The organism is Acinetobacter sp. S40, assembly GCF_016624705.1.
In the GTDB taxonomy this organism is placed as follows: domain Bacteria; phylum Pseudomonadota; class Gammaproteobacteria; order Pseudomonadales; family Moraxellaceae; genus Acinetobacter.
In genome coordinates this window covers 230,685-288,355 of sequence record NZ_JACVTU010000001.1, presented here as the reverse complement: position 1 = coordinate 288,355, position 57,671 = coordinate 230,685, and the positions used below count along the sequence as shown (strand labels likewise).

At 40.9% G+C, this 57,671-nt stretch carries 47 protein-coding genes and 4 tRNA genes (2 of these 51 cut by a window edge); 18 read left to right on the top strand and 33 right to left on the bottom strand.

The annotated features are described in order from the left end of the window. The 9 genes from gltB to IAE19_RS01275 form a co-directional block, all read right to left on the bottom strand. Positions 1–909, bottom strand: partial view of a glutamate synthase large subunit gene (gltB, locus tag IAE19_RS01315; protein ID WP_200459367.1) — the 5' end (the start) only. Its footprint begins 3,573 nt before the window's first position; 909 of the gene's 4,482 nt are visible here — the first part of the coding sequence; it begins with the start codon at positions 907–909; the stop codon falls past the left edge of the window. Between the two features lie 442 nt (positions 910–1,351). After that, positions 1,352–2,203: a hypothetical protein gene (locus IAE19_RS01310; protein WP_200459135.1), complete on the bottom strand. Its 852-nt coding sequence runs from the start codon at positions 2,201–2,203 to the stop codon at positions 1,352–1,354. A 13-nt stretch (positions 2,204–2,216) separates the two neighbouring features. Then, entirely contained in the window at positions 2,217–3,299 is a 1,083-nt protein-coding gene (gene aroB / locus IAE19_RS01305) for a 3-dehydroquinate synthase (RefSeq protein ID WP_200459134.1), read from the bottom strand. 32 nt (positions 3,300–3,331) lie between these two features. After that, positions 3,332–3,874: a shikimate kinase AroK gene (aroK, locus tag IAE19_RS01300; protein WP_200459133.1), complete on the bottom strand. Its 543-nt coding sequence runs from the start codon at positions 3,872–3,874 to the stop codon at positions 3,332–3,334. 36 nt (positions 3,875–3,910) lie between these two features. Beyond that, positions 3,911–6,046, bottom strand: a complete 2,136-nt coding sequence (locus IAE19_RS01295; protein WP_200459366.1) for a type IV pilus secretin PilQ — start codon at positions 6,044–6,046, stop codon at positions 3,911–3,913. Between the two features lie 62 nt (positions 6,047–6,108). Next, a complete protein-coding gene (locus tag IAE19_RS01290) occupies positions 6,109–6,633 on the bottom strand; it encodes a pilus assembly protein PilP (RefSeq protein WP_200459132.1) in 525 nt (174 codons plus the stop codon). After that, positions 6,633–7,346: a type 4a pilus biogenesis protein PilO gene (locus tag IAE19_RS01285; protein ID WP_200459131.1), complete on the bottom strand. Its 714-nt coding sequence runs from the start codon at positions 7,344–7,346 to the stop codon at positions 6,633–6,635. Before IAE19_RS01285 ends, IAE19_RS01290 begins: the two co-directional genes overlap by 1 nt. Further along, complete coding sequence (locus IAE19_RS01280) at positions 7,343–7,981, bottom strand: PilN domain-containing protein (protein WP_200459130.1); 639 nt, start codon at positions 7,979–7,981, stop codon at positions 7,343–7,345. Before IAE19_RS01280 ends, IAE19_RS01285 begins: the two co-directional genes overlap by 4 nt. After that, positions 7,981–9,039, bottom strand: a complete 1,059-nt coding sequence (locus IAE19_RS01275; RefSeq protein ID WP_200459129.1) for a pilus assembly protein PilM — start codon at positions 9,037–9,039, stop codon at positions 7,981–7,983. The genes IAE19_RS01280 and IAE19_RS01275 overlap by 1 nt, the downstream gene beginning before the upstream one ends. A gap of 163 nt (positions 9,040–9,202) precedes the next feature. Between IAE19_RS01275 and ponA the strand changes: the two genes are divergently transcribed. Next, a complete protein-coding gene (ponA, locus tag IAE19_RS01270) occupies positions 9,203–11,773 on the top strand; it encodes a penicillin-binding protein PBP1a (RefSeq protein WP_200459128.1) in 2,571 nt (856 codons plus the stop codon). A 52-nt stretch (positions 11,774–11,825) separates the two neighbouring features. On the opposite strand, the gene IAE19_RS01265 is transcribed toward ponA, so the two are convergent. The 8 genes from IAE19_RS01265 to IAE19_RS01230 all read right to left on the bottom strand — a co-directional run bounded on the left by IAE19_RS01265 (position 11,826) and on the right by IAE19_RS01230 (position 21,096). Beyond that, a complete protein-coding gene (locus IAE19_RS01265) occupies positions 11,826–12,629 on the bottom strand; it encodes a putative RNA methyltransferase (protein ID WP_200459127.1) in 804 nt (267 codons plus the stop codon). Positions 12,630–12,685: 56 nt separating this feature from the next. Beyond that, a complete protein-coding gene (mraY, locus tag IAE19_RS01260; protein ID WP_200459126.1) occupies positions 12,686–13,804 on the bottom strand; it encodes a phospho-N-acetylmuramoyl-pentapeptide-transferase in 1,119 nt (372 codons plus the stop codon). Next, positions 13,805–15,211 (bottom strand): UDP-N-acetylmuramoyl-tripeptide--D-alanyl-D-alanine ligase, encoded by a 1,407-nt coding sequence (locus IAE19_RS01255; protein ID WP_200459125.1) that lies wholly within the window; start codon positions 15,209–15,211, stop codon positions 13,805–13,807. It lies immediately after the preceding gene. A 10-nt stretch (positions 15,212–15,221) separates the two neighbouring features. Continuing rightward, entirely contained in the window at positions 15,222–16,721 is a 1,500-nt protein-coding gene (locus IAE19_RS01250) for a UDP-N-acetylmuramoyl-L-alanyl-D-glutamate--2,6-diaminopimelate ligase (protein WP_200459124.1), read from the bottom strand. A gap of 12 nt (positions 16,722–16,733) precedes the next feature. Continuing rightward, the gene (gene ftsI, locus IAE19_RS01245) at positions 16,734–18,560 is read right to left on the bottom strand and encodes a penicillin-binding protein PBP3 (RefSeq protein WP_200459123.1); all 1,827 of its coding nucleotides are present in this window, start codon (positions 18,558–18,560) and stop codon (positions 16,734–16,736) included. A gap of 10 nt (positions 18,561–18,570) precedes the next feature. Continuing rightward, positions 18,571–18,903, bottom strand: a complete 333-nt coding sequence (gene ftsL, locus IAE19_RS01240; RefSeq protein ID WP_200459365.1) for a cell division protein FtsL — start codon at positions 18,901–18,903, stop codon at positions 18,571–18,573. Between the two features lie 11 nt (positions 18,904–18,914). Then, positions 18,915–19,826 carry a 16S rRNA (cytosine(1402)-N(4))-methyltransferase RsmH gene (gene rsmH / locus IAE19_RS01235; RefSeq protein WP_200459122.1) on the bottom strand — a complete coding sequence of 304 codons (912 nt, stop codon included), beginning with the start codon at positions 19,824–19,826 and terminating at the stop codon, positions 18,915–18,917. Positions 19,827–20,091: 265 nt separating this feature from the next. Then, the gene (locus tag IAE19_RS01230) at positions 20,092–21,096 is read right to left on the bottom strand and encodes a sulfate ABC transporter substrate-binding protein (protein WP_200459121.1); all 1,005 of its coding nucleotides are present in this window, start codon (positions 21,094–21,096) and stop codon (positions 20,092–20,094) included. 386 nt (positions 21,097–21,482) lie between these two features. Here IAE19_RS01230 and IAE19_RS01225 point away from each other — a divergent pair, with 386 nt between their 5' ends. The 5 genes from IAE19_RS01225 to IAE19_RS01205 all read left to right on the top strand — a co-directional run bounded on the left by IAE19_RS01225 (position 21,483) and on the right by IAE19_RS01205 (position 24,080). Then, on the top strand, positions 21,483–21,776 hold the full coding sequence (locus IAE19_RS01225; RefSeq protein WP_200459120.1) for a DUF4179 domain-containing protein: 294 nt from the start codon (positions 21,483–21,485) through the stop codon (positions 21,774–21,776). Positions 21,777–21,900: 124 nt separating this feature from the next. After that, the gene (gene gltX, locus IAE19_RS01220; RefSeq protein ID WP_200459364.1) at positions 21,901–23,409 is read left to right on the top strand and encodes a glutamate--tRNA ligase; all 1,509 of its coding nucleotides are present in this window, start codon (positions 21,901–21,903) and stop codon (positions 23,407–23,409) included. A gap of 57 nt (positions 23,410–23,466) precedes the next feature. Then, positions 23,467–23,542: transfer RNA gene (locus IAE19_RS01215), tRNA-Ala, on the top strand. A gap of 25 nt (positions 23,543–23,567) precedes the next feature. Continuing rightward, positions 23,568–23,643: transfer RNA gene (locus IAE19_RS01210), tRNA-Glu, on the top strand. Positions 23,644–23,741: 98 nt separating this feature from the next. Continuing rightward, on the top strand, positions 23,742–24,080 hold the full coding sequence (locus IAE19_RS01205) for a zinc-ribbon domain-containing protein (protein WP_200459119.1): 339 nt from the start codon (positions 23,742–23,744) through the stop codon (positions 24,078–24,080). A 33-nt stretch (positions 24,081–24,113) separates the two neighbouring features. Here the strand turns inward: IAE19_RS01205 and IAE19_RS01200 are convergent, their stop codons facing one another. The 5 genes from IAE19_RS01200 to IAE19_RS01180 all read right to left on the bottom strand — a co-directional run bounded on the left by IAE19_RS01200 (position 24,114) and on the right by IAE19_RS01180 (position 31,437). Next, on the bottom strand, positions 24,114–25,061 hold the full coding sequence (locus tag IAE19_RS01200; RefSeq protein WP_200459118.1) for a cation diffusion facilitator family transporter: 948 nt from the start codon (positions 25,059–25,061) through the stop codon (positions 24,114–24,116). Between the two features lie 116 nt (positions 25,062–25,177). Then, positions 25,178–28,351: an efflux RND transporter permease subunit gene (locus tag IAE19_RS01195; protein ID WP_200459117.1), complete on the bottom strand. Its 3,174-nt coding sequence runs from the start codon at positions 28,349–28,351 to the stop codon at positions 25,178–25,180. Beyond that, the gene (locus IAE19_RS01190) at positions 28,341–29,570 is read right to left on the bottom strand and encodes an efflux RND transporter periplasmic adaptor subunit (RefSeq protein ID WP_200459116.1); all 1,230 of its coding nucleotides are present in this window, start codon (positions 29,568–29,570) and stop codon (positions 28,341–28,343) included. Before IAE19_RS01190 ends, IAE19_RS01195 begins: the two co-directional genes overlap by 11 nt. Further along, positions 29,570–30,973 carry a TolC family protein gene (locus IAE19_RS01185; RefSeq protein ID WP_200459115.1) on the bottom strand — a complete coding sequence of 468 codons (1,404 nt, stop codon included), beginning with the start codon at positions 30,971–30,973 and terminating at the stop codon, positions 29,570–29,572. Before IAE19_RS01185 ends, IAE19_RS01190 begins: the two co-directional genes overlap by 1 nt. 56 nt (positions 30,974–31,029) lie before the next feature. Beyond that, entirely contained in the window at positions 31,030–31,437 is a 408-nt protein-coding gene (locus IAE19_RS01180) for a cation efflux protein, CzcI-like (protein WP_200459114.1), read from the bottom strand. A 249-nt stretch (positions 31,438–31,686) separates the two neighbouring features. Between IAE19_RS01180 and IAE19_RS01175 the strand changes: the two genes are divergently transcribed. Next, on the top strand, positions 31,687–32,130 hold the full coding sequence (locus tag IAE19_RS01175) for a tetratricopeptide repeat protein (protein WP_200459113.1): 444 nt from the start codon (positions 31,687–31,689) through the stop codon (positions 32,128–32,130). Between the two features lie 73 nt (positions 32,131–32,203). Here IAE19_RS01175 and ettA read toward each other — a convergent pair whose 3' ends face one another. Both ettA and IAE19_RS01165 read right to left on the bottom strand, forming a co-directional pair. Further along, complete coding sequence (gene ettA, locus IAE19_RS01170; protein WP_200459112.1) at positions 32,204–33,865, bottom strand: energy-dependent translational throttle protein EttA; 1,662 nt, start codon at positions 33,863–33,865, stop codon at positions 32,204–32,206. 219 nt (positions 33,866–34,084) lie between these two features. Beyond that, positions 34,085–35,806, bottom strand: coding sequence for a thiamine pyrophosphate-dependent enzyme (locus IAE19_RS01165; RefSeq protein WP_200459111.1), 1,722 nt, complete (start codon positions 35,804–35,806; stop codon positions 34,085–34,087). 355 nt (positions 35,807–36,161) lie between these two features. Here IAE19_RS01165 and IAE19_RS01160 point away from each other — a divergent pair, with 355 nt between their 5' ends. Together IAE19_RS01160 and IAE19_RS01155 are read left to right on the top strand one after the other, a co-directional pair. Further along, on the top strand, positions 36,162–37,445 hold the full coding sequence (locus IAE19_RS01160) for an O-acetylhomoserine aminocarboxypropyltransferase/cysteine synthase family protein (protein ID WP_200459110.1): 1,284 nt from the start codon (positions 36,162–36,164) through the stop codon (positions 37,443–37,445). Between the two features lie 280 nt (positions 37,446–37,725). Then, positions 37,726–38,616 (top strand): SDR family NAD(P)-dependent oxidoreductase, encoded by an 891-nt coding sequence (locus IAE19_RS01155; RefSeq protein ID WP_200459109.1) that lies wholly within the window; start codon positions 37,726–37,728, stop codon positions 38,614–38,616. A 79-nt stretch (positions 38,617–38,695) separates the two neighbouring features. On the opposite strand, the gene IAE19_RS01150 is transcribed toward IAE19_RS01155, so the two are convergent. Beyond that, complete coding sequence (locus IAE19_RS01150) at positions 38,696–41,050, bottom strand: Tex family protein (protein ID WP_200459108.1); 2,355 nt, start codon at positions 41,048–41,050, stop codon at positions 38,696–38,698. Between the two features lie 580 nt (positions 41,051–41,630). Here IAE19_RS01150 and ompR point away from each other — a divergent pair. The 5 genes from ompR (at position 41,631) to IAE19_RS01125 (ending at position 46,679) form a co-directional block, all read left to right on the top strand. Further along, positions 41,631–42,395 (top strand): two-component system response regulator OmpR, encoded by a 765-nt coding sequence (ompR, locus tag IAE19_RS01145; RefSeq protein WP_120370134.1) that lies wholly within the window; start codon positions 41,631–41,633, stop codon positions 42,393–42,395. Positions 42,396–42,417: 22 nt separating this feature from the next. Continuing rightward, entirely contained in the window at positions 42,418–43,875 is a 1,458-nt protein-coding gene (locus IAE19_RS01140) for an ATP-binding protein (RefSeq protein WP_200459107.1), read from the top strand. A 207-nt stretch (positions 43,876–44,082) separates the two neighbouring features. Continuing rightward, the gene (locus IAE19_RS01135) at positions 44,083–45,597 is read left to right on the top strand and encodes an acetyl-CoA hydrolase/transferase family protein (RefSeq protein WP_200459106.1); all 1,515 of its coding nucleotides are present in this window, start codon (positions 44,083–44,085) and stop codon (positions 45,595–45,597) included. A gap of 133 nt (positions 45,598–45,730) precedes the next feature. Then, positions 45,731–46,150, top strand: a complete 420-nt coding sequence (locus IAE19_RS01130) for a GNAT family acetyltransferase (protein ID WP_200459105.1) — start codon at positions 45,731–45,733, stop codon at positions 46,148–46,150. Between the two features lie 100 nt (positions 46,151–46,250). After that, a complete protein-coding gene (locus tag IAE19_RS01125; protein WP_200459104.1) occupies positions 46,251–46,679 on the top strand; it encodes a hypothetical protein in 429 nt (142 codons plus the stop codon). 227 nt (positions 46,680–46,906) lie between these two features. Here the strand turns inward: IAE19_RS01125 and IAE19_RS01120 are convergent, their stop codons facing one another. From IAE19_RS01120 to IAE19_RS01105, 4 genes are all read right to left on the bottom strand, one after another. Beyond that, positions 46,907–47,632, bottom strand: coding sequence for a class I SAM-dependent methyltransferase (locus tag IAE19_RS01120; protein ID WP_200459103.1), 726 nt, complete (start codon positions 47,630–47,632; stop codon positions 46,907–46,909). A 118-nt stretch (positions 47,633–47,750) separates the two neighbouring features. Further along, positions 47,751–47,826: transfer RNA gene (locus IAE19_RS01115), tRNA-Phe, on the bottom strand. A gap of 136 nt (positions 47,827–47,962) precedes the next feature. Further along, positions 47,963–48,038, bottom strand: a tRNA-Phe gene (locus IAE19_RS01110). A 100-nt stretch (positions 48,039–48,138) separates the two neighbouring features. Then, positions 48,139–48,528 (bottom strand): GNAT family N-acetyltransferase, encoded by a 390-nt coding sequence (locus IAE19_RS01105; protein WP_200459102.1) that lies wholly within the window; start codon positions 48,526–48,528, stop codon positions 48,139–48,141. Positions 48,529–48,628: 100 nt separating this feature from the next. Here IAE19_RS01105 and hisB point away from each other — a divergent pair, with 100 nt between their 5' ends. The 4 genes from hisB to hisA all read left to right on the top strand — a co-directional run bounded on the left by hisB (position 48,629) and on the right by hisA (position 51,375). Then, positions 48,629–49,222 (top strand): imidazoleglycerol-phosphate dehydratase HisB, encoded by a 594-nt coding sequence (gene hisB, locus IAE19_RS01100; protein ID WP_200459101.1) that lies wholly within the window; start codon positions 48,629–48,631, stop codon positions 49,220–49,222. Continuing rightward, entirely contained in the window at positions 49,222–49,839 is a 618-nt protein-coding gene (gene hisH, locus IAE19_RS01095; RefSeq protein ID WP_200459100.1) for an imidazole glycerol phosphate synthase subunit HisH, read from the top strand. The genes hisB and hisH overlap by 1 nt, the downstream gene beginning before the upstream one ends. Before the next feature lie 156 nt (positions 49,840–49,995). Then, positions 49,996–50,511 (top strand): DUF805 domain-containing protein, encoded by a 516-nt coding sequence (locus IAE19_RS01090; protein ID WP_200459099.1) that lies wholly within the window; start codon positions 49,996–49,998, stop codon positions 50,509–50,511. A 132-nt stretch (positions 50,512–50,643) separates the two neighbouring features. Then, the gene (hisA, locus tag IAE19_RS01085) at positions 50,644–51,375 is read left to right on the top strand and encodes a 1-(5-phosphoribosyl)-5-[(5-phosphoribosylamino)methylideneamino]imidazole-4-carboxamide isomerase (protein ID WP_200459098.1); all 732 of its coding nucleotides are present in this window, start codon (positions 50,644–50,646) and stop codon (positions 51,373–51,375) included. Between the two features lie 61 nt (positions 51,376–51,436). On the opposite strand, the gene IAE19_RS01080 is transcribed toward hisA, so the two are convergent. From IAE19_RS01080 to IAE19_RS01065, 4 genes are all read right to left on the bottom strand, one after another. Beyond that, positions 51,437–55,426: a Pls/PosA family non-ribosomal peptide synthetase gene (locus IAE19_RS01080; RefSeq protein ID WP_200459097.1), complete on the bottom strand. Its 3,990-nt coding sequence runs from the start codon at positions 55,424–55,426 to the stop codon at positions 51,437–51,439. Positions 55,427–55,897: 471 nt separating this feature from the next. Further along, a complete protein-coding gene (locus tag IAE19_RS01075; protein WP_200459096.1) occupies positions 55,898–56,293 on the bottom strand; it encodes a DUF4870 family protein in 396 nt (131 codons plus the stop codon). Positions 56,294–56,324: 31 nt separating this feature from the next. Then, entirely contained in the window at positions 56,325–56,954 is a 630-nt protein-coding gene (locus IAE19_RS01070; protein WP_200459095.1) for a DUF1294 domain-containing protein, read from the bottom strand. Positions 56,955–56,965: 11 nt separating this feature from the next. Beyond that, on the bottom strand, positions 56,966–57,671 hold the 3' portion of the coding sequence (locus tag IAE19_RS01065; protein ID WP_200459094.1) for a homoserine kinase. 245 nt of this gene lie beyond the right edge of the window; the window shows 706 of its 951 coding nt (coding positions 246–951); its start codon lies off the right edge, out of view; its stop codon occupies positions 56,966–56,968.

The window sequence follows — 57,671 nt, the reverse complement described above, 5'->3', positions numbered from 1 at the left end:
AATTTCCAACATGTTATCCAAACTTGAAGAATCCGACCCAGTACGGTTCACGATTGGATTCAATTCAGTTAAACCCGGTAGTAATGGATTTTCAAATTTAGGCGTACGCGCTAAAGCCCAGTTACGATTAGCAGTAATCGTATTAATTTCACCATTATGCGCCAAATAACGGAATGGTTGCGCTAAAGGCCAGCGTGGTAATGTGTTGGTTGAGAAACGTTGATGAAAAACCACAATATGTGAAGTTAAACGTTCATCCGCAAGGTCAGTATAGAAATCGGCAATTGCCGCAGGCATCATTAAGCCCTTATAACTGATCACATTTGACGATAAAGTCGTTACATAGAATGAGCTATCATTATATAATTTTTGCTCTGCACGACGACGAGCCAAGAAGAGCTTACGGTTAAATTCAACTTCAGTAACGCCCATTGGGCAATTGACAATAATCTGTTCAAACACAGGCAATGATTGAAGCGCAATTTCACCCAATACATCGTTATTGGTTGGGACAACACGCCAAGCCAGAACTTTTAAGCCTTCTGCTTCAATTTCTTTATTTAAAGTATTTTTGGCATTAAGTGCCAATGCTGGATCTACATTTAAAAAAACGGTACCCACAGCAAAAATTTCACTTAAGGTAATATCACTCAGCTTTTTCGCTTCATCACGAAAAAAAGCTTTAGGCATAGCCAGTAATAAACCACAACCATCTCCCGTTTTGCCATCTGCGGCAATACCACCACGATGGGTCATACAGCTTAAACTGTGAATTGCGGTCTGAACAAGATGATGACTGGACTGACCCTTCATATGGGCAATCAGACCAAAACCGCAGTTATCTTTAAACTCATCTGGTTGATATAAACCTTGAGCGGGAGCTACAGTATGAGGCGATGGCAAGTGCATAGCGTACCCTTCTTTCAACATGGCTCTTTCGAGCATAAAACGATCAATTTACTTTGCGACGTTGTCTATTACTCACGTAAAGCTAAATGTTCCACAATCCATTTCTGCGTTACTCACTGACTATACGCCGTTTGGCATTTCAAGGCAGTAATTTTCTGGGCAAAAACGTGTTGAGTTATTTCGCACTGTTTTAACGCAGTGAAAAATGACGATTTCGCACGCTAATTGAATTTTTTAGCGCCAAAATAGGGACAAAGTAATCAATTAGCGCATGTATAATGCAAAAAAAGTGCCAACAATAATTTTATTTAACTAAGTGATTTAATTTTAAAAAATAAATATTATTATATTTTTGTAATGCTTTAAAAACGATCTTTTTATTGAACCATATTTGTGCATAATAATCTTTTATCAATAAAAAAGCACCATTAAGGTGCATAAATTAATTAAAGGGATCACTGATCTCTCGTTCGACATTTCGCACAGGTTTATTTTCAGCATTAGGCGCATTTGTTGCAGCTGATGAAGGAGGTACGACCGTATTCGACTGTCGTTGCACATCCACCACGTTGCCTTGATCATCTCGTCGGGTGACTGTAGTTGAGGTCGTCGCCATAGAGGTATCTAAATTTGGCACAGGAACTGGCGCTGGTGCAACGGGAATAGGGGCATTTCTTAAATTGACACTATATAGCTGTCCCGCACTTCCTTTGATTTCCTCAGTGCCTAAATCATTCACTAAGGGCATATAATTTGCCAAAGAAACCACTTGAGGGTGAACCGATGCTGGTAATTTTAAGTTTAATTGTGAAAGTTGAGTCTGCGCTTCGGCTTGACGATTAAATATTCCATAAGCTAAAACATATTGCTCTTCCTGATTTTCACCACTTAGACGGAAATAAATAAAATTCTTACGATCAGTCTGACTTTTTAGATAATTTTTAATGATATTTTCATCAGAAGAACGAAACAACTCAATCGTCATATTTCTCTGATTTTCTTGCATGAATTTAGTGCCACGAAACTCAGCTTCATGATTTCCAGCGGTAATCACACGCATGGTTAGATCCAAAGGTCGCACCTCATCAGACAAAGTACCCAAATTAGTGGTTGCAGTCACTTTCTGAGGCTGAATTTGTGTCTGTGTCTCTGCAATATCTTGCTTTTCGACCTGCACCACTTTATCTGAACTGGTAATTGCCCAAAAGATCAATGCCAGCAATAAACAGATAGCACCAAGTACCAGCCAACTATAATGCTGAATATTCTGCCAAAGCGTACGTGATACCGTCATTTTACACCTAATCTCACTCTGCTTGATTTTCCAAAATAGCCTGCTTCATTTTTTCGACATCGAAATCTTTGGTAATCACAGCTTGACCCAACTGTTTCAAAAGTACCAATCTTAGCTGCCCATTCAAAACCTTTTTATCATGCGACATATAAGATAAAAACTCATCTAATGGAATTTTCGGACATGATATCGGCAATTTTGCTCGTTGAATGATGTTTTTTGTACGTTGTAAATCCTCTAATGAGATCCATCCCATTCGTTGAGATAAATCTGCAGCCATCACCATTCCAGTTGCTACAGCCTCACCATGTAACCACTCACCATAGCCTAGATACGATTCGATCGCATGACCAAACGTATGTCCGAGATTTAAAAGCGCTCGCTCACCCTGCTCTTTTTCATCATTGGCCACGATTCTTGCTTTATGTGCACAAGAACGATAAACCGCTTGAGCTAATAGCGTTTCATCTCCTGCGAGCAAACCTTCCATATGTTGTTCAAGCCATGCCAAGAATTCAACGTCACCAAGTAGCGCATATTTAATGACCTCAGCCAATCCAGCAGATAGCTCACGCGCAGGCAAGGTACTCAGTTGGGCCATATCCGCCATTACAACCTCAGGCTGTTTAAAAGCCCCGATCATATTTTTGCCTAGTGGATGATTAATCCCTGTTTTTCCACCTACACTAGAATCTACTTGGGAAAGTAATGTTGTTGGCACCTGAATAAAATAAACACCGCGCTGAAAACAAGCCGATGCAAAACCAGACATATCCCCGATCACCCCACCACCTAAAGCCAATACGGTACAATCACGATTGAAACCCGCTTCAAGTAAGGCATTAAAAATCAGATTTAAATTTTCAAGATTTTTATATTTTTCACCATCAGGCAGTACACAGGTCGCCACTTTTTTACCTAAAGATTCTAAATCACGAACATAATGAGATAAATAAAGTTGTTGCAATGTTGTATTGGTGACAATCATAACTTGCTGTCCTTTTATATAAGGTGCTAGCAATGCTTTTGGATCTAATTGACTGCCAATAAAAATAGGATAACGACGATCACCGAGTTCTACATGAAGTGTTTGCATGAAACTTTAATGCCAATAATAAAATAAATAACTTAGTGTAATTCTTCTGCCAAAATCACACGCAAAATATGCTGTGCCAATTCCCGTGCAGCGCCTTGATGTGTTTCTATCACATAATGCGCAACTTCACGATATAAAGGATCACGAATTTGAAGTAAATCTTTGAGTTTTTGCTCTGGATTTTCAACCTGTAATAAAGGGCGATTTTTGTCTCGATAGGTACGCTGTAATTGTAATTCAACAGGCGTATAGAGATAAATAACAATTCCACGTTTGTTTAGATATTCACGATTTTCAGCTTGAGTAACTGCCCCACCACCCGTTGCAACTACCAGTTGCCTGCGTTGAGTTAACTCATTAATGACAGTTTTTTCCCGCGAACGAAAACCAACTTCGCCTTCTTTTTCAAATATCCACGGAATACTGGCCCCCGTTTTACGTTCAATTTCATGATCACTATCCAGAAACTCACGTCCCAGAAGCTCAGCCAGATGCCGTCCTACTGTTGTTTTTCCTGCTCCCATCGGCCCTACCAAATAGATATTTGGTAGAGCTTTAAACTCTTTGCCTAGCAAGGAGTCACCTATTGTATAACTTGAATTAAACTTATATTACTGATTTCTCACCTGAGTGTCATTAACAATTCTTGGTGTCACAAAGATCAATAATTCTTGTTTATCATCAGACTTTGAGTCTTTTCTAAATAAACGCCCAACCCAAGGTAGATCACCCAAGAAAGGTACCTTAGTTTGACTATTCAAGGTCGTTTGCTCAAAAACACCCCCTAGAATCACAGTCTCGCCATTATCCACTAAGACATTGGTGTTAATGGTGTTTTTATTCAAAATAAGCTCTCCATTCGGTGCTTCACCAGCAATTGAATCTTTTGCAATATTCAATTGCATCTGAATCTTGCCATCAGGCGTAATACTTGGCGTAACTTCCAAACTTAACAAAGCTTCTTTGAATGAGGTGGTTGCTGTTGAACCTGCTGCAGAGTTAGTGGTGGACTGATAAGGAACTTCCTGACCTGTTGCAACTTTAGCGGTCTGTTTATCTGCGGTCATCACTTTCGGCGTTGAAATCACCTCACCATAACCATCAGCCTGTAACGCAGATAGCTCTAAATCCAGCATAAAATCAGACAAACTAATTAAGCTAAACGCAATTTTACTTGCACCCGCGGATGTTACGCCCAAATCTACATTCAGGTTATCTGGACGCTCAATAGTATACTTACCATCATCATCTGGTTCACGTAAGTTCCAAAGCGTCGTGTCACTTCCTCCGACCAACAAATCATTGTTCGTATTGATCCCTTGTGAAAGAATGCCCCATTTCACCCCCATTTCCTTAGTAAAAGAAGTGGTGGCTCTCACAATGCGAGCTTCGATCATCACTTGTTTGACTCGTACATCAAGCAAATCAATCATTTTACGAATCTGATCAATTTTTTGTGCGGTATCATTAACAATTAAAGTATTGGTTCGCGGATCAATGGAAACCGTGCCTCGCGGACTTAATAGACTTCCAACACTATCCCCAAGCGGTTCTGAACCACCTGAACTCGAGGAGCCTGACGTTGAACTATTTTTACCCTGAGTCATCAATTTTTCAATATCTGCCGCCTTGGCATAACTGAGCTGAATATATTCAGTTTGTAAAGGTGCGAGTTTCACACTTTGTGCAATAGCCTTGGCTTCTTCTTCTTCAGCTTTGGTTAACTCAGTTACAGGCGCAATCCAGATTACATTACCATTACGACGTTTATCCAGATTTTTAGTTTTTAAGATAATATCCAGTGCCTGATCCCAAGGCACATCCTTCAAGCGCAAGGTGATATTCCCTTGCACTGAATCAGCCGTAACCATATTAATATCTGTAAAATCAGCTAATAACTGAAGCACACGGCGCACTTCGATATCCTGAAAATCTAGAGAGATTTTTTTACCGCTATAATTAGGTGCAGAACGTGTGTGTAGTTGATTACGATCTTCAGGACGCTTTAGGCTCAAAGTTAATTTATTTTCTGCCTGATATGCCATATATTCATAGCTACCAGATGATTGCACCACTATCACCCCACTTCCGCCTTCATTATAGGCATCAACACTCGCAACGGGCGTAGCAAAATCATTTACATTCAGACGTCTTGCCAGATTTGTCGGGATTTTATTTCCCAGCATACGCACAACAATTTTACTGCCTTGTTGCTGCACATCTACGGGTGTACTACTCCCAAGCAGATCAATCACAACTTGACCTTCACCCTGTGAACCACGCTGAAAACCGATATTTGAAACCCCCTGTTGGGTACTAGCAGCAACGGGTGGCATACCAATAGCAGCAGGCGTCATAGTTTGTTGAGCACTATTAATTTTTAAAACAAAAGTGTTGCCTTCAACACGTGTCGTAAACGCGCCCGCATCTTTTAAATTTACGGTTAAACGTGAACGTTGTGCGTCAGACATAACATCCACACTACTGGCCTCATTCGTCGCTACAGCGATGTTGTTTTGCTTTAGATTTTGCTGCGCCTGATCAAAATCTAGAATCAGTCTGGATGGCTGTTCCATTTGATAAGCTTGTGGTTGCGGTGGCAAGCCATTGAACATTACACGGATTTCCGTTCCCTGTCCTGCGATATTCATGGGCACAATATTGGTAATACTGACCTGTGCATTGGCAACTTGCATGATTGCAAATGCAACGGTCCCCATTGAAAATTGTCGAACTGCATGATTCATTGATTCACCATCCCCAATCAGAAATTTTTTTAAACCCTTTTTCATTGTTATTCCTTTAATACTTAAGGCTCAGGCCCAATCAGAACCAATGTACGTGGTCGCTCTACATAGCCTTCACGACCATCTGGTACAATTTCAACCAAATCAATTTGTGTTGGACTGATATTTACAATGCGCCCTTGATTCATCCCCATATAACTGCCCACCTGAACTCTCTCCACTTGCCCATCAGGCGTCTGAATCAATGCAAGAATCTGTCCATTATTACTGCGCAGACTACCTTTCATATTTAAAGATTCGAGCGCATAACTTTCAAGCGGCTGTGGCTGACGGTTAAAGTTCGGATAAACGCGCTTCCCCGCCATAATCCTAAGTTCAGCTGCCAATGAGCTTGGTAAAAATGGGCTCTTGAGCTGCATGGCTGCATAAGCGAATGTGGGCACAGGTGTAAACACTGGTGCTGGTTCAATTGGTATAGGCGGCTGATTACGAATTGCAGCCATCTGCTCATTGACTGCATCAATACGTGAATCACATCCTACTAAGCCACAGCACAGCATTGTCATGACGATATAATGTTTTTTCATTATTTAGCCCCCGCTGCAACTGGAGCAGAAGCGCCCCCAGCTTGTTCATCCGCACCAATGTATCGATAGGTTTTTGCTTTGACCGAATAACTAATTTCAGGAATATCAGCTTTTTCTTTAACTTGCTTACCTTCAATCACAAAGTCATGCAAAGTTACAATACGAGGTAATGCTGCAATAGCACTCGCAAAAGCACCAAATGCATGGTAATCCCCTGTCGCATCAATCGAAATGGGCTGCTCAATAAAAAACTCTTGTTTAACTTCATTTTCCAGACGAATATTTTTAAATTTCAGCCCAGAATTTACACCCGTCATATTGATATCTTCAACTAGACTTGGAATTTCTGTTTCTTTGGGAAGTTGAGCCAATTGTTGATTAAAGTTAGATTCCATTTCCTGCAACTGAACTTGATATTGTTGCAAATTACGTAATTTAGAATCTTTCTCGCGAAACTCATTCAGTAGATTTTGTTCCTGTGCCTGTGCAGTTGAAATGGCATCAAGCTTCGGCTTAATAGCTAGAAAATAACCTAAAGCACACACCGCAAAGAAAATAAAAATCCAGCAGGTAATTTTGACAGAAAGCGGCCAGCTTCCATAATTACTCATATCCAGCGTATTAAACTGCTGAAAGAATTTTTCTAGCGTTAACTTCTTTTTCTTTGGCGCAGCAACTTCAGGATCCAGTTCATTGAATTCATCACGACTCATTGTGCTGCCCCCGTATTTGAACCTTGTTGATTGTTATTATCTTCCGTAACTGGCGCCCCAATTTCCCCCAGATCCGTTGTCACGACAAAAGTACCATAACTTTCTTCTACACGTGGTACTACAGAGCTTTGAGTTTGATCCTTTTTGTCATCTGCTGCCAAAAATGAGTTCATAAAAGCATTACGATACCAAGGAGATGCCTCTAAATTGCGCAATAATTCTGCGACAGTATTTGGACTTTCAGCCTTACCTTCGATGGTAAATTTATCACCCGCACGTGTGAATTTGGTCAGGTACATATTACTTGGTGTGACCCTTACCAATTCATCAATAAGGCGTACAGTTACTGGACGTTGCCCTTCCAATCCCTGAATCAGCTTCATTCTTTCCACGATTGCGTTTCGGCGTTCTTGTAAGCCATCCAATGATTTTAGTTGAGTATCCAGATTTTGATTGGTACTCACAATCAATTGATTGGCCTGTTCCTGATCATTAAGCTTATGATCGTAAAACAACCAAGCCAATACCACAGCAACCACCCCAAGCACTGCAACAGCAGCACTGAATGCAATAAATTGTTTCTTGCGCTGCTCTCTTAGCTCATCACGCCAAGGGAGTAAATTAATCTTTGCCATTAATCAAAACTCCTCAATGCCAGACCGCATGCCACCATTAAAGAAGAGGCATCATTTTCAATTTTTTTAATATCAACCTGAGGAGAGAAACCCATTTGTAGGAATGGGTTGGCTGTCGTAACGCGATAACCTAATTTTTGCTGTAGAAGTTTTGCCAAACCTGGAATATTGGCATTCCCACCCGCCAATAAAATATGATCAATTTCATTGAACTGAGAGGAAGAAAAGAAAAATTGTAAAGATCGTGCTGCTTGTTGGACCAAAGCTTCTAGGAAAGGTTCCAGAACTTCGGTATCGAAATCATCTGGTAAGGAACGTTCTTTTTTAGCACGCCCTGCTTCCTCAAAAGATAACCCATAACGTGTCTGGACATCCTGAGTGAGTTGTTTCCCACCAAAAACCTGCTCACGAGTATAAATAATCTTGCCATGTTGCATCACTGAAAGTGTGGTCATGGTATGTCCGATGTCTAAAATACCAACGGTATTGACGCCCATCGGTAATGTATCGGCAAAAACACCAAATGCTCTTTCCATTGCATAACTTTCAACATCAGCAACTTTAGGAGTTAAATCTGCAAGCTCTAGTACTTCCACTCGCGTCTCCACGTTTTCAGTACGTGTAGCGACCAGTAGGACATTGACTCGAGCAGGATTTGCCAAACGATCAGGCAGAACTTCAAAATCCAGACTGACTTCATCCAGTGGGAAAGGAATATATTGCTCTGCATCCATACGAATTTGAACTTCACGCTCATCATCCGTCATGTCCGCATCCATCTCGATGATCTTATGGATCACCATTGACGTTGGAATCGCGATGGCAGCATTGGTCGATTGTGGATTGGCCAAGTTAATGACTCGCTCCAACGCATCCCCTACTGCCTCTGGATTGAGAATATTCTTCTCGACCACGCTATTTTCTTGTAAGGGTATCAAGGCATAGCTTTCCACCCAATAGCGACCGTTTTTTACAGAGAGTTCTAATAACTTAACAGAAGTCGAACTAATATCGACCCCTACTAACCCCTTATTTGGTTTACGATATAACCTGCGCACGATAGCATTATCCTATTATTTTTTTATCCCCAAACAAAACAACAAGCTGATCTCGGTCTTTAATTTTATACGGATACAATAAGGCATCTAACAATCCGCATGTCTAAAGGATATACTGACCATCAATTCGTTTGCTATTAGCTCTTATTAAAACTTACTTGTTATGAAAAAGCTATCCAGTTCAGGTCATGTTCATCCATTTTTTTTGGTACTTATCATTATATTAGTCTCAATTCCAATGGGTTTTTATGGCATGTATCTCTATATTGCGCCATCCCTGCCTGAAATGAGCTCTTTAAAAAAAGCGCCTTTACTTAAACCACTGCAAGTTTATACGTCAGATAATGAGCTAATTTCAGAATATGGCGGCAAACTTTCTGTACCTGTGGAATATGATCAGATTCCACCCACGTTTATTCATGCATTTCTTGCAGCAGAAGATTCTTCATTTTTTGAACACAGTGGTATCAGCTTTAAAGGTCTAGGACGTGCGGTAAGTGAAACAATTACTGGTTCAGACGTACAAACTGGTGGTTCCACCATTACCATGCAAGTGGCAAAAAATTACTATTTAAGCTCGGAACGCACTTTAAAACGTAAGTTGACCGAAATTTTTCTGGCACGAAAAATCGAACAGAATCTTAGTAAAGAAGAAATTTTGACGCTATATGTCAATAAAATTTTTCTGGGTAAAAATGCGTATGGCATCGCGGCTGCAGCAAAAATTTATTATAACAAAACTCTAGATCAACTCAGTATTGCAGAAATGGCAATGCTCGCAGGTTTACCCAAAGCACCTTCACGTTTTAACCCTGTAGCCAATCCTGAACGGGCCTTGGAACGTCGTAACTGGATTTTAGGGCGAATGCTGCAATTGGGTTATATCACGCAGGCCCAGTATCAAACTGCTGTAGCTGAACCGATTAAACTCGATATGCCAGACCGTGGACTTACCAATCGTTTTCCCTATGTCGGTGAAATGGTACGTTCTGAACTGGTAGAAAAATTTGGTGAACAAGCCATCGATTCTGGATATAAAGTTTATACAACCATTGATAGTAAACGTCAGGCTTATGCTGAACAGGCAGTGCAGGATGGATTAGAGGCTTATGATCGACGTCATGGCTGGCGCGGTGCAGAAGCACATGACAAGCCCTTAAGTTCATTCATGGCTTATGCTAACACTTACCCAGCTCAGGTCACTAAAGTCAACAATTCCACTTTTGAAGCCCTGATGCAGGATGGTTCGACTGTCACCGTACCGTGGTCTGGAATGTCATGGGCAAGACCTTATCGCAATGCCAATAGCGTAGGAGGTGCTCCAAGTAACGCCTCACAGATCGTTAAGGTTAAAGATATTGTTCGGTTACGTCCAAATGCCGAAAAAACCTCGTGGGCATTAGTACAAATTCCCCATGTCCAAGGACAACTAATTGCACTAAATCCAAATGATGGAGCAATTCAGGCCATCGTTGGGGGATATAATTTTTATCAATCCAAATTTAACCGTACTTTGCAGGGCTGGCGTCAACCTGGCTCAACCATCAAACCATTTATTTATGCGTTGGCTTTAGAACGTGGAATGACGCCTTATACCATGGTAAACGATAGTCCAATTACCATTGGACGTTGGTCGCCTAGAAACTCAGATGGTCGTTATTTAGGGATGATTCCATTACGTCGTGCCTTATATTTATCTCGAAATACGGTTTCTGTACGCTTGTTGCAAAGTGTTGGAATTGAACGCGCTCGACAACTACTTATGGACTTCGGTTTACAGGAAAATCAGATTCCTCGAAACTTCACCATCGCATTGGGTACACCACAGGTGTTACCTGTTCAGATGGCGACAGGTTATGCCACTTTTGCGAATGGTGGCTATCGTGTTCAGCCTTACTTTATCAGCCGTATTGAAGATGCTTACGGTAAAGTTATTTTTGAGGCAAAACCTGAATACGCGTGTATTTCATGCATTAATGAAACTGAAAATACCGTTACAGATGAACAAAAAGTTCAGACCCCAGATGATGAAGTGATTGAAGTGACCAATCAGAGCATTCAGGCAGATGCAACGAATGCTGCATCACAACCCGTTACTGCAAACAATTCAGGTGACTACCGACAAGCACAACGTATTTTAAAATCCAGTTCCGCCTATGATATGGCTAATATTTTGCGTGATGTAATTCAGCACGGTACAGGACGTGCCGCACTAAAAATCGGACGTGATGATTTAGGGGGTAAAACGGGTACAACCAACGATGCAAAAGATGCTTGGTTTGCTGGTTTTAATGGAAAACTGGTTTCTGTAGCTTGGGTTGGCTTTGACCGTCCGACCACATTAGGTCGACGCGAATACGGCGGTATTGCAGCACTCCCAATCTGGATCAATTTTATGGATAAATCCTTACAAGGGACTGCATCTTCATGGGTTCAGTTTGATAAGAATGCCAAAGCTCCTATTTCTCGTGAACAACCAAGTCTTCAAGAAAATAATAGTAAGAGTAGCACAGACCGCACGTCCCCCCCGTTAGCACGTCCATTATATGTGCCAGCTCCTGTAGCGCCTGCACCGAAATCTGATAACGATTTTGCCGATTTGCCTGGCGAAGAAATTCTAATCCCCTCTGAACAGGCTCCCCCAACTCTTAATCAAAATCAGCAAAATCAACCGAAACGCCCTGAACCAGCTAAACGAGATGCGCTTGAAGGCTTAATCCATCAGGTCACTTAACTGGTCTTAAAAACCTCAGCACACTCCACTTAAGCCATCCTTCGAGATGGCTCTATTTCTTTTGGAAAAGATACATCTGAAAATGCGCTATAAGCTGAAACTCTGCTCGTTGCTCCAACTGTTGTCTTTTTTCAGGCTTGGCTTTATACGCATAAGGCGTCATAGCAACCAGATTTTTCAATTGATCCTGATTCAAAATAAACTGACTCTCAATATGTTGTTGCAGCACCAGCACAAAATCGGACTGTAACTGCTCAACAAACTTGTTCGGTTGATGAGGTTTGACTTCATCAAATAAAGCCTCGCGCATCGCATACAAATGTTCAGGTGCAGGTGTTACGACCAACAAATAGCCCTGTGGCTTTAAGACTCTTTTAATTTCATCTTTAGGAATAGGACTAAATAAACTGCTACAAATATCAATACTTTGATCGACTACAGGCAAGGTCGCACCTGTCCCAACAACCCATGTCACGTGAGGATTAAGTTTAGCTGCGCGTTGCACAGCCGCTTTTGCAATATCCAGCCCAATACATTGCTTTACTTGTTGTTGCATCGCAGAGGTGTAATATCCTTCACCACAGCCAATGTCTAGCAACGTATCAAGTTGAAGCTGCTGTAATTGAGCCACGACTGCATCACGTAAAGGCTGATAAAAACCTTCTGATAAAAATAGACGGCGTGCCAATACAGATTCAGGTGTATCCCCAGGTGTTTTACTATGTTTGTGCTGAACTACATGCAAGTTGACATAACCCTGTTTGGCCAGATCATAACTATGTCCCTGTTCACATCGCCATGTACGCTGTACCAATTTCAAAACCTGACGGCACACAGGACACATCAACACATTCATGATTCTCTCTCATATAAAAAAAGCCAGCAAAGCTGGCTTTTCGGAATATTTTTAGCTTAACGTAATTTTAGAGTCATTAGACCCAAAACTACTAGCATAATAGTGATAATCCAGAAACGAATTACTACCTGAGTTTCTTTCCAGCCCTGTTTTTCATAGTGATGATGCAATGGCGCCATCAAAAAAACGCGCTTATTTCTCATGCGCAAGGAACCAATTTGCAGAAATACAGAGATGGCTTCCATAACAAAAACCCCCCCCATAATTGCAAAAACGATTTCCTGACGTACCATTACCGCAATAGTACCTAGCATTGCCCCAAGCGCTAATGCACCCACATCACCCATAAACACTTGTGCAGGATGAGCGTTGTACCACAAAAATGCAAGACCAGCCCCCACCATTGCAGAACAGATCACCACCAATTCAGACGTATATTTGACGTAAGGAATATGCAAGTAGTTAGCAAAACGAATGTCACCAGCCAAGTAAGCAAAAACTCCCAAGCCTGCTGCAACCATCACAATCGGCATAATCGCCAAGCCATCCAGACCGTCAGTCAGGTTGACCGCATTAGATGCACCATTAATGACTAAATAAGTGAAAATAATAAATGCAATACCTAAGGGCACAGCAGACAATGGAATAGAAAGATTCTTGAAAAATGGAATCAACAAATCCAGCATATTGGCCGTATGAATCGGATTCGGTTGATGAATCGCAATCACATATAACGCAATACCCGCTCCGATTGAAGCCAGTGATGTCCAGAAAAACTTTTTACGCGCAGGCAAACCCGCATTGTCTTTATAACGGATTTTAATCCAGTCATCTGCCCAGCCCACTGCCCCAAAAACCACCATTACACCGAGTACAATCCAGACATAAGGATTAGATAAATCTGCCCAAAGTAACGTGCTGATCCCAATCGACAATAGAATAAGTACGCCACCCATGGTCGGCGTGCCCATTTTCTTGGCATGGTTTTCAGGAGCATATGAACTGACTGCCTGACCATATTTGAGTGCCTGTAATTTACGAATCATCACAGGGCCAAGTAACCAGCCAATCGCCAGTGCAGTCAATATGCTGAGTAAAGAACGTAGGGTTAAATATCGAACCACCTGAAACGAACTGTTATAGCCCGCAAGATGTTCAAATAGCCATAACAGCATTTAAAATTTCTCCATCAAATCTGCCATCAACGTTTCCATATGGGTATAACGAGAGCCCTTAAACAGGAAACTCATTGACTCGGGTTGATGTTGTTGAATTAAATTAATTAAAAAAGCAAGTGCATCTGCCTGAGTTGAAAATGCTTTCAATTTTGAGGCATTGCGACTTTTTGCAGCACCCTCTAGGGCAGCTTGAGCAAACTCACCGACTGCGACAATTACATCCAGATTGTAATTGACCAGATCGCACCCCAGATCATGATGTTCCTGTGTACTGGCATCACCCAGTTCACCAATATCTCCCATGACCATGACTTTAAATCCTGTTTGCTGAGCTAAGACCTCAGCCGCAGCACGCATGGAAGTAGGATTGGCGTTATAGGTATCATCAATCCATAAATACTGTTGTTGCTGGATGAAGTTCAAACGACCTTTCGCCCCTTTCGCATGTTCAAGGCCCGAGACAATATCATCAAGCTCGATACCAATGGCAAGTGAAAAGGCTGCCGCCGCAGTTGCATTATGCACATTATGCACTCCTGCAAAGGGCAGATAAATCTGTACCACACCCTGTGGGGTATGTAACTCAAATTCACTCGATTGTGCATTGAGTTGAATATGGGAGGCAAACACCTCGCCACCAGCACCAAAAGAAAGCTGTTGCGTCGTTTTGACAGCTTGACGAATTTGAGGGGTAAAATCATCTTCCGCTGGGATAATGGAAGTACCATTTTTGGCAATATGCGTATAAATTTCTGATTTGGCGCGGCAAATCCCTTCACGTCCACCAAATTCACCCAAATGCGCAGTCCCGATATTTAGAATACCTGCCACCTGTGGCTGCACCAGATTGGAAGTGTAATCAATTTCACCCTGATGGCTTGCGCCCAATTCCATGACTGCATATTGATGTTCAGGTTTGAGCTCAAGCAACATCATCGGTACACCCAAATCATTATTTAGATTGCCACGTGTTACTAGCGTGGGTGCAAGTTGTCCCAAAATACTGCCTAACATTTCTTTGGTCGTGGTTTTTCCACTACTACCTGTCAAGGCAATGACTTTTAATTCTGGATATTGGGCACGACGATATGCTCCTAAATGACCAAGCGCCAGACGAGTATCAGGCACAATAAGCTGGGCAATATCAACATCCAGAGGATGTTCTACAATCACAACCTGGCAACCATTTTTAGCTACTTGTGCAACAAAATCATGCGCATCAAAACGCTCACCTTTCAATGCCAAAAATGCATCACCAAATTCAGCATGACGCGAATCTGTCAATATTCTTTTAATAGGTTGCGCAGGAAGTTTACCCTGATACCAATCACCCTGAGTTGCCTGTTGCAACTGTTCTATCGTCCATGGGGTCAGCTCTACAGTACTAGTCGTCGATGTATGCATAAAAGTAAACCTATTGTGCTGGATACGCGCTGTGGACTGAATGGGATTGTGCATCGATTGCAGCCCGAACCTCTACGACGTCATCAAACCAATGCCGCACCCCATCAATTTCCTGATAATTTTCGTGCCCTTTACCCGCAATCACCACAATATCACCATTTTTGGCTTCATGAACCGCAAATTTGATCGCTTCACGACGATCATGAATCTCAAAAGTATCATGCAAGCTAAAATCAATGCCCTGACGCATATCTGCAAAAATTTGTGCTGGATCTTCAGTCCGAGGATTATCTGAAGTTAAAATGACCAGATTGGCATCTTGTAGCGCTGCCTGCGTCATCAAGGGACGCTTACCACGATCACGATCACCACCACAACCAAATACAGCCCAAAGCTGATGGCGGGTATGGCGTTTCAACGTAGTCAATACTTGAGTTAGGGCATCAGGAGTATGTGCATAATCCACCACGAATAACCGTTCACCATCACGAATTACTTGCATACGCCCCGGTGCACCTTGAAGCCTAGGAACTGTTTCAATCAGTCTGGCCAGATCAAAACCTGCTGCTTCAACCGCAATCAAACTGGCAATCAGATTTTCTACGTTGAATTGTCCTAAAAATGGGCTTTGAATTTCAAAAATACCGTGCGGACTATACAATTGGATTTGTGCACCTTGCAGTTGATAATCAACCGTTTGCACCCAATAGTCTGCGTCTTGATTATGTAAGGAATAGGTATAAATCTTCGGCTGCGCTGGATTATTTTTTGCTACTTCTAGCATTAAATCGGCATAATCATCATCCAGATTGATCACTGCGACCTTGAGTTGTTCAAATGCAAATAGTTTTGATTTTGCTTCAGCATAAGCGTGTAAAGTGCCATGATAATCCAGATGGTCACGACTTAAGTTTGAATACACTGCAATTTCAATCTCACAACCCTTTAAACGCCCCTGCTCCAGACCATGTGAGCTGGCTTCCAGTGAAGCAAAAACTGCACCTTGCTTAGCATAAGCATGTAATAAGGTTTGCAGTTGCAAAGCATCCAGCGTGGTATGTGTTGAAGGATTAAGATGTGGCAAAATACCATTGCCCGTGGTGCCAAACACTGCACAACGTTGTTGTTGCAGATTAATCAATTCTGCCATCAAACGTGAAATCGTGGTTTTACCGTTGGTGCCAGTCACCGCAAGAATATGGGCGGCATTTACTGGATCAGTTTTTTGCAAATAGTCACGTTGCCATTGTCCCATTTGCAGACGCACATCTGGACAGACCCATTCATTGCCCAGCCCCAAAGCCTGCTCACTAATCACACCTAATGCGCCAGATTCAAGTGCTTTTTGTGCAAAACCCCGTGTTTTTTCTGGCTGAGAATAACTTTTCAGCGCAATAAAAATTTCCCCTGCTTGCACCTTGCGACTATCCAGATTAAATCCAGAAAATGGCTGTCTTAACCATTCAGCGTCCAGTGCTTTTGTATAAATATCTTGAAAAGAAATTGACATGATTCACCTTAATTACTGAATGGCTGGAGTATCAAGTGGCTTATCCAACGGCACATTCATGAGACGTAATGATTCCTGCATAATTTTGGCAAACACGGGGGCCGCCACCAGACCGCCATAATAACGACCCTGCGGGTTTTCCACGACCACAATGATCGCCAGACGAGGATCACTGACGGGTGCAACTCCAGCAAATAAAGCTCGATATTCACTATTGGAATAGCCCTTCCCATCTGCACGTAATTTGTGCGCTGTTCCTGTTTTACCCCCTACACGATAGCCTGGAATATTGGCTTGTCGCGCCGTGCCACCCGGCATGGTCACTTGCTCTAACATCAATAGGACTTCATCAGCAATTTTAGGTGAAAGCACTTGTTCACCTTTAGGAGCTTCATCCAATTTGCGCAAGCTAAGAGGCATTTTCATCCCATGATTAGCAAGCATCGCATAACCCTGTGCTACCTGCAAAATCGTCGCATTCAAGCCGTAGCCATAAGCCATAGTCCCCAATTGTGAAGGATTTAAACGATTGGCAGGTAGTAATAAGCCTCCACTTTCGCCTGGAAACTTAACTGCTGAACGCTGTCCAAATCCAACACGGCGGAAAAAAGTAGGTAAGGTATCTTTTGGTAAAGACAGTGCAATTTTGGCAGAACCTACGTTAGAGGATTTAATAATCACGCCGCTAACAGTTAATGTACCGTAATTATGCGTATCACGAATGGTATGCCAACCCAGTTTCATTGAACCCGGTGATGTATTCACAATACTATTTGGAGTGTATTGTCCTGTTTCTAATGCAGCAGAAATGGTAAACGGCTTCATGGTTGAGCCCGGCTCAAACATGTCAATCGCACCACGGTTACGCATGGCATCTTTGTTAGACAGGCCATTTTTATCATTTGGGTTATAGGATGGCCAACTGCTCATCGCCAGAATTTCACCCGTTTTAACATCAACTGCAATCGCTGATGCAGAGCGTGCATTGTTAGCCACGCCAGCAGCAGTTAATTCGCGATACATAATGTATTGTAAACGTGAGTCGATACTTAAAGTGACGTTTTCACCTGGCTGAACTTCTTTAATCACTTCGGAAATTTTGAGGCGATTACCGTGCTTATCCCGAATAATTTTTTGCTCACCGTCAATACCTGACAGTTGTTTATTGAGCTGCATTTCCAGCCCTTCAATCCCTTTGCCATCATTATTGGTCAATCCAATAATCTGGGCATTTGGTTGAGGTTGTGGATAATAGCGTTTGTAATTCTTTTCAGTATAAACGCCCTGAAAATTACGCTTCAAAATGATATCGGTCTGCTGTGGCGGTACTTCTTTTTTCAGTACCAGATAACGTGAACGAGGACGGTCATTCATCATTTTCTTTAAGCTTGCTCGATCAATACCCACAACATCTGCTAATTCATCCAGATTTAAGTTTTTATCGGGTAATTCTCTTCTTAAACGACGTGCATTTTCAGGTTCTTGCTTGATTTTTGCAGTAATTTCGTCAAATTGCTTTTTGGCTTCAAAGTAGTCCCGCGGATCAATCACCACATTCATAATGGGGGTACTAATCGCGAGTGGCACACCATGCCGATCACTAATGACACCGCGCATCGATTTTAACTGTTCGGTACGCAAGATATTGGCATTGGCTTTGTTTTGCAAAAAGTCTTTATTAACCACCTGCACATAAAATGCCCGCGCTACCAACACCACAAAGCATAAAAGTACCGTGCCCCAAAGCAAATAAAAACGCCACATATCAAAAGCAAGTGTTGGCTTTTCAGTAATGGACTGCTGTTTTTTTCGTGTTTGCTTAATTCGCTTATCTACCATACAGCATGCCTTACTTTTTTTGCTCTGGAGTCATGGGTAATGAAATTACTACGGTTTGTGCAGCAGGAGGAGAAAACATCCGTAATTGTGTTACGGCACGTGTTCCAATTTGAGCGGTCGCACCAAAGGTTTGCTGCTCAATCAGTAGACGTCCCCATTCCGCATTGAGATCGTCTTTCTCACGCATATAGGTACTTAAATCACGATAATCATGACGATATTCAAATACCTGAAATACCACCATCATGGCACTAATAAACACCAAAATGATTAAGATTGCATAAGTAACTACTCTTCTAAAAGTCGTTTTATTTGCGGATGGTGTTTGATCTTCTGCTTCCATTATTTGCCTTTTCATACTAATCGTTCGGCAACCCTAAGCCATGCACTGCGTGAGCGTGGATTGGATTTTACTTCTTCTTCACTGGCACGTAGTCGCGCAATTTTCTTTAAACGTCGTGTATCTACTTGCTGTTGAGGCAATCCCCAGCCTGTATCCTCTGCCAAAGTTGATTCTTTTTGAATAAACTGCTTAATTAAACGATCTTCCAGCGAATGAAAACTAATCACTGCTAAGCGGCCTTTCGGTTTTAACAACTCTACCGCTTGAGGTAAAAAGATTTCAATATCTTCTAGCTCTTTATTTATTGCAATTCGAATGGCTTGAAAAGTTCGCGTTGCAGGATGTTTATGTTTTTCCCATTTGGGGTGCGCAGTTTTCACCAATTCAGCCAATTGACCCGTAGTTTCAATATACCCTGCCTGTTTAATCACTTTGGCCAAACGACGACTATATCGCTCTTCACCATATTGATAAATAATATTGGCCAAGTCTTCTTCTTTAATATCAAGTAACCATTCTGCTGCGGTTTGTCCCTGCGAATTGTCCATGCGCATATCTAACGGGCCATCCTGCATAAAACTGAAACCTCGTTCTGCCTGATCCAACTGTGGCGAAGATACGCCCAGATCTGCCATGATCCCATCCACCTGCATAATTCCAATTTTATTCAGTTCATTTTGCAGATCAGCAAAACTGGCATGAATAATCTGAAAGCGGGAATCCGTTTGCGCTAATTCATGAGCAACGGCTAAAGCTTGAGGGTCTTTATCAAAAGCATAAACTCGTGCATCAGCATCCAGTCGATCTAGCAAATTTCGCGTATGACCACCGCGACCAAAAGTGCCATCTACATAAATTCCCGTGTTACGTTCAGCCAGTAAAGCATCCACAGTTTCATGAAGTAAAACGGAAATATGTGACATAAGGACAAGATCATTAAAAGCTAAAAATTTAACTGCACATTATTACCTTGTTTTGATAAAGCTCCAAACGACTTTTTGTTGGGAATTATTATTTTGCATCGACAAAACCATTTTATTTGCCAATGTTCGAACCAAATAAACAATAACCACTGCTTTTTATTATGATCAAGAGTTCTAATTTTTTGGAAATTATTTTTATCACATAAAAAACCAATCTGATCATCTATAACCAGATTGGTTTTGTACATCAAATCGCAGCTTGAAGTTAAGGTTTCTCAGCTGAAATTTGATCATAAATTGCACCATTTACAAAATGAGTCTTTTGCGCCTTAGCCCATCCGCCAAACACATCACCAATGGTGAATAGTTTAATTTTTGGAAACTTGCCCGCATATTTGGCTGCTGCTTTGGCATCACGTGGTCTAAAATTGTATTTTGCAGCCAGATCCTGACCCAGGGGTGAATATAAATAATTCAAATACCCTTTTGCTAAAGTACGGTTACCGTCTTTATCTACGGTTTTATCGACAATCGCGACAGAAGGTTCGGCTAAAATAGAAATGGAAGGATAAACAATTTCATATTGATCTTTACCTAAACCTTGCTGCGTCGCCAGTAAAGCTTCGTTCTCCCATGACAACAATACATCACCAATGCCGCGTTCTGCAAAGGTAGTCAGGGAACCACGTGCCCCCGAATCTAGCACTTTGACATTGTGATAGAGCTTTTTCACCAACTCACGCGCTTTGGCATCATTGCCACCAGGTTGTTTTAGCGCATATCCCCACGCAGCTAAATAAATCCAACGTGGCGCGCCACCTGTTTTTGGGTTCGGCGTAATAATCTCAACACCGGGCTTAGTCAAATCATTCCAATCTTTAATTTGCTTAGGGTTACCCTTGCGTACCAAAAAAACGATGGTGGAAGTGTAAGGTGCTGAATTATTTGGAAACTCTTTTTGCCAGTTTTTTTTAATTAAGCCCGCATTGGCAATTTCATCAATGTCATTGGCCAATGCCAACGTCACAACATCGGCCTGCAACCCGTCAATTACAGCACGTGCCTGTTTACCTGATCCCCCATGTGATTGTTTAAAATCAACATCTTGTCCCGTGCGTTTTTTCCAATATTCACCAAAGCTTTTATTATATTCCTGATAAAATTCACGAGTTGGATCATAAGACACATTTAAAAAAGAAGTCGCCGCATAAGCCACGCTTGCACTTGTCCCCAACCATGCCAGTAATACTGTGGATAAAATCTTATTCATAACCTTCTCTTAACATTATTTTTATTCACTATATTTTAATATAAAATTTTTACAATCAAATACTTATATAATATATTCAGAAACATATCGCATTTTATGCTAAACTTCATAACACTATATTTTATACAAATTGATATTTAAGAAGTTTACATTTTTAAAATGTCTTCATGCTTTATCCATATTGATTTGTTAAAAGAAGGATGTTGTAGCATTAAGTATCTATGAAGGAACATCTTGACTGATATTTTTTATATTTTTGTAAAAAGTGTGACATAAGACGCATTTTTATTGTATATTTATAGCTGAATAGTAATTATTTTAGTTTACATTTTATTGTAGACTTGTGGTTCAGCGATAAAAAAAGACACATGCTGGGGGATATTTGCATGAAGATGCAGTTAGTTAAAGTCATTGGTTTAAGTTTAAGTTTGGGACTTTTTTCTCAGATAAGCACTGCCGCAGTTATTAAAGACACTCAAATCAAACCCAGTGAAAAAAATGTATTGATTGAAAAAGCATTGGATCAACAAAAACGTAATCTATCCTCGTTACCGACGACAGATGATGAACTTAAAATGCTAAACACCATCCGCGTTGCACCAAGCCAAAATTTCTTTGCAACTCAACATCAACGTTTCTCACGTTTTGTACAGTCATTTTTTCAATCGCATACGTCTTAATTCTTCGTATTGCTGATTAAAATTCACAAAAAGTCTGGCAAGTTTTGACTTAAATAATGGTCAAGACGTCAGACTTTTTCCGTTATACTAAGCCCAATTCCTTTTTTGATTTTATTTTTAAATGATGAAAGTTCGTACGCGTATTGCCCCATCTCCTACAGGTTTTCCACATGTGGGAACCGCTTATATTGCCTTGTTTAATCTTTGTTTTGCTAAACAACATGGGGGCGAATTTATTCTACGTATTGAAGATACCGATCAGCTTCGTTCTACTCCCGAATCAGAAAAAATGATTTTGGACTCTCTACGTTGGTTAGGCTTGAATTGGGCTGAAGGTCCAGATATTGGTGGTCCACATGCGCCCTATCGCCAATCAGAACGGATGGGAATTTATAAGCAATATGCGTTGGATCTGATTGAAAAAGGTCATGCTTTTTATTGTTTTGCTACAGCAGAAGAACTCGATCAAATGCGTGCAGAACAAATGGCGCGTGGCGAAACACCAAAATATGATGGTCGTGGTTTAAAACTTTCGCAAGAAGAAGTTGCAAGCCGTCTGGCAGCAGGAGAACCGCACGTTATTCGCATGAAAGTGCCTGAAGACGGTATTTGTCGTTTCAATGACTTATTACGTGGCGAAGTGGAAATTCCATGGGCACAGGTAGATATGCAAGTCCTACTAAAAACTGATGGTTTACCGACCTATCATCTGGCCAATGTCGTCGATGACCATTTGATGGAAATTACCCATGTATTAAGGGGTGAAGAATGGTTGCCATCGGCACCAAAACATCAATTGTTATATCAATATTTCGGTTGGGAAATGCCAGTACTTTGTCACATGCCATTACTGCGCAATCCTGACAAATCCAAATTATCCAAACGTAAAAATCCGACCTCGATTAATTATTATCGTGATATCGGCGTATTGCCAGAAGCCTTACTTAACTATTTGGGACGTATGGGCTGGTCAATGCCAGATGAACGTGAAGTTTTTACTTTAGATGAAATGATCAAACATTTTGATATTCAACGTGTGTCTTTGGGTGGACCTATTTTTGATGTAGAAAAACTTAACTGGCTCAATGGTCAATGGATTAAATCCCTCACTCCGGGACAACTGCTTGATCGTTTATTAGCGTGGAAAAATGATCGCAAAACGCTAGAAGACATTGCTGCTGCAATTCAACCACGGATTCATTTACTTTCAGAGGCGGTAAATTGGGCTGGTTTTTATTTCAATCATATGCCAAATATTACGGCAGAGATGTTTGAGAGCAAAAAACTGACGCAAGAACAAGTCCGCCAAAGTCTTCAGTTTGCCATCTGGCGTCTAGAGAGCCAATTCGCGTGGAATAATGACACGGTTAGCCAGATTTTGATGGATTTGGCCAATCAAATGGACGTTAAATTACGTGACTTTATGCCCGCATTCTTTATTGCGATTGCAGGTTCAACCAGTTCAACTCCTGTCATGCAATCTATGGTTACGATTGGACCAGATTTAACCTTTGCTCGTTTACGTCGCGCTCTTGAAATTGTGGGGGCACCAAGTAAAAAAGAGCTCAAAGTTTGGGAAAAGCTCAATGAATCATTAAAATTGCCGAAAAATGATGCAGTTGATGAAGCATAATTAATTTTTTTATTGACGCATTCACACAATACCCCTAATATGGCGCTCACACAGACTGGGGTCATAGCTCAGTTGGTAGAGCGCTACAATGGCATTGTAGAGGTCAGCGGTTCGATCCCGCTTGGCTCCACCAGATCTCAGAGTGTGTTGCCTCATAAGTCCCTATCGTCTAGAGGCCTAGGACATCGCCCTTTCACGGCGGTAACCGGGGTTCGAATCCCCGTAGGGACGCCAAATTTCTAAAAAGCCGCTGCACAGACAGCGGCTTTTTTATTATTTTTATTTTAGCAACTCTTGGTTAAAATAGAGAAAAATAGGATTCTGGAGCATTTATGCAGTACCGTTGCCCAAAATGTCAAAGTGTTAAAATTATGCCTGTCGGGCAAGGTGGAACTTCGGCTCGTCCAGTGATTCCCAAAAGTTTAGTGATTTTACTGCCTGCTATTTTCATTTTATTATTTCTAGTGCTGATGAGTATCGGCATGTGGATTTTTGGTAGCGGTGCAGGCCCAAAACTACAGATTGCAACTGTGGTCGTTTTCGTGGTTGCGGCAGGTGCAGGCCTCATGTTCTGGCGTGATCTGCCTAACTTTAAACTCAGTATGCAGGCATTCATGCAATCGCAAAAAAACTGGAAATGCCGCGAATGCCATCACGAGTGGCAAATTTAATTCAATTTTGGCTAAGATAGCTTAAGAGCCATTTTAATGTGAATGGCTCTGGGTTTCATGTTTATGATGATGTCCCGTACTATCTTCATGCTCATGCACAATACACTCATCTTCTTCAATCTGTAAGGTAATTTCAGAAATTCCGTGTTGATGCGATAGCATTTCATAGGCATTACGATATAGTTGATTACGATCCGCTTGCGGTGCAAATAAGTGTACGGTGAGATGAACATTCTTTGAAGTAATCGCCCAAACCTTTAGTTGGTGAATACTTTCTACACCCTCCAGCGCTAATAAATCATTGCGTAATTGTTCAATATCAATTTCCTCTGGTACACCTTCCAGCAAAATATTGATACTTTGTTTCAATAATATCCATGTTCTTGGTAGTACCCAAAACCCAATCAAAACCGCAATAATCGTATCGACCCAATACCATTGGGTAAAGTAGATAATAATAGCCCCAATGATCACCCCTACCGAACCCAGAGCATCACTTAAAACTTCCAGATAAGCACCTTTAACATTTAGACTATCTTGCGCACTCGACACTAAAATCTTCATAGAAATCAAGTTAATGATTAGCCCAATGATTGCCACTATCATCATCCCCACACTCTGGATTTCGGGCGGATGAGTAAAACGCTGATAAGCTTCAAATAAAATATAAATTGCTACCATAAACAGCATAGAAGCATTAAATAATGCAGCTAAGATTTCAAAACGCTGATAGCCAAAGGTACGTTTATCGTCGGCAGGTCGTTTAGCCACTTTGATGGCAGCCAATGCAATAGCAAGTGCAGCAGCATCAGTAAACATATGCGCAGCATCAGACAATAACGCCAGACTTTGAGTGATAAACCCTGCTATTACTTCGACGATCAAAAATGTGATCGTCAGTGCCAGAGCAATGGTGAGTTTTTTTGCATTTTCTTCCGTCACGACGGCATGACTATGGTCATGCCCATGATGTTCACTCATGCGTCACTCCTTATTTTTCAAAATGCTCCACTCTGAGTGCAGCCTGTTATTTTTTGATGTGCTATCTTCAGGCATCACTTGTGCATGAAGATAGCACAATTTAGTTAAAACTTTTTTCAGTGTGGCAGATCAGGTTTTGGCTGCAAAGAGTTTGCAGATTCATTAATCCAGCGATAAACCACAGGCAATAAGATCAATGTCAATAAAGTTGAAGAAATAATGCCACCAATGACGACCGTTGCCAAAGGTCGTTGTACTTCAGCTCCTGTTCCTGTGGCTAAAGCCATTGGAATAAAACCTAATGAAGCCACACATGCAGTCATCAGTACAGGACGCAATCGCAATACTGCGCCCCGCCAAGTTGCTGTTGCAGCATCATATTGTTGACGCAATTCTTTGATAAAGGTCAACATGACTAGACCATTTAAAACCGCAACACCTGAGAGGGCAATGAAACCAACCCCAGCTGACATAGATAAGGGAATATCACGTAACCACAAGGCTATTAATCCACCTGACAAAGCAAAAGGTACTCCGCTAAAAACCAGTAAACTGTCTTTAAAATTATGGAACACCGCCATCAGCAACATAAAGATCATGATCAAGGCCAAAGGTATTACAATCTGCATTCGTGCCTTGGCAGATGCCAGATTTTCAAACTGTCCACCAAAACCTAACCAATAACCACTTGGTAGTTTTTGCTGTGCCAATTCTATTTGCATCTCTTTAACAAAAGAACCTAAATCACGATCACGCACATTAGCCGTGACCACCACGCGACGCTTACCATTTTCACGACTTACCTGAGCCAATCCCAGAATATTTTCAACTTTAGCAATATCCTGTAATTGAATTAACCCACCATTCGGAAGTTGAATAGCTAATTGTGCCAATTGCTGGGGGGTACGCATCTCATCGCTTAAACGAATCACAAAATCAAAACGGCGATCCCCTTGCAAAATCTGCCCAACAGACTGTCCACCCATACTTGCCGCCACTAGATCCTGAATGGATTTAACAGATAAGCCATACTGTGCCGCCAATGCGTGATCAATATTGATATTTAGCAAAGGCAAACCCTCGGTTTGTTCAACCTTCACTTCGCTGGCACCCTCAATCGTTCTCAGCTTTTGTGCAATTTTCTCAGCTTCCTGGCTCAAAACTTGTAAATCATCGCCAAAGACCTTCACACCAATGTCACTGCGTATGCCTGAAATCAGCTCATTAAAGCGCAGTTCAATCGGTTGTGAAAACTCACTATTATTACCAGGAATATGTTCAACATAAGCCACCATCCGGCTACGTAGTTCATCGATATTTTCTGTGGATTTTGGCCATTGTTCACGCGGTTTAAGCAAGATGATCGCATCAGAAATATTAGGTGGCATGACATCAGTTGCAACTTCAGCCGTTCCTGTTCTGGCAAATATTGCTTTTACCTCAGGAAAATTTTGAAGCAGTTGTTTCTCGACCTGTTCCTGTATTTTCAACGATTCTTCAATACCTGTACTAGGTGCGCGCATCAGTTGTAGCGCAAAATCTCCTTCGCTTAATTGGGGTGCAAACTCACTACCTACTCGTGTAAAAATAGCAGCGCTTATAACCAAAATGCCCATTGCTAAGGCAACAACCACATATTTGAACTGATAAGCCAGATTAAGCACATCGGCATATTTGTGCTTTAAAATCTCCATCCAACGACTTTCTTTTTCTTTAACTTCACCTGTTACCCATAGCGCCATTGCTGCCGGAACAAACGTTACGGATAAAATCATTGCACCGATCAATGCCAGAACCACTGCCATTGCCATAGGGTGGAACATTTTGGCTTCTACACCAGAAAGTGCAAAAATAGGCAGATATACCACCATAATAATTAATTGACCGAAAATCAGCGGTCGACGTGCTTGCTTAGCTGCCTTAAAAACTTCAATAAACCGTTCTTGACGTGTTAGTAGCCTGCCTTTGACATGTTGGGCTTCCGCCAAACGACGTATACAGTTTTCTACAATCACCACCGCGCCATCGACAATAATGCCGAAATCCAGTGCACCTAAACTCATCAAATTGGCACTGATATTCTGCTCCGCCATTCCTGTAATGGTGAACAACATCGATAATGGAATAATACAAGCGGTAATCAACGCTGCCCTAAAATTACCTAAAAAGACAAACAGGATCACAATGACCAGAATTGCGCCTTCGATCAGGTTCTTGGCCACCGTTTGAATGGCTTTATCGACCAGCGAACTACGGTTATACACTGTTTCAATGACGACTCCTGTGGGTAAGGAACGCTTTATTTCTTGCATCTTATCATCGAGGGCCTGAGCAACAGTCTTACTGTTTTCCCCCATCATCATCATGGCAATACCAAGTACCGTTTCTTCACCGTTATAGGTGGCTCCACCTGTTCTAAGATCATGCCCAATAGAGACGGTGGCTATATCTGCCACACGAATTGGTAGACCATTTTTTTGACTCAGCATGACATTTTCAATGTCCTGAATCGTATTTAAGGTTCCTGGCACACGAACGGTCAATTGCTGACCGTTTTGTTCTAGAAAGCCTGCACCACGATTTTCATTATTTTCAATTAAAGCCCTTTGTAAATCTGTGACAGGAATCTGTAATTGCTGCAAACGCTTTAAATCTGGAGAAACAATATAGGTTTTATTATAGCCACCAATACTATTTACCTCAGCTACTCCTGCCACCCGTTGTAATTGCGGACGTACAATCCAGTCCTGAATCTCACGTAAATCCATTGCCGTATAAGTATGACCATCGGCTTTTCTCGCATTTGGCTGGGCTTTAATCACCCATTGATAAATTTCCCCCAATCCTGTAGAAATCGGCGACATTTGCGGATCAATGTCATTCGGCAAGGCACGTTGTACTTCCTGCAAACGTTGATTAATCAGTTGTCTCGCCCAGTAAATATCTGTGCCATCTTTAAAAATAATAGTGACCTGAGATAAACCATAACGCGAAATAGAACGGGTTTGCTCCAGATTGGGGATTCCCCCCATCGCATTTTCAATCGGGTAAGTAATACGTTGCTCAACTTCTGCTGCAGTAAAACCGGTGGCCTGAGAGTTAATCTGTACTTGTACATTCGTAATATCTGGCACAGCATCAATGGATAATTTTTGATAGCTATAAAATCCCACCGCAATCCATGTCAAGGTAAATAACATGATCCAAATTGCATGACGAATAGAAAATTGAATGATGCGATCAAATAGACTTTGCGCAAGAGGAAAGTCTATTTTTGATTTAGTGTCCATGTTCAGCGTCCCCTTTTTCCATCTCTGATTTCAAAAGAAAACTGCCCTGACTGACATATTGCTGGTTAGTGGTTAAACCAGATTTAATCTCCACCCATTGACCATCACTAGAATAATTTCCCACCTCAACCACGATAGGTTCAAAATGAACCAGATTTTTTTCACTTTTGGCAACAAAAACCACCGATTTTCCATCAACTTGCTGAATCGCATTCTTACTGACCCGAAGTACAGGTTGGCCATCATGCGCCTGCAACATTACATTCACCATTAAATTTGGACGTAACTCCTGGGCGGGTGTTAGCACTTTAGCCCGCACCTGTAAGCGACCAGTTTGACTATCGGCTTCTGTAGTTAAAGTTTGAACCTGCGCTTTAAAGCTATTTTGAGTTTGTAATGACCGAAAATCAATTTGCTGATTTGGCTGTATCGTGACACTGCCTGCACTGGGCATAATAAATTCCAGCCAGAGTTGATCGAGCTGATCAATCACAAACAATTGCTTATCTGAAGTGATATATTCACCTACTACAATATCCTTTTGACTCACCACTCCGCTTAAAGGGGCTTTTAAAGTATAACGCCCCTGACTTCCTGCACTTGCCCCCAAAGCAGATAACCGAGTACGTGCTGCTTGCACCTGAATCTGAGCCTGACGATAGGCATTATAGGCCTTTTGATAATCTTGTCGTGCCGAAATACCCTGATCAAACAATTGCTTTTCACGCTGGTAGTCCTGCTGCGCCAATGTCAATACTTCTTGAGCAATGCTCAGAGTGGCCTGCTGATCAACCAGTTCTGGAATAAAAACAGTTGCTAAAACTTGGCCTTTCTTAACCTGTTGTCCAAGTAGGACATTGACACTTTCTACACGTCCCGTAAAAGTTGAAGCCACATGCGCCTGCTGATCAGTATTGGCAATCAATTTGGCAGGATACTCCAAAGATTGAGAAACTGCGCCGTACTGAACTTGTGCTAATTTTACGCCAAATTCCAACATTTGCTGTGGTGTTAAATTCAGCGCTTTGCTTTCTTCAGAATGTTTTGCTTCTTCTCTTTCATCATATGCGTGAGTCGATTCCGCTTCACTATGTCCATCTTCAGTTTGTTGATTTATTTTGGATGAATCCTTAAGCACCATCCACAGGCTGAACAATATGCATGTACTCATCACCAACCCAACCCAGAGCCATTGTTTTTGAATATTTTTAAGTGACATCATTCGGCTCCTGAAACGATATTAAAATTACGGGTGTTTTGCCATAATGTTCGATTCATTTGGTTAATTGCATCACTGGACATGACTTGTTCGGGCACAATGCCAAGTGCCAGACTTTCAGTTTCTATGGCTTTTTGCCATGCGCTTTTAAGAAGTTGTACTTTTTTTAAACGCTGTTTCTGCAATTGAGCTGTGGCTTGTTGTACATCGGTAATCGCATATTTCCCAACCTTAAAACCCACCAACATTTTCCTTTGCACTTCCTCAGACAAAGGAATTTGCTGATCATTCATTAGGTCATATTGTTGTTTTAATCCCGTAAGTTCGCTCTGTAATGTTTCAATGTGATTGAGATTTTGCTCACTGTAAAAACGTTGTTGCTGCAATAAAAAATCTTGCTGCGTCTGTGCGATCTGAAGTGAATACTGCTGACGATCAAAAATATTCAATGGAATTTCCAATCCCACTCGAAACTGTTGTTCACGGTTATTACTGTCTGCGCTTTTATTATTGACCATCCCCACATTTAGCGTTGGGTTAGGACGACGTTTTGCCTTCAAATAGTCCACATTGGAACGTTGTTGTTGCAGTTGGAGCTGAATCGTACGCTGGAATAAATTCTGCTTTAAATCATCTGCTACATCAGCCTTATTTTGTTTAGGCCATACATTTTGACTCTTCGCATCTAAACTAAATGTGTTCCCCGTTTCACCCCATAAATTAGCTAAACGTTTTCTGGCAATATTCAGGTTTAATTCGACCTCTTGGGCCGCACGCTGATTTTCAATATGCGTCATCAATGTACGATCCTGATCGACTTGCGCAATGCTACCTGCTTGATAACGCAATTGGGTCGCTTCTAAAATGTCCCGACTATTGGCCAATTGTCGTTGTGCAATTTGATTTTCCATTTCAAAGATCACAACTTGTGACCATAAATTTTTAACCACAAGTTCAAGTTGCGCTTCATAGAGGGTCTGATTTAAATCAACCTGCTGACGTTGAAGCTGCGCTAGTTTTGTTGCAGCTTTACGCTCACCAAACACATCCAGTTTTTGTGAAATGCCAAATTCCAGCTCACGATCCTGATCAGCGTTAAATCCCGTTTGCTGAACTGAGAATGTAGGATTTTCCCAGACGCGGCTTTGTTGAATATGCGCATCTGCCATGCTCTGTTGTACTTGCCAAGTGCCAAGCTTCGACTGATGTCGGCGCACTTTTTCCAATACCTGAATAAAACTCATAGCCGACGGTTCGGCAGAAGAACTCTGTTTTTGCTGTGAAAAATCAACCTCAGCCCATGTCAACGCTGAGGAAGATAACAATGCAAGAAGCAATGCCATCGGCATCGTTTTTTTCGGCGATACCGTAAGCTGTGCCTGTTGAAAGATATATGTGTACATAAAATAACCCTTTCGCTTTAAATATAGAAAGGTGGGTTATTTTTCGGCTACCCCACCTATAGCGGGGTTAAAACAGGAGGTGGGTTAAATCTAGAGAGATGTGGGGATTTATAAGTATTCGCCCAATCATAAATTGATCGGGTTAAGTAACCACTTCTTGAGGGTTCTGGTGCATTTTGTTTGATCTCAACCACCACGATATGCATGCAGGTTGGTAAATGATCATGATGATCCATCCAGACAGCAGGCACGTGTCCCGTGATATTTTTAACACCGTGACTCTTCGACTCAGAATGCTGATTGACAGAAAGACTCACATCTAAATGATGCCCAAAATGGTAAGGCTGGTTTGTATGATTTGAAACCGAAGCATTTTCGTGCGCGCAAAAAGCTGCTGCCACATTCCATAAACTCTGGAACATGAACAAACTTAGCAAAATTGCAATAAACACTGAACGCTTCATATATGCTTTCAACTCAAAATGCGCCTTACTATAGCAATTGCTCTCTGTGTAATAGAATTACATTTCATCAAAATACTGGATGTTTTATAACAAAACTACATCTCTTTGAAAGATTTTTATGTGAAGCATAACACTTTTTTAAAGTTGACCAACAAACTCACTGCTTGTTACAAGAAATGGATGCATTCTTTAAAAAACTAGCCTATATTGAAAGTGTTAGCTTAGTTTATGAGCAACAAGGAGCGTAATATGAAGTTTGATTATCTAAAAACAGTATGGACACTGTTGTTTCAAGCTCAAGACTCTAAAAATGATGTCTTTTTACTTTTAGATACTGATGCAGAGCATGAATATCAACAGGGTCTCTATTTTGAACAATTAGCACTCAATGACCAGTACCAACACTTTATGCGTCATCACATTTATCGCCATCTAAATGATGAAGTTCAACCTTATACAACCAGTTTTGCTTATCTCAATGAACGCAATGCCATCTGGTGTTTTTTACGATCCGCACTGCGTGGTCATCCAGAAGCTGAGTATAAAATGGGAATAGGTTATTTGAATGGTCAATTAGGTCTGGATCGAGACTATAGTAAAGCGGAAACTTGGCTTAAACGAGCTGCCAAAGATGGTCATCCTGATGCTAAACGCTGTTTATATGATGCTTATAGTCAACTCGCCTTCTCTTAATTCAATCAATAGGTTAAGAAATTAAGTGCATAAAAAAACCAGCTCGAAAGCTGGTTTTTTTATGCATAGAAAATTATCCTGTAATTTTTCTATATTTGCCGCGTTTTTGTACAGCATCTTCGCCTAAACGTGACTGACGATACGCTTCGTATTCTGCATAGTTCCCTGTATAGAATTCAGGTTGCTCATTCTCAAATGACAAAATATGCGTTGCGATACGATCCAGGAACCAGCGGTCATGCGATACCACCATTACAGTGCCAGGGAATACAAGAATTGCATCCTCAAGTGCACGTAAAGTTTCGATATCCAAATCGTTCGATGGTTCATCCAGCAAGATTACGTTCGCGCCCATCTGAAGGATCTTGGCGAGTTGTAAACGATTACGCTCACCCCCAGACAATTCCCCAACACGTTTTTGCTGATCCTGTCCTTTAAAGTTAAAGCGACCGATATAAGCTCGTGACGCGATTTCATAATCGCCGATTTTTAAGATATCCAAACCGCCAGAAACTTCTTCCCAAACTGTTTTATCATTATCTAGAGTATCGCGAATCTGACCGACATACGCGACTTTAACCGAATCACCTAAAGTCACAGTACCAGTATCAGGTTGCTGTTCACCTGTCATCATACGGAATAACGTGGTTTTTCCCGCACCGTTAGGACCAACAATTCCGACAATCGCTGTAGGTGGAACCGTAAACGTTAGATTTTCGTACAAAAGACGACCATCAAATGATTTACTGATACCTTCCACTTCCACAACTTTATTACCCAAGCGTGGGCCTGGTGGAATATAGATCTCAGATGTTTCATTACGCTGTTGGAATTCTTTCGAGTTCAGCTCTTCAAAACGCTCCATACGCGCCTTGTTTTTCTTTTGCTGACCCTTAGCATTTGAACGAACCCATTCAAGTTCTTTTTTCAATGCTTTAGCAAAAGATTCTTCCTGTTTTTGTTCCTGCTCTAAACGAGCATTCTTTTGTTCCAACCAAGAAGAATAGTTACCTTGATAAGGAATACCATGTCCACGGTCAAGCTCAAGGATCCACTCAGCTACATTGTCCAAGAAATAGCGGTCATGCGTAATCGCCACAATCGTACCCGGAAAATCTTTTAGGAAACGTTCTAACCAAGAAACTGATTCTGCATCCAAATGGTTCGTCGGTTCATCCAGCAACAACATATCTGGCTTGGAAAGCAATAAACGGCACAATGCAACACGACGACGTTCACCACCTGATAGCAAAGATACATCTGCATCCCATGCTGGAAGGTTCAAGGCATTCGCTGCAATTTCCAACTGATTATTTAAATTATGCGCATCCCATGTCTGGATAATTGCTTCTAATTTTTCTTGTTCTTTGGCAAGTTTATCAAAATCAGCATCAGGATCAGCATATTCAGCAAAAACCTGATCTAAACGCTCAAGAGCATCAAGTGCTTCGCGTACACCATCTTCTACGTTGCCACGCACATCCTTATTTGGATCAAGGGGTGGTTCTTGCTCAAGATAACCAATTTTAATACCCGGCTGTGCACGCGCTTCACCTGAGAAATCTTTGTCCACGCCCGCCATAATACGGAGCAAAGTCGATTTACCTGCACCGTTTAAGCCGAGCACACCAATTTTGGCACCCGGAAAAAATGATAAAGAGATATCCTTAAGGATTTCGCGCTTTGGCGGAACCATTTTGGAGACTCGGTTCATCGTATAAATATATTGGGCCACTTAGGACTCCTCAATAGAAAAACCAATACATCGCACTGAGCGAAAAAATAGCAGCTATTATATGCTGAATACTGCAAAAAAATAAGGCATGATTCAGTTTAATCAGAATTTATAACTGATAAATGTCAGCTAAATTGTTTCGTGATATAAAAAATGCAGGGAGCTATTCCATGCATTTTTTTAAATAAAATTCTGTTATACCGTTATTTTAGTCACGATTTATTTTACAAAGTTATTCAACAATAAATCCTTTACATCCTCAACACGACCTGATATTAGGGCTTTAATCGCATACAGTGAGGTTGAAGAAACTTGATTAAGATTCGGATCAGGTGGCATTACTAATTCCATCGGATTGGTATGCACATCCAGTAAAGCAGGCCCATCATGTTTTAAAAAGTTCTCCACTGCCTGCTCTAGTCCATCGCCATGCGTCACTGTTTTCCCATGCAAACCTATCACCGTTGCAAGCTGACCAAAATCAGGGTTCAGTAGATCAGTATAATGATCAAGCAGTCCCTCTACTTTTTGTTCGAGTTCAACAAAATTCAGCGAACTATTATTAAACACCACGATTTTAATCGGAAGTTTTTCCTGAATAGTCGTAAGCAGATCACCAAGTAACATGGCTAAACCACCATCGCCACATAAAGCAATGATCTGTCGCTCTGGAAAGGCTTTTTGTGCACCCAATGCCTGTGGCATAGCATTGGCCATCGTGCCATGCAATAAGCTGGTAAAGGTTCGACGTTGACCATTTACATCAATATGACGTAACACCCAAACCATTGGCGAACCGCCATCTCCAAAGAAAATTGCATCATCATTGGCATAACGGTTTAGCAACGATACCAAATATTGCGGATGGATCAAACCATCTTTACCTACCCGTTCCTCTTTATGTCTGACTTCATCACTGTGACGTTTCAGCTCTAGACAATGATCCAGAAAATCTCGATCTTGTCGAGTTTCTAGCAAGGGTAATAACGCATTTAAAGTAGATGAAATTTTGCCGACTGCACCTAATGTAATCGGGTGTCTGCGTCCTAAATGAGTTGGATCAATATCAATTTGCACAATTTTAGCGTGGTTTGGATAGTATTGTGCCCAAGCAAAATCCGCCCCCAGCAGAATTAACAAATCACAATCCATTAAGGTGTGATAACCTGCTTTATTGCCAAAAATTCCCGTCATCCCCATATTGTAAGGATTATCGTATTCCACAAAGTCTTTGGCTCGCGAGGTATGAGCGATTGGTGCTTTTAATTTTTCGGCAAAAGCAACCAACTGATCGTGTGCACCTTCGCAGCCGGCTCCCGCATAGATCCCAATTTTATGATGTTGACCAATCAGATCAACTATTTGCATGAGTTCTGACTTACTCGGCAAAATGTCAGGCTCAGTACGATGTGAAATAAAAGGCAAACCTGCCTCTGCCGAGGCTTCGCTAATATTGGCAGGCACAATCACCACAGCAACACCACGTTTGGTTAAAGCCGCTTGGCAGGCCATACTCATGATATGTCGTGCCTGAGAGGGTTGAGTGATTTCCTCGCAGAAAACAGATGTTTTGGCATAAACCGATTTAAAATCGACGTATTGTGGGAAATCAATAAAACCAGCCATTTCAGTCGAAATCTGGCTAGCGATTAAAATTACTGGCGCACGATTACGATGAGACTCATATAAACCATTAATAAAATGCAGACTACCTGGCCCACACGATCCTGCACATGCGGTTAAATGGCCACTCAATAATGCATCTGTACCAGCAGCAAAACCACCAACTTCCTCATGCCGGACATGAATCCATTCTATATTGCTTTTTGACATCGAGTCGGTGACGTGATTTAGAGTATCACCGACAATGCCATAACAACGCTGTACGCCTGCCTGCTCAAGCACTTCGATAATAATGTCAGATACTTTTTGAGTACTCATTATGTGACTTCTCCAGTTTTTTTATCATGTATTGAATCGCTTTTGTTTTTATGGTGGCCTTGCTGTGGAGTAATCGCCAGTAGGTTTTTGTGAGCTTATCTAAACATCATGTAAGCCGAATCTTAAAACTCTATTACGTTGTTTTAATGCCCTATAAAATGTCTCCTCACATGTAATAATTTAAGCGTTATTAATTCTTTAAATGGTTTATTTTATTGATTTAAAACAATCATATGTTTGCAACAAATTGATATTAAAAAAAATGCTGACTGTTCCACAAAAATATATAAATTAAATATATAGAATATGATAAAAAAGAAGCTTGCTTAAATTTCACGCTTCAATGGACATGATAATGACACAAACTTATAAAGATGAAACTCTTGCCATCCATGCAGGCTATTCACCAGAACCAACCACCAAAGCTGTTGCAGTTCCGATTTATCAAACCACTTCTTATGCTTTTGATAATACTCAACATGGGGCCGATTTATTTGATCTAAAAGTTCAGGGGAACATTTACACCCGTATTATGAATCCCACCACGGCAGTACTGGAACAACGAATTGCTGCACTTGAGGGCGGAATCGGGGCATTGGCATTAGCTTCTGGTATGGCAGCGATTACGTATGCCATCCAAACTATTACTGAAGCAGGCGACAATATTGCCTCAGTTTCAACGCTTTATGGTGGTACTTATAATTTATTTGCACATACTTTACCTAAACAAGGCATTGAGGTACGTTTTTTTGATTACCAACAACCAGAGAGTTTACGCACATTAATCGATGATAAAACTAAACTGGTTTTTGTCGAGTCAATTGGAAATCCATTAGGTAATATTATTGATCTGGAAGCTATTTCCAAAATCGCTCATGAATATGGCGTACCTGTCATTGTAGATAATACCGTGGCAACACCTGTATTACAGAAATCTTTTGATTTTGGCGCAGATATTATTGTGCATTCACTGACCAAATATATTGGGGGACATGGTAATAGCATTGGGGGTGTTATTGTAGATAGTGGCAAATTTGCATGGGGACAATATCCTGATCGTTTTAAAGTCCTAAATACACCTGACCCAAGCTATCATGGTGTAAATTACGTCGAAGCTTTAGGCCCTGCCGCTTATATTGGTCGTGCGCGAGTCGTCCCTTTACGCAATACTGGCGCAGCGATTAGTCCATTAAGTGTATTCCTTATTTTGCAAGGATTAGAAACCTTATCTTTACGCATGGAGCGCCATACTGAAAATGCGCTTAAAGTTGCCGAATATTTAAAACAACATCCTAAAGTTAAATGGGTCAATTATGCTGGCCTAAAAGATCATCCACAGTATGCACTGGCACAAAAATACGTGAAAGGGAAACCCTCTGCCATTCTTTCATTTGGCGTACAAGATAGCCGTGAAGGTGGAACGCGTTTTATTGATGCACTTCAACTATTTACACGTCTGGTCAATATTGGGGATGCAAAAAGTCTGGCTTGTCATCCTGCAACCACAACTCATCGCCAACTTAATGCAGAAGAACTAAAAGCTGCAGGTGTGAGCGAAGATATGGTGCGTTTATCTGTGGGTATTGAACATATTGATGATCTAATCGCCGATCTAGAACAAGCTCTAGCCACCGTTTAAATAAAATTTAACCCGTCATATTTAAGTCCGTCCAAGAACGGACTTTTTTTATTTTGCATCCCTACTTTTTTATGTTAAAAGTCTATTAATCATAGAATAAAATTAGAGCAATTACTCTAAAAACATTTGTAAATTCATACACTTAAATATAGACTTTTTAAAAATTAAATCCAATAATAATGAACTAGACTTTGGTTGAATAAAGTTCTTCACCAAAAATCCAGATGGTAAAAAAACAAGTAAAGCTTTCGGATCAACTTCCGAGCTCAGGGAAAAACGCGTGAATAAAAAACTTGAAACTCTTTTTCAAGAGAAAGTCAAAAATAAAGTCGTTCTGATTACTGGTGCATCCAGTGGCATCGGTTTAACGGTCGCAAAGAAAATGGCAGCGGCAGGTGCTCATGTGCTACTACTGGCACGTACTCAGGAAACATTGGAACAAGTACAAACCGAGATTATTGAAGCAGGTGGAAAAGCTTCAATCTTTCCATGCGATTTAAGCGATATGGATGGCATTGACAAGGTTGCCAAGCAAATTATGGAACAGGTCGAACACATTGATATTCTTATCAATAATGCAGGACGTTCTATCCGTCGTGCAGTTCATGAATCGATTGATCGTTTTCACGATTTTGAACGTACCATGCAACTCAATTACTTTGGTGCAGTGCGCTTGGTTTTAAATATTTTGCCTCATATGATTAACCGCAAAGGTGGTCAAATTATCAACATCAGCTCGATTGGTGTTCTGGCAAATGCGACTCGCTTTTCCGCTTATGTTGCCTCGAAAGCTGCATTGGATGCCTTTAGTCGTTGTCTATCTGCGGAAGTTCATTCACATAAGATTTCCATTACCTCTATCTACATGCCATTGGTACGCACTCCAATGATTGCGCCGACCAAAATTTATAATTATGTTCCAACGCTTTCACCTGAACAGGCCGCCGATCTAGTCGCTTATGCGGTGGTTAAACGTCCTAAACGTATTGCGACTAATTTAGGTCGTCTAGCTTCTATTACCTATTCTTTGGTGCCTGAAGTGAATAATTTATTTATGTCGATTGGCTTTAATTTGTTCCCAAGTTCAGATGCGGCAGTGGGCAAAAAGCAGGAAAAACTCAACTGGATGCAAAAGGCTTATGCTCGAATTTTTCCAGGAGAGCATTGGTAAATTTTTAATATATTGAGACAATAAAAAAACCGCCAGCTGGAATAAACTGGCGGCTTTTTATGATGAGCTAATTAAAAAATTACTTCGACCCTTTAATCCCAGCCTGTAACAATAATGCACCAAAACCACCGATTTTATTTTCCTGCGGTTTATCTTGCTTAGGACGTTGTGGTTTTTTTGACTGATCATTTTGACGAGCAGCCTGAGGACGTTTCCCCTGAGGTTTACGTTCTTCACGTGGCTCTTGTTGATCACGGCGCGGTGGACGCTGCGCTTTTGCAGGCGCCTGTGAACCTTCAGGGCGCATACTTAAATTCACACGATTACGCTCAGCGTCGACGGTGAGCACACGCACTTGGACAATCTGTCCCGGTTTCACTACTTTATGAGGATCCGAAACAAACTCATTCGCCAATTCAGAAATATGTACCAAACCATCCTGATGTACACCAACGTCTACAAATGCACCAAAGTTGGTCACATTCGTCACCACCCCTTCAAGCTGCATGCCTTCAGTTAATTGAGCTACTTCAGTAATGTCTTCGCGGAATTTAGCTGTGCGAAATTCTGGACGTGGATCACGGCCCGGTTTTTCAAGTTCAGTCAATACATCCTGAATGGTCGGTAAACCAAACGTTTCATCAACAAATTCATCAGCTTTAACCTGACGAATAATTTCAGTATTGCCAATAATGTCTTTCACTGTAGTTGCTTTGGCTTCTACAATTTTTTCCACCAAACCATAACTTTCTGGGTGTACCGCAGATGCATCCAACGGTTCTGAACCATTTTGAATACGCAAGAAACCTGCTGCCTGTTCAAAAGTACGCTCCCCCAAACGTGGCACTTTTTTCAAAGCTTGACGATTTTCAAAACGACCATTTTCTTTACGGTATTCTACAATCTGTTGAGCAATCGCTTTATTTAAACCTGCGATATACCCCAAAATAGCTGAAGATGCAGTGTTCACGTCCACACCTACCGCATTTACACAATCCTCAACAACGGCATCCAGAGTTTTAGCCAAACCAGTCTGGTTCACATCATGCTGGTATTGACCCACACCAATCGATTTTGGATCGATTTTAACTAGCTCAGCCAACGGATCCTGCAAACGACGCGCAATCGATACTGCACCACGAATTGAGACATCTAACTCAGGCAATTCGGATGCGGCCAATTCACTGGCTGAATATACAGATGCACCTGCTTCACTGACCGAAACTCGCGTCAATTTTAAGTCAGAGTTTGCTGCCATCATTTCTGCTACAACGGCTTCGGTCTCACGACTTGCTGTGCCATTGCCAATCGCAATCAGGTCAACATTATATTCACGACATAAACGGGCCAACTCAGTGATTGAACCTTCTTTATCTTCTTTTGGCGCAAATGGATAAATAGTGCTGTACGCCAAAACATCACCCGCATCGCTCACTACTGCAAGCTTCACACCCGTACGAATCCCAGGGTCTACACCTAATGTAGTACGCCCACCCGCTGGAGCAGATAACAATAAATGACGTAAGTTTTCAGCAAATACATCCATCGCTTCTGCTTCTGCTGCCAAACGTTTTTCAGTCAAAAGTGAATGTTCAATTTGAGGACGGATTTTACCAAGCCAGAATAATTTAGCAGTTTGCTTTAAAAGTTCCTGACGAGCTTGAGGCTGAATTTGGTCAAGATTATATTCGGTCTCAATACGTGCCAAAGGTGCTTCATCTTCACCATCAACTTTTAAACCCAATACATTTTCCTGACGACCACGTAGCATCGCTAATAGGCGATGAGATGGGACTTTATTCAGATTTTCTGAAAATTCAAAATAATCGCGAAATTTTTTGCCAACTTCTTTTTTCTCTTCTGACGCAACTGCGCTTTTTAACAGCGCACTTTTGGCAAACACTGCCTTCAGCTCTGTCGTTAGGGCAATATTTTGTGCCCATTCATCAATAATAATATGCTGTACGGCATCCAATTGGCTTTCAGCATCTGGATAATCCTCATGGCTAAAGCCTGCTAAAGCATCTACAGGTTCAACATTTTCATGCAGAATTTTTTCTGCGGCAGGCCCAAGACCAGCTTCTTTGGCTTTAAACGATTTACTGGTACGTTTTGGACGATAGGGCGCATAGATTTCTTCGAGCGCATTTTTAGTTTCAGCCGCATTGACCCGTGCTAATAAATCATCCGATAACTTGTTTTGTTCTTTTAATGACTCGATGACTTTCTCACGACGTTCATACAAATCACGTAAATAAGCCAAGCGGGTATCTAACTGGCGCAGTTGTGTATCATCCAAACCCTGCGTTACTTCTTTACGGTAACGTGCAATAAATGGAACGCTAGCACCTTCATCAATTAAACGAATGGCAGCTTCTACTTGGTTTGGACGTACGGCAAGTTCGCTTGCCAACTGCTGAACTAAGTCAGTCATCGTATTTGATTCCACAAGGCTAAAGTTTAAAAGCAATGATTATAAAGACCGAGTCTATAAAATCCACAATTGTTTTGCGTATTAAAAACGAAATTTTGAATTAAACCTGCATTTTTTTCAATTTTTAGGCATTTTTATTTATTCTAGCTCAACTTTTCATCACAAAAAAAGTCTCTTTTAGCCATTACTCCATTCATTACCTAAAAATCCAATGCTTTTGCCAATGCCTTTTAGATAGAAAAGAAAGCATCTTGTTTCTATAAATTTTCATATGAATATGAGCAAAATATGACAATCTATTCTTTTAACGATGAAGAATAATGCATATGTATTTAATTTTAATTAAAAAAACAAGGATTTAGTCAAAGAATATAAACATATGACATGATAAAATTGAGGGGCTACACAGCTACAACTAGCATCCTCACAAAAACGCTTTAACATGTTGTTTTTTGGTTTCAAATCACACGGAAAATTGTAATTTTGAGCAAATTGATACATAGTCTTAACAAGACTATCCGCATTATACTGCAATGATCCAATAAGCTATAAATATTGACTTAAATTAAGGGAGTACATCATGAGTTTAGTTGTACCTGCTGAAAATAATGAAGCTGTACAAAACGAAACCGATCGTGTCGAACGCATCTTGGTGGTCGATGATGATGTGCGTTTACGCACCCTTTTACAACGGTTCCTAGAAGATAAAGGTTTTGTAGTTAAAACTGCACACGATGCGACCCAGATGGATCGTTTGTTGCAGCGTGAATTATTTTCATTGATTGTTCTGGATTTTATGTTGCCTGTCGAAGATGGCTTAAGTATTTGTCGTCGACTACGTCAGTCTAACATTGACACTCCAATTATTATGCTAACCGCGCGTGGTAGCGACTCAGACCGTATCGCAGGTCTGGAAGCTGGCGCAGATGATTATTTACCAAAACCATTTAATCCAAACGAGTTACTCGCTCGTATTCGTGCAGTACTACGTCGTCAGGTACGTGAAGTTCCAGGTGCACCGAGTCAGCAAATGGAAGTGGTGAGTTTTGGTCCTTGGTCACTGGATCTATCTACTCGAACTCTGACTCGCGAAGGACAAGTGGTAACTTTAACCACTGGTGAATTTGCGGTTCTTAAAGCATTGGTGCAACATCCACGTGAACCCCTAACACGCGATAAGCTCATGAATCTAGCACGTGGTCGTGAATGGGGCGCAATGGAACGTTCAATTGACGTTCAAGTCTCCCGTTTACGCCGTCTGATTGAAGAAAATCCAGCACGCGCGCGTTATATTCAGACAGTTTGGGGTGTGGGCTATGTGTTTGTACCAGATGGCGCTGAATAAACCCTTGCTTTAGGATAATGCATTGAAGCTCGATCCAGTCACTCCACAGGACTACACTGATTTTGTTGCCTACTCAGAACGTAAACGTACGCCTTGGGAACGGTTTCTTGACAAAATAAAACCACGCTCTGCTGCCATGCGTACAGCAGTTTTGGTAGTTTTCGTCGTTTTGTTTAGTCTGGTAATGTCTCTGTGGTTTTTCTGGCGAACTCTGTATTTACCTGAAATACAGCAACATGCCCGTTATTTGGCAATTGAACTCGAACTCGTTAACAATCCTGATATTCGTATTTTTCATCGCGATAACGAAGTCGATATAGATACCTGGCTGAAAAACCGGATTGGGATCGAGTACATTACCAATCCAAAAGAATATCCGAATGTCCGCAACAAAGTCATTGCAGATTTTTTCACCAATAATGTCGAAGATAAGCTAGCTAAAGAGCTGAATGTTAAAGACGTAACCGTCTATTTTCAGTTCAAACCCAGTCCCCGCATTTGGATTCAAACGCCAGAAATGAATGGCAATTGGGTACGTGAGCCGCTTAAAACATATGCCAACTATAGTCCTGAGCTTATTTTTGGTTGGTTATTGGGCGTTCCCATTATTGCCAGTATTATTATTTTAACACTGGTACGTCAGCTAAATCGTCCCTTGCGACGCCTACAAAATGCGGCCAATGAATATAGTAAAACAGGCAAAGCACCTTATCTTGAAACCAATCATGGGCCACAGGAAATTCGCGAGGTCAATCAAGCGTTTAATCATATGATTTATACACTTGAACAAACGGAACGTGATCGCCGCATTATGTTGGCAGGCATTTCTCATGATCTAAGAACACCCTTGACCCGCATTCGTTTAACCGCCGAAATGCTGCCTGATGAATTTTTCCGTGAAGGCTTGATCTATGATGTCGATGATATGGATGCGATTTTAAATCAGTTCATTTCTTATATGCGTGATGGTTCAGATGAAGAACTGCGTGAAACCAATATTAATATCTTATTGCAAGAATTAGTCGTGCAATTCAAACCGTTGGATATTCGTTTTCAGGCGCAGGATGTGCCGATTATTCCTGCACGGAGTTTGTCTTTAAAGCGTCTGATTGCCAATCTCATTAATAATGCCAAACGCTATGGCGCAGAACCAATTGAATTAAGCGCCCATGTAGAAAGCGAACATATTTTAATTAGCGTTGCAGATCATGGTGAAGGCATTCCTGAAGATCAGATTGAAGAGTTGATGCAACCTTTTGTCCGTGGTAATGCCGCACGTACCGTACAAGGTAGTGGCTTAGGCCTGGCAATTGTCAAACGAATTGTAGACATTCATCAGGGTGAATTATTGATTCATAATCGTCCACAAGGTGGGCTTGAAGCGATTATCTCATTGCCTTTACCCAAGCATTTACAAGAGGAAAGCCATACCGTAAATCCGCTGAATAAAATCAAGCAAACATTATCAGATCGCTTCTAATACTTTTGTCTAAAAAAACAACAAACAACTTAGCAAGCTCATTAAATAATCATTTTTTATTTATTAATAATCAAATAGTTAAAATCATCAATAATATTTATACCCACATTTTTTATAAAAATTAGACCTTAGCCTAACATGCCTCCATATCTATTGCAGAGTAGGTACAATCCCCTCCTATGCAATAAACAAGATTGAGAGTAAGCCATGTCTTTAGATCGTATTCGATTAGCCTCCCTCCATGACAAAGTGATCAGTGCCGCTCAGGCAGCTGAATTTATCCAAGACGGCATGACAGTCGGTATGAGTGGTTTTACTCGTGCAGGTGAAGCTAAAGCTGTTCCACAAGCTCTAGTGGAACATGCAAAAGTTAATCCTTTAAAAATCACCCTCATCACTGGGGCAAGTTTAGGAAACGATCTAGACAAACAATTGACCGAAGCGGGTGTTTTAGCTCGTCGTTTGCCTTTCCAAGTCGATAATACTTTACGTCGCGCAATCAACAATGGCGAAGTCATGTTTATCGATCAGCATTTGTCTGAAACTGTTGAACAAATGCGTAACTTACAATTAAAACGTCCTGATGTAGCGGTGATCGAAGCGATTGCGATTACTGAAGATGGTGGCATTATTCCAACGACTTCTGTAGGTAACTCTGCGAGTTTTGCGATTTTTGCAGAAAAAGTAATTGTAGAAATCAATACCTCTTTAAGCGAAGCTTTTGAAGGTTTGCACGATATTTATATTCCAACCTATCGTCCTACCCGTCAGCCTATTCCATTAACCAAGGTTGATGAACGCATTGGTACAACTGCCATTCAAATTGATCCAGCGAAAATCGTAGGTATCGTATTCAATGATACCTCCGATTCACCATCAACTGTGACCTTACCAGATGATGAAACTCAAGGCATTGCTAACCATCTAATTGCTTTCTTTGAAAAAGAAGTCGCGGAAGGTCGTTTACCGAAAAATCTTGGCCCATTACAAGCAGGTATTGGTTCGATTGCCAATGCCGTACTTACGGGTCTAAAAGATTCTAATTTCGAAGATTTGGTCATGTATTCAGAAGTATTACAAGACTGTACCTTTGAACTCATTGATGCTGGCAAAATGAAATTTGCATCTGGTAGCTCGATTACTCTTTCAGCTAAATGTGGTGAAAAAGTCTTTGGCAATATCGAAGCTTATAAAGATAAATTGGTGTTACGTCCTCAGGAGATTTCAAATCATCCAGAATTAGTACGCCGTTTAGGTATTATTGGAATTAACACTGCGCTTGAGTTTGACATCTACGGCAACGTGAACTCAACACACGTTTGTGGTACAAAAATGATGAATGGTATTGGGGGTTCAGGCGACTTTGCCCGTAATGCTCATCTTGCAATTTTTGTAACCAAATCCATTGCTAAAGGTGGGGATATTTCTTCAATCGTACCAATGGTTTCTCACGTTGATCATAGCGAACACGATGTTGACATTCTAGTGACTGAACAAGGTCTTGCTGATTTACGTGGATTAGCACCGCGTGAACGCGCTCGTGCCATCATTGATAATTGTGTACATCCACTTTACCAAGGGGCTTTAAACGATTACTTCGATCGCTCATGCGCCAAAGGTGGTCATACTCCGCATATTCTACGTGAAGCGTTGTCATGGCATAGTAACTTTGAAGAAACTGGTCATATGCTAGTTGCAGAAGCTCAGGCAAAGTCTGCTTAATCTTCAGTTTTAGTCAGTTTAAAAAGCACCCTACTGCCCTTGGGTGCTTTTTTTTGTAGATATTCTTTAGCGACTTATCAAATGGATTGTTTTCGATTATCTTAAAGCAACACAATAACAAGTAGAAAATTCCATGTTTATGATTCGCCAATTTATCCAGTCCGATCTTGATGACGTCATTAATCTTTGGGAAATGTGTGGGCTAACTCGCCCATGGAACAATCCAGAAATCGATATTTTCCGTAAACTTGTTCAACAAGATGATCTGTTTCTAGTAGCCATTAAGGATGAACAATTAATTGCCGTATTAATGGGCGGTTATGATGGACATCGTGGCTGGATGAACTATCTTGCCGTGCATCCCCAACATCAACGTTTAGGTATTGCTACAGCCTTGGTTCAACAGCTTGAAAAACGCTTGATTGCGCGAGGCTGTCCTAAATTACAACTTTTGGTACGACAGGATAATCTTGATATTCAAAGCTTCTATGCAGAGCTGGATTATGAAGAAGAAGATGTCATTTGTTTGGGGAAACGCTTAATTCAGGATTGAGTTTTAAATGCCAATTAAATACAGATAAGATGACAATTATTAAAACAATTATCTGATTAAAATTAAACCTGAACTATTTATTATCAGGGGATAATTGGATATGAAAATTAAACTTTTATGCTGCGCAATGTTATCTCTAGCTGCATCAAATATTGTGCAAGCCGAAGTAAATACTAAAACATTTACAACTTCAGAACTCAAAGCTCTAAGCTGTACCGATTTGAGTGTCGAAAAAACCAACGCAAAACGTGAACTTATAAACGCTGAAAAGAATCTAACCAACATCCAAACTGAGACCCCCAATAAAACCATCAGTAAATGGGCAGGTGTAGCAAGTGGTGCCTTAAGTGCATTTGGTGGAAAATCTGAAAATGCAGCCAAAGCTAAAGAGATGGCCAATAATCTGGTAGGTTCAGAAGACACTTCAGATGAAAATAACCTGAAACTTCAGCAAGCTCTTAAAAATAAAGCTCAAACAAATATTGAAAATATTGAGACTTACCAAAAAAGTAAAAAGTGCAAACTATAATGACATTTCACTCTGTGTCTCATCATTAATTTGAATAATTATAATCGTTTGACTCTGGCCAAGTTCCTCTATTTTTCGGTTCTTGGCTTTTTTTAACTTAAATCTAAAATTTTATTAATTTTAATAGTCAAATCTTATAAAAAACATACCCAATTCACGAGTTTAAAACTATAAATATCAGATTTAAACAACATTTTTTAAATCTAAAACTAAAATATTTTCTTGAATTATAGCCTCCCTACCCGTAAAAGAATAGGAAAACTGACATTAATTTGTGGCTCAAGCTGTTTTGATTCCAAAATTAGCTGCAATGGGTTTTGCTGGTTTTTATTTAGATAGTGTTTCACCGCAGACCATGTATTTAAATAATCTATTAACTGCTGAAACGTCCATTTCAATTCAATTTTAAAATCAGGCATAGCTATTTCTTTAAATGGAAAAGGAATAGTTTGATAACGTTCATCAATATAATGACGTTCCACATCCCAATAATCCTTGAGGATTACCCGATATAAATACTGAATAGCTTCATTTAATTCTGCATGATCGACTTGAATCAAACCATACCCTAATACAGCAAATAAACCATCAGGTTTTAAAGTTCGTTTGACTTGTGTATAAAAGGCATCGAACTCAAACCAGTGAATAGCCTGTGCGACTGCTATCAAATCAAAGCACTGTGCTGGAAAATCACTTTTTTCGGCAGCCTGCACCTGATAACTCACATTCTCAAAATACGGCGCATGCTGTAATTGATTAGCACTCAGATCAGTTGCCACAATCTGGTCAAAATACGGCGCTAAAAGCTGGGTTAACTGACCAGATCCTGCGCCGCAATCCCAAGCAAATTCTTGCGAAGGCACATGCTTAAGTAATTCCTGAATCACCGCCTGTGGATAAGATGGTCTAGCTTGTTGATAAAGCTGGCTTTGTGCTGAGAATAAATCCTTCATTACTCAGTTCCTTAATGTAACGTCCTTGTCTTTGACTATATGATAAAAACTTAACAACAGGGTTTAAATTGTTGGACAATAAAAAAAGCCCTAAACTTTGTTTAGGGCTTTTTGAATATGGTGGCGTGAGGCAGGATCGAACTGCCGACACACGGATTTTCAATCCGTTGCTCTACCGACTGAGCTATCGCGCCGATGGCGTGTATTAAGCCGTATCTACGTCAATTAGTCAATCAAAATCAGCATCTTTTTCATCGAATGTCTTTTTTTTGCTCAAAAAAAATCCCTGATGGGATCAGGGATTGAAAACACAAATACGGTTTTTGAATATGGTGGCGTGAGGCAGGATCGAACTGCCGACACACGGATTTTCAATCCGTTGCTCTACCGACTGAGCTATCGCGCCGATGTGGGCGTATTAAACAATGTTCAAAGGTCTCAGTCAAGCGACACTGAGACCTTTTTTAGCTGAACGTCTAAATTTACAGCGGCATTTAAAGGAAAATTTATCCTTGAACGGATAATTTACCAATATGTGCCAGACAACGATGAATCGCACCACACCCTGGTTCAAAGTATTTAACACCTTTTTCCTCTTCCAGACGGCAAGCTTCACTGACCAGACGTTCAGCTACTCCTCGCCCCCGATTGGCAGGATGTACAACAATATACTCGAGAATCTTGCTTTCACCTTGTCCTGTACACCAGATTGCACCTATAATCTTGGTGTTAAATTCAGCTGTATAGACCGTGGTATACTGCGCCAGATTTTGTTCTAGCTGCTCAACCGCATCTTGCCCATCGCCAAATTCAGGACTTGTGTCATACAGTCGCTCAAGCTGGCTGCGCATTTCTTCGTTTTCGAGTGAAGTATAAGCATGTACGGTTATAGGCATGGGTTAACCCTCCTGAGCAAGCGATAAGGCTGTCACTTTTTTGTCACAGCAAATTGACCTTTATATTCATCATTTTTAACGTTTTTTGAGGAACGTGTCCATGACAGAGCGTATCAGTGAAGTGGTAAGAAATACCAATGAGACCAAAATTCGAGTTCGTTTGAATCTCGATGGTTCTGGTCAAGGTACACTGAACACTGGAGTTCCATTTTTAGACCATATGATTGATCAAATCAAGCGCCATGGTTTATTTGATATTGATATTCACTGTGATGGTGATTTGGAAATCGATGATCACCATACTGTAGAAGATTGTGGTATTACGCTGGGACAAGCTTTTGCACAGGCTTTGGGCGATAAAAAGGGTCTACGTCGTTATGGACATTTTTATGCTCCTTTAGATGAAGCGCTCTCTCGTGTAGTGGTAGATTTATCAGGTCGTCCAGGATTGTTTATGGATATTCCATTCACTCGCGCACGTATTGGGACTTTTGACGTCGATTTATTTTCAGAGTTTTTTCAAGGCTTCGTCAATCATGCCCTCATGACCTTACATATTGAGAATCTCAAAGGTAAAAACAGTCACCATCAGATTGAAAGTGTGTTTAAAGCTTTTGCCCGCGCATTACGCATGGCTTGCGAAGTTGATCCTCGGGCCGCAGGAACCATTGCTTCAACCAAAGGTAGTTTGTAATGACTCGCGTTGCTTTACTTGATTATGGCATGGGAAATCTACACTCAGCAGCCAAAGCATTGGAGCATGTCGGTGCGACTGTAGATGTCACCAATGATCCAAAACTGATTGCCAAAGCAGATAAAATCGTTTTTCCAGGTGTGGGTGCCATGCGCGATTGTATGCACGGCATGCATGAAGCAGGAATAGATGAGGTCGTGAAGCAGGCAGTATTTAACAAACCTGTATTGGCTATTTGTGTGGGTATGCAAGCATTAATGCAGCATTCTGAAGAAAATGATGGTACAGATGCGCTCGGTATTTTTGCGGGTCAGGTTAAGCATTTTCCTGACATCGAAGGTTTGAAAGTACCACATATGGGCTGGAATCAGGTGCATCAGGCCGATCCATCCCATCCAATGTGGAATAATATTGAACAGGATGCACGTTTTTATTTTGTTCATAGTTATTATGTTGAACCGCAGCAAGCTAGCCTGATTGCAGCAACTTGTGATTATGGACTGCCTTTTTGTACCGCAATTCATCAGGACAATCTGTTTGCCACGCAATTTCACCCTGAAAAGAGTCATACAGCAGGTTTACAACTGCTGAAGAATTTTGTGGAATGGGATATTTAATTTGAATATGGATCAAGTCAACAGATTGGCTTGATCTTCCAAATTGATCACAAAAAATGTGAATACTATTATTTACTTTATATTTCTCTTTTATACTTTATACTTAGTCTCAATATTTGTTTGATTAAAATAAAAGATTATTTTAGGGAAATCACAATGCGTTCTTCGGTTCAGGGGACTCAGCTTGCCAATGATTCTCCACTTAGTGCTCAGGGCCGTTTTGGCCGATTGTCTTATGCTGCATGGACTTTGATTAGCAGTATATTTTTTATAGTGGCTTGCATCGCGATTGGCTTTGGCATTCATCAAATGAGTCAGCGCGAAATCGCGCTTTCTCTCCAGTTTTCACTTTTCATCTTTTTTGTTATTGGCAGCCTTTATGCTGGCTTTCTTTACTTTAATTTTATTTTTATGATTCGGCGTTTACATGATCGTAATCAAAGTGGCTGGCTTTCTCTGTTCTATATCGTGCCACCACTGAACTTATTTTTTATTGTCTATTTACTCAGTGCCAAAGGAAATGAACGACTAAATGACTTCGGTCCCGCACGCTATACCTGCACTTGGGAACGTGTTTTTGGATGGATTTATATTGCACTAATCCCTGTGAGCATCATCATTGGGATTCTGATTGCCGTCATGATTCCTACCTATCAGGATTATTTACAGTAATTACGGGATTTTAAACGCCACAAAATCAGCTGGAATTAAACGAAATCTTCACACTGCTGACTTAGCAATTGAGATAGAGTTTGCTAAGATGAGGCAATTTTTTAATTCCCAGATGAAGCAAGGAGCGAAAGCATGCTGATCATCCCTGCAATTGACCTGAAAGATGGTAAGTGTGTCCGTTTAAAACAAGGCCGTATGGAAGATGATACGGTTTTTTCAGATGATCCTGTAGCAACTGCACAACATTGGGTAAATGAAGGCGCGCGCCGTTTACATTTGGTTGATCTAAATGGTGCTTTCGCGGGTACTCCGATTCATAAACCGGTGGTCGAGGCAATTGCCAAGGCACAACCTGAACTCCCAATTCAGATTGGCGGTGGAATCCGTTCTCTTGAAACCATTGAACATTATCTGAATGCAGGCGTGTCTTTTGTCATTATTGGCACCAAAGCAGTAAAAGAACCTGAGTTTGTAGAACAAGCGTGTAAACAATTTGCTGGCCACATCATCGTGGGTATCGATGCCAAAGATGGTATGGTCGCTACAGATGGCTGGGCAAACATAACAGATGTGAAGGCAACCGATTTAGCGAAACGTTTTGCGGATGCTGGCGTCTCCAGTATTATTTATACCGATATTGCGCGGGATGGGATGATGCAAGGGGTGAATGTTGAGCAAACTGTGAATTTAGCTCAATATTCAGGTGTGCCTGTCATCGCTTCTGGTGGTGTAACTAATCTTGAAGATGTACGTTTACTCAAAGGCCAACCTGGTATTTTGGGGGCTATCACAGGTCGTGCTATTTATGAAGGTAGTTTAAGTTTGCGAGAAGCACAGCTTTTACTGGATGAACAATCCCTATAAAAAAACTATATACAAAAATGGGCGATAAATTCGCCCATTTTTTATGGTCTTCAGCTCAGATTTAACTGCTCAGCCACGGTTGTGCTGGTGAACCAATCCACGCAGATTTTGATGGAATTTTTTCACCTTTCATGACTAATGTTAAGGGACCAAGCAAAGTTTGATCGGCCACTTCAGCATTATAAAGCACGATACTACGACAATGTATCGTGACATGACTGCCAATTTTAACTTCACCAATTTTCATGATACGGTCTTCAAATAAATGCGTTTGTGGACCACTAAAACTATTCAGCTCGCTATAGTCTCCTATTGTCACACAATCAAACTCGGTAATATCTGCCGTATCTAAATAAACGTTCTTACCTACTTTGACACCCAGTAAGCGTAATAGCAGTGGTAAAAATGGTGTCCCCCGCACATAGTTAAGACAGTTTTGAATGGCAATTGATTCATATAAGCTGGTAATACCTTCACTTAGCCAGACAAACATCGTCCACATAGGTGCTGAGCGGGTTTTATAACGGCCAATAAACATCCATTTCAATATGACGATTAATAAAAAACTGGCAATACCGTAGAGAATACCTGATAAAGTCAATGTTAATAAACCATAGAACCAGCCTTTAGCGACTACGATATCAATCACTGATAAAACAATCATATACCCGACCCCTATCGCAAAAGCAGAAGGGAGCACGATGCGTAAACCTTCAATTAATCCGCGCATCATACGTCGTGCAATACTCGGTCTAAAAGTCAAATGTTCTGGAAAATCTGTTACCGTTTCACGTGCTGGTAAGCGTAATGCAGGAGAACCAAACCATGTTTCACCGCTATGTAGTTGATCATTCTCAGGGATTTTAGACTGAACCCCAATTAATACGCCATCTGGCAAATCAGTTCCATCTGCAATGTAAGCACTGTTCCCGACAAAACTACGACGACCGACTGTTGTAGGCTGTAAAATCATCCAGCCACGAGTAATTTCCTCATCACCCAGCATCACCGCATCAGCGATAAAGCTTTCATCGCCTAGAGTTAATAACTCAGGCACTACACCTGTTGCAGTGGAAATTTCGCTGTCTTTGCCGACTTTGGCTCCCAATAATCGAAACCAAGCAGGTGCATATACAGTTGCAAAAAGACCGTGTAGCGTTTGCAGACTGGTTTCCAAAATTTGCGTGGCAAACCATTTACGATAATAAGTCATGCTATGCAGTGAATAGGTTCCTGCTTTTAAACTAGGCAGTAGCATTTTACGAACAAGTGCTGCAAACAAGGCAGTGGCAATAATCATTAAGGCACTAGCTGGAATTGCCAGTAAAAAATAATGCATCGCTGTGGTCGCAATATTAAGGCTTTCCCATTGACTGAAGTATTTAACATCAAACCAATCCACTAAAATAAAGCTTGGAAAAATAGGAATAAAAAACAAGCAGGCAATAATCAGCCCACTAAAGCCATAATAAAATGGTTCCAGAATTCGACGGACACGACTCACATTTTCACGTGGCAGTAATTGTTCAATATCCACATGACTATGATATTTCGCAGGTGCACCATCCCAAATTTCCCGGGCAGGAATCGTCTGCCCATTTGCCAATGCAGAAAGTGCTTTTAAATGGGCATATTCTTCCAGACAGGTATTTTCTTCTAACACACTGTATGAGCCCACATAGCTTTCCTGTTTTAAATGAATGCGACCTAAAACAAGATGCCCTCGCTCTACTTTGGCATTTTCTAGATTGACATGCGAACCAACACTAACGCCATCATCGATATACAATAAAGCAGGCATGCGTACAAAGACCGAACCCACATGGACCTCTTTACCAATTTTTGCTCCGAGTGCGCGTAGATATAGTCGATTCAGACTTGAGCCAGCCAGTAAGTAAACGGGTGCGATACTGGTCAAACGATCTGCCAGCCACCAGCGAAAATAAGTTCTGCTCCAGAGCGGATATTGGCCTGCTTGAATGCCGCTCAATAATAAACGATTCCCTAGAATTGAAATCGCAAAACTCGCAAAAATGCTCACCACATATACACCCAATGAAATCACAATAGCATTTGCGATATTGTCACTTGGGCTACCTGTAAAATAATGATAGCTAAAAAATGGTGCAAGCCATTGCAGCATGGTCAACGCAATCAACACAGGAATCACAACTAATTGTGCCAAACCACATAAAATACGATTGAGCGTATTCACTTCATAATGGCTTACTTCACGCATTTTCTGCTGCTTAGTCTGTGCCAGCATAAATTGGCTAATTGCACCAACTTTACGATTTTGGTAGATGTTCTGAATAGTAATTTGTGCATATTCAGGATATTCACGTAGCTCGGATGTCAATACTGCCGCTAAAAGTGAATGTCCTCCCAGATCATCAAAGAAATCTGCACTCAGACGAATCGCCTGATTGGGAAATAATTTTTGTAAAACACCAAATAAGATTCGCTCTGCATCATTTTGAGGTTCGTCTGAAACCTCCTTTTCAATTGAAGTGGTTAGTTCAATCTTACGCAATGCATTTCGGTCAATCTTTCCAGACAACAAACGTGGAACTTGCTCTACAATTTCAAAGCGATTTGGAACCATGTAAGCAGGTAATCTTGATTTTAGATAGGCACGAATATCCTTGACCTGAATCTGGTCTTTGGCATCTTGATCCAACACAATAAAAGCTACCAACTGATCCATTTCATCATCACGACGCAAGACTACAGCGGCTGTCCCAATGCCATTTAGATCACACAGTGCGGCTTCAATCTCACCTAGTTCAACACGAAAACCTCGAATTTTAATTTGATCATCTGCCCGTCCCAGACACTGAATTTGACCATTTTCATCCAAACGTGCCAAATCTCCTGTCCGATATAATTTTAATTCATGGTCATTATTGGCCCACTTGTTATCAATAAATTTTTCAGCAGTTAACTCTGGACGTCCCAAATATTCACGTCCCACACTGGGACCAAAAACGCAAAGCTCCCCTACCTCACCCTGAGGTAAGAGTTCAAACTGATCATTTAGTACCAACATGCCGTAGTTTGGTAAAGGAACTCCTATAGTCACAGGCTCATCGGCGTAAACACGTGCCAAACTCGAAGTAACTGTGGTTTCAGTGGGGCCATAGGTATTAAAAATCTGATGATGAGGCAAATCCCAACGCGCTACCAATGCTTCTGGACACATTTCACCGCCCAGATTAATAATTCTTAAATTAGGAACATCTTCTGGAAACAAAGCCAATAATGTGGGAACCGCATGTAGAATGCTAATATTTTCCTGTTGTAAGGTTTTACATAGACGTTCTGGGTCAGTCACTAAATCTTTGGGTGCAATCCAGATAGTGGCTCCGACTAAGTAAGAAATCCAGATTTCTTCAAAGGACATATCAAACGCTACAGAAAAGCCCTGATAGACTTTATCTTCGTGACACACTCCGAGTACTGAATTTTCTGAACGCAGAAAATGACAGATATTGCGCTGTTCAATGACAATCCCTTTAGGTTTTCCTGTTGAACCCGATGTATAGATAATATAGGCCGCGTCATTTTGTGCAGCGCGTTGTTGGATAAATGGTTGATGGGTCGGCTGATTAAGTTCTACATCAGTCCAGATGGCTTGAGCCAAGTGCTGAAGAGAAGTTGCCCAATCATGACTTGTAACAATCCCTACTGCTTGAGCATCATCCAGACAGACTTGAATACGATCAACAGGAACATCCATATCAAAGGGCAACCAAGCTGCTCCTGCTTTACAGATACCCGCCTGTGCAATCAATAGATCTGCACCACGTGGCAACCACAAACCCACACGATCCCCAGCTTTAACACCACGCTGAATAAGTTGTTGGGCCATTTGATCGACTTGTTGCTGTAATTCGGCATAAGTAATCTGTCGACCCTGATCAATCAAAGCAATATGTGTGGGATATTGCTGAGCTGTATGGTCTAAAATATCTGAAAGAACTTCAGTTCGGATAAACTCTGGTCGTTGATCACCACGTATCACAGAGGGAGCATGAATAATTGCATTCATAGGATGTCCAGATGTTCGCCATCGCATTATTTATCTTGATTTTTTGCTAAGCAAAAATTTAGGATAAAGCTCTTGTTTTATATGTATAAAAAATAAAACACATAAAATTCAAACAACTACCTAAAATCATATTTTTTATTCAGGCTTATCGTTTAGAAATAATGCTATGGAGATTGGCTTAATAAATAATTAAAAAAATCAGTTAATACATCTTATTTTTCGAAATGCAAAAATATATAAAAATTCATAAGTGATTGTTATTTATAATTTTAGTAAAAACATAGGAGAGATTATGGAATGCACATTACAAAATAATGTTAAAAATTTACCTTTTATTTATATTTTTGAGAACTAAACCACTTTTTCAAAGACAACGATTTATCATGAATCCTGACACCGGCAAGCATTTAGCTTTTCGATGTCAGGCCAAAGAATACTGTAGTTTTATAAACCACAACATTTTTGAATTAATTATTGATACATGGCTTTATTGTCGTTTAAAGCAATTAAACCACGAATGGCGCGATAAACGATCCAAATCCATGCTAAGCCAATAACGACCACACAAAAAGTACTGGCCGACAATGCTACACCCGCAAATAAATTGTCATTGTCACCTGTGAAAAATAAAAATAAGAATGGCACAAAAGCAATGATATTCCAGAATAAATACCACCAGAATGTACGAATCTGCCAAGTAAAGTGGCTAGCAAGCCATGTGCCTTCAACATCGCTGCGTTTTACATAATTAATAATAAGCGCCACGATCGCCAAAAGACCCGCACTAAAAATGGCGGCAATATATAAAATATAAAGAACCAGTGTTAAGGTTTTACTGGACTGAAGTTGTTCTGAAGGATAATTCATTAATGCACCTTTTAATTTATTCTTTTATCCCCTAATGAAATACTACATTCAAAGGAGAAATGAGCCATAGTAATAAAAGTATATTGAAGACTATGGTACAAAAATAAATTTTTCTAAATGGTTGTTTTTGTGTTTTATGTCGCAATTTTTGTTGCGCTAACCAGGCTGCGGGCCAACCGCCTAAAAAAGAAATCACATGCAAAGTTTGTTCAGGCACCCGTCGATTTCCCAGTTGGGCAGCCTCTTTATCCTGTGCATATAGCCAATAACTCAGAATATTCATCAGCGCAATAAAAATAAAACTATAGGCAGGTAACACATGCATCACGCTCAAAATAGCCACAACTACAATATAAATCACCGCCGCGATTTGCATGGGTTTAAGCGAAGCTGCATGAGTAGCGGGTGTCGGGCGTTTTTTATTTGATGCTAAATTACGAGTTTGCGCGGCTTTTAAATACGTGACTTGTTGGGCACGATAACGCCCTCGTTCATCCAGAATGATCAAATATTCGAGTGCGCACCCTACTATTGGACGTGGTCCGGGCCGAGCAAAATCCTTGATATGTAAAAAGACCCGATCTTTATCAGCATCATCAGGTTGGATAAAGCCGTAGCCTTTTTCATCAAACCATTCCACCAGCCGTCCCTGATCCCGCATGATACTATCCTTCAACCTGTTAAATGGGCTAACCGACTTTCTAATAATCGTCGCATTTCTATAGGATTTTTTTGCAAAATATCGTCACCTTGACGGACTTCTTGCGCATTACGCTCTGCGACCTGCAATCGCAATAACCAGAATCGACAGGCTGCCATGGCTAAATAAACTGCTAAACACGACTGTTCATCTGACGTGAACTGACGCACAGTTTGATAACCTTCAACAAATGCATTTAATTTGTCTGAATTAAGTTGCGCACTAGGATGTTCGGTACAAAAATCATTTATTGCAATCGCCACGTCAAATAATAAATCATCCTGATTCATTTCAGAAAAATCTAAAATACCTTCTAAAACATCTTCTTCAAATAGGGTGTTGTCACGGAATAAATCAGAATGAATCCAACCCTGTGGCAAATCAGGATGTTTTTCACGCTGTTGATTAAATAATTGATATACACGATCTAATAGTTCCAGATCATCTTGATTCATATGGGATCTGAGTTGATCGGCAACATTTGTCCAATAAGTGTGATTTCTATAGCTTTGTCTTTTAAATTGGAAGTTCTGTAAGGCCAAGTGTAGTTGTGCCTGAGCCTTACCAATTCCGATAATTTGCTTAAGCGTCGGTGGAATCGGATGCCTTCCTGCAATTTTTGGTGCAATTTGAGCAGGTTTATCCGCAATGACGTGAATAAATTGACCCGCATAGCTT

Coding starts and splice junctions, on each gene's coding strand:
- IAE19_RS01310 (WP_200459135.1), bottom strand. CDS start 2,203: ATGACGGTATCACGTACGCTTTGGCAGAATATTCAGCATTATAGTTGG.
- aroB (WP_200459134.1), bottom strand. CDS start 3,299: ATGCAAACACTTCATGTAGAACTCGGTGATCGTCGTTATCCTATTTTT.
- IAE19_RS01295 (WP_200459366.1), bottom strand. CDS start 6,046: ATGAATCATGCAGTTCGACAATTTTCAATGGGGACCGTTGCATTTGCA.
- IAE19_RS01290 (WP_200459132.1), bottom strand. CDS start 6,633: ATGAAAAAACATTATATCGTCATGACAATGCTGTGCTGTGGCTTAGTA.
- IAE19_RS01285 (WP_200459131.1), bottom strand. CDS start 7,346: ATGAGTCGTGATGAATTCAATGAACTGGATCCTGAAGTTGCTGCGCCA.
- IAE19_RS01280 (WP_200459130.1), bottom strand. CDS start 7,981: ATGGCAAAGATTAATTTACTCCCTTGGCGTGATGAGCTAAGAGAGCAG.
- ponA (WP_200459128.1), top strand. CDS start 9,203: ATGAAAAAGCTATCCAGTTCAGGTCATGTTCATCCATTTTTTTTGGTA.
- IAE19_RS01265 (WP_200459127.1), bottom strand. CDS start 12,629: ATGAATGTGTTGATGTGTCCTGTGTGCCGTCAGGTTTTGAAATTGGTA.
- mraY (WP_200459126.1), bottom strand. CDS start 13,804: ATGCTGTTATGGCTATTTGAACATCTTGCGGGCTATAACAGTTCGTTT.
- IAE19_RS01255 (WP_200459125.1), bottom strand. CDS start 15,211: ATGCATACATCGACGACTAGTACTGTAGAGCTGACCCCATGGACGATA.
- IAE19_RS01250 (WP_200459124.1), bottom strand. CDS start 16,721: ATGTCAATTTCTTTTCAAGATATTTATACAAAAGCACTGGACGCTGAA.
- ftsI (WP_200459123.1), bottom strand. CDS start 18,560: ATGGTAGATAAGCGAATTAAGCAAACACGAAAAAAACAGCAGTCCATT.
- ftsL (WP_200459365.1), bottom strand. CDS start 18,903: ATGGAAGCAGAAGATCAAACACCATCCGCAAATAAAACGACTTTTAGA.
- rsmH (WP_200459122.1), bottom strand. CDS start 19,826: ATGTCACATATTTCCGTTTTACTTCATGAAACTGTGGATGCTTTACTG.
- IAE19_RS01230 (WP_200459121.1), bottom strand. CDS start 21,096: ATGAATAAGATTTTATCCACAGTATTACTGGCATGGTTGGGGACAAGT.
- IAE19_RS01225 (WP_200459120.1), top strand. CDS start 21,483: ATGAAGATGCAGTTAGTTAAAGTCATTGGTTTAAGTTTAAGTTTGGGA.
- gltX (WP_200459364.1), top strand. CDS start 21,901: ATGAAAGTTCGTACGCGTATTGCCCCATCTCCTACAGGTTTTCCACAT.
- IAE19_RS01205 (WP_200459119.1), top strand. CDS start 23,742: ATGCAGTACCGTTGCCCAAAATGTCAAAGTGTTAAAATTATGCCTGTC.
- IAE19_RS01200 (WP_200459118.1), bottom strand. CDS start 25,061: ATGAGTGAACATCATGGGCATGACCATAGTCATGCCGTCGTGACGGAA.
- IAE19_RS01195 (WP_200459117.1), bottom strand. CDS start 28,351: ATGGACACTAAATCAAAAATAGACTTTCCTCTTGCGCAAAGTCTATTT.
- IAE19_RS01190 (WP_200459116.1), bottom strand. CDS start 29,570: ATGTCACTTAAAAATATTCAAAAACAATGGCTCTGGGTTGGGTTGGTG.
- IAE19_RS01185 (WP_200459115.1), bottom strand. CDS start 30,973: ATGTACACATATATCTTTCAACAGGCACAGCTTACGGTATCGCCGAAA.
- IAE19_RS01180 (WP_200459114.1), bottom strand. CDS start 31,437: ATGAAGCGTTCAGTGTTTATTGCAATTTTGCTAAGTTTGTTCATGTTC.
- IAE19_RS01175 (WP_200459113.1), top strand. CDS start 31,687: ATGAAGTTTGATTATCTAAAAACAGTATGGACACTGTTGTTTCAAGCT.
- IAE19_RS01165 (WP_200459111.1), bottom strand. CDS start 35,806: ATGAGTACTCAAAAAGTATCTGACATTATTATCGAAGTGCTTGAGCAG.
- IAE19_RS01160 (WP_200459110.1), top strand. CDS start 36,162: ATGACACAAACTTATAAAGATGAAACTCTTGCCATCCATGCAGGCTAT.
- IAE19_RS01150 (WP_200459108.1), bottom strand. CDS start 41,050: ATGACTGACTTAGTTCAGCAGTTGGCAAGCGAACTTGCCGTACGTCCA.
- ompR (WP_120370134.1), top strand. CDS start 41,631: ATGAGTTTAGTTGTACCTGCTGAAAATAATGAAGCTGTACAAAACGAA.
- IAE19_RS01135 (WP_200459106.1), top strand. CDS start 44,083: ATGTCTTTAGATCGTATTCGATTAGCCTCCCTCCATGACAAAGTGATC.
- IAE19_RS01130 (WP_200459105.1), top strand. CDS start 45,731: ATGTTTATGATTCGCCAATTTATCCAGTCCGATCTTGATGACGTCATT.
- IAE19_RS01125 (WP_200459104.1), top strand. CDS start 46,251: ATGAAAATTAAACTTTTATGCTGCGCAATGTTATCTCTAGCTGCATCA.
- IAE19_RS01120 (WP_200459103.1), bottom strand. CDS start 47,632: ATGAAGGATTTATTCTCAGCACAAAGCCAGCTTTATCAACAAGCTAGA.
- IAE19_RS01105 (WP_200459102.1), bottom strand. CDS start 48,528: ATGCCTATAACCGTACATGCTTATACTTCACTCGAAAACGAAGAAATG.
- hisB (WP_200459101.1), top strand. CDS start 48,629: ATGACAGAGCGTATCAGTGAAGTGGTAAGAAATACCAATGAGACCAAA.
- hisH (WP_200459100.1), top strand. CDS start 49,222: ATGACTCGCGTTGCTTTACTTGATTATGGCATGGGAAATCTACACTCA.
- IAE19_RS01090 (WP_200459099.1), top strand. CDS start 49,996: ATGCGTTCTTCGGTTCAGGGGACTCAGCTTGCCAATGATTCTCCACTT.
- hisA (WP_200459098.1), top strand. CDS start 50,644: ATGCTGATCATCCCTGCAATTGACCTGAAAGATGGTAAGTGTGTCCGT.
- IAE19_RS01080 (WP_200459097.1), bottom strand. CDS start 55,426: ATGAATGCAATTATTCATGCTCCCTCTGTGATACGTGGTGATCAACGA.
- IAE19_RS01075 (WP_200459096.1), bottom strand. CDS start 56,293: ATGAATTATCCTTCAGAACAACTTCAGTCCAGTAAAACCTTAACACTG.
- IAE19_RS01070 (WP_200459095.1), bottom strand. CDS start 56,954: ATGCGGGATCAGGGACGGCTGGTGGAATGGTTTGATGAAAAAGGCTAC.